A 57,671-nucleotide genomic window follows, 5' to 3' on the forward strand; every position below is an offset into this window, starting at 1 on the left:
GGGCGCATCCACTCGGGACCCGGCTCCATCGTCGTCCTCGAACCCGGCGAGATGCACACCGGCGGCCCCGCGGCCCCCGAGGGCTACGCCTACCGGGGCGGGCGCATCCACTCGGGACCCGGCTCCATCGTCGTCCTCGAACCCGGCGAGATGCACACCGGCGGCCCCGCGGCCCCCGAGGGCTACGCCTACCGGGCCCTGTACGCCGAACCCTCCCTGCTCGCCGACGGGACCCGCGGCGGCCTCCCGCACTTCCGCGAGCCCGTCCTGGACGACCCGGAACTCGCCCGCGCCCTGCGCGCCGCGCACACCGACCTCGCCCGCACTCCCGACCCCCTGGAGGCCGAGTCCCGCCTCCCCTGGCTGCTCACGGCCCTGGCCCGCCGCCACTCCACCGCCCGCGCCGCCGCCGGCACCGTGCCCGGCGCCGCCCGCATCGCCCACGCCGTCCGCGACCGCCTCGCCGACGAACTCCGCACCCCGCCGTCCCTGGCCGCCCTCGCCACCGACCTGGGCCTGTCCCGCTACCAGCTCCTGCGCGCCTTCCGCACGACGATGGGGATACCGCCGTACGCCTGGCTCGCCCAGTACCGGGTCGCCCGGGCCCGCGGCCTGCTGGAGACCGGCCTGCGCCCCGCCGAGGCGGCCGCCGCGGTGGGCTTCGCCGACCAGGCGCACCTGACCCGCTGGTTCCGCCGGGTGGTGGGGGTGACTCCGGCGGCGTACCGCAACAGCGTTCAAGACCGCGGGTGAGCGCGGCGCCCAGACTGCCGCCATGACTGCACGCGGCTGGGCCCTGTTCTCCCTGATGGGAGTGGTCTGGGGCATCCCCTATCTGATGATCAAGGTGGCGGTGGACGAGCTGTCCCCGTCCGTGGTGGTGTTCGCGCGGTGCGCGCTCGGCGCCGCCCTCCTGCTCCCCTTCGCCCTCCGCCGGGGCGGCCTGACCCGCACCGTCCGGGCGCACTGGAAGCCCATGCTGGCCTTCGCGGTCATCGAGATCATCGGGCCCTGGTGGACCCTCACCGACGCCGAACGCCACCTGTCCAGCTCCACCGCGGGCCTGCTCATCGCGGGCGTCCCCATCGTCGCCGTCGCCCTGGCCCGCTTCTTCGGCGCCGGGGAACGGGTCGGCGCCCGCCGGATCACCGGACTCGCCCTCGGCCTCGCGGGCGTCGCCGTCCTCACCGCGCCGCACCTCACCGGCGGCGACGCCCGCTCGCTGGCCGAGGTGCTGGTGACGGTCGTCGGCTACGCCACCGCCCCCCTGATAGCCGCCCGGCACCTCAAGGACGTCCCCACCCTCCAGCTCATCACCCCCTGCCTGACGCTGGCCGCCCTCGTCTACGCCCCCGCCGCCTTCCTGACCCGGCCCGCCGCGCCGCCCTCGGGCGAGGCCCTGGCCGCCCTCGCCGGCCTCGGCGTGGTCTGCACCGCGGTCGCGTTCGTGGCCTTCCTGGAGCTGATCAAGGAGGTGGGCCCGACCCGGGCCGGCGTCATCACCTACGTCAATCCGGCGGTCGCCGTCGCCGCGGGCACCCTCTTCCTGGGCGAGGACCTGACCCTCGGCATTGGTGCCGCCTTCACCCTGATCCTGGCGGGCTCGGTCCTGGCCACGGCCGCGGCGCCGAAGCGGGACGTCCGCCGGGTACCATGGTCGACACGGCAGACGAGCCGGGCGGACGGCCGCGTGGAGTCCCCCTAGGGGGCTTCCCGAGGAACGTCCGGGCTCCACAGGGCAGGGTGGTGGCTAACGGCCACCCGGGGTGACCCGCGGGACAGTGCCACAGAAAGCAAACCGCCCGGCGCTTCGGCGCTGGGTAAGGGTGAAACGGTGGTGTAAGAGACCACCAGTGCCCAGGGTGACCTGGGCAGCTAGGTAAACCCCACCCGGAGCAAGGTCAAAAGGAGCGCCGTGAAAAGCGCTCTGCGCGGACGTTCGAGGGCTGCCCGCCCGAGTCCGCGGGTAGACCGCACGAGGCCGACGGCAACGCCGGCCCTAGATGGATGGCCGTCACCCCGACGACCGCGAGGTCCCGGGGTACAGAACCCGGCGTACAGCCCGACTCGTCTGCCGCTCCTTGTTTTCGCAGGTCACATGCCATGTTCAGTAACTGACCAAACCCTTCGGGTCGGATCCGGGTCGAATCCGTCCTCACGTATTGTCCGCCGCGTCCAACCGTAGATGGGTATGGAAGGGGATATCGGGCGCTTTTCGGGCGCGAAGGTGGTCGGAAGTCGGTGTACGGCGGTAGAGGAAGCCTCGGACGAGCTCGAAGAAGTATCGTCCGGGATGTCCCCGTGTGGAGTGGCGTGATGTCGCCCGGCGGGTCGGGTCCGAGTACCACCGCGGGCTGTGTGGCCGGAGTCGCTACTGACCCAACCAGGTCACTACGACCGGACCATGAACTCCGCGATCTCGTCGATTCCCGCCAGGAGGTCCACCGGGTCTCGATCCAGTTCCAGGGCGTGCTGAGTGATGACGACTCTGGCACGCCGCACCTGGTGAGAACCCCGAGGCGAGTGGCCCTTCGCGTACACCAGATGGCCGGACGGAAGACCGAGCGACGTGCAGTAGGCCAGCATCTGGTAGAGGTCGGAACTCGGAAACCCCTCCTTGTCCTTCTCCGCCTTGTACTTGGCGTCGGCGACCCCGATCGGCCGTCCGGCGTCGTCGTACCAGACCAGATCCGGCTTGAGCAGGAACGCCTCTGCCTCGTCCAGGTGGTGGTGTGCCTGAAACTGACAGCGCCCGCCATACGGCCGCAAGGCCTGCCGCAGAGCCACCGACACGAAGTCCTCGAAGACCTTCGCGAGGTCGAGCAGGAAACCGCTCACTGCCGTGTCCGTGCCACGCTGCTCGATCGACGCCTCGTGGAGAATCAGCTTTGCCAGCCGGAGGGCGGGACCGTAGCGGCTGTTGAGGCGGGAGGGCGTCCAGGACGGCAGCGGTGCGCCTCGTCGGAGAGGGCTCACGCCCTCCAGCCTGACTCGCAGCCGCAGCAGCCGCCCGCGCACGTCACGGGGGACTCCCTGAAGGCGCACGAGCCGTTCCACGGCGGCGAGCAGCAGCCGGTTCTCCGGGATGTCCACCGTGAATTCGTCGAAGCTGACCTCGACCGGTGCGGGGAATCCGTACCGCCTGCGTATCTGGTCCGATTCCCTGATGCGGCCGCGCACCACGGGCAGTGCCTCGTCCGTATGCCGGTAGCCTTGCGACAGCCCGCGTCGCAGGGCATGTTCGGCCTGACGCTCGAAGGCGTGCGCGACGGCCGGAAGCAGGTCGTCGTGATCGCCCACCAGCACGTTCCCGTCGCCGTGTCCCCAGTGGGACCGAGGGTCGAGAGCGTATCCGAGCAGGAAGAACAACCGGCGCACCGGCAGCTTGGGGACGATCGTCAGCTGTAGGTCACCGACCCGCACGGCCCCCACCCTCGACTTCGCCCGCACCTGCCAGCGACGCGGATCACCCGGCGCGTACGGGTCGGGCCGGGCGTCCACCCAGTCGGTCGTGGCCAGGGTGCGGCCCACTGCCGGGTCCATCAGGGAGTTCGTCCATGGCCCGTGCTCCCGCAGCACCACGACGGCGTCGGCATCCGTCACGCGTCCCCTCCAGAGACAGCACGCCGCAGGGCTGCCAGGCCGTACCGGGCTTGGATGTTCACCGAGTCGTCACCGTAGTGGTGTTCTTCCAGCAGTGGCAGGATCGAGGTGCGCCACACCCGCTCCATCCCGCCGGGTGCGTAGACCGAGGGGCGCATCAGGTACGACGGCCCGACCCGGAAGTCCTTGTCCTCGATACGCCGGTTGAGCTCCCGGTGCAGGGCGGCCACGTCCTCGGTGGGATTGATCTTCGCGTTCTTCGTCTGTTCGTCGATCCAGCGGGCCAGCATGCCGTCCGTCGGTTCCTCGTCCGGATGCAGGGCGACGAAGGCGAAACGGCGTCGCATCGCCGCGTCGACCAGGGCGATGGACCGGTCGGCCGTGTTCATCGTGCCGATGATGAACACGTTCCGGGGGAGATGGAACTCACCCGAGTACTGAAGGTCCACGGGCCGATTGCGGTACTCGAGAACGAAGTACAACTCGCCGAAGACCTTGGCGAGGTTCGCCCGGTTGATCTCGTCGATGATGAGGAAGTACGGCGTCGACGGGTCCGCCTCCGCCAGGTCCACCAGCTTGCGGAAGGGGCCCGGACGGAGGTCGAAGGCGAGCGTGCTCGTGCCGGCCCCCGCTTCCGGCTTGGTGATGACCGGCCGGAAGCCCTCGAAGAAGTCCTCGTAGGCGTACGACGGGTGGAACTGCACCAGTTTCACGGCGCGCGGGTCACCGGCCAGGTGCTCGGCGATGTGCTGGGCGAGGTAGGTCTTGCCGGTGCCGGGCGGGCCGTAGAAGATCAGCTGCTGACGGTCCTGCAGAAGGTCTCGGACCTCGGTGAGCCAATCCTCGGTGACCAGCAGCTCGTCGGCCAACGACGGTTCGACGGATGGGAGTTCGCTGCCTGTTCGGCTGACCGCCTCCGGTTCGGGTTCCTCCGCCCGCGAGTCGTCGTCCGGGTGCGCGGTGGGCGCGAGGCGCAGGAGGTCGTTCAGCAACGAGGTCATGTCGACGATGTCGTGCTGGCTGGCGAAACGCCCTTGCACCTCTTCCGGAAGGTCGTTGTAGTCGATCCGCACGTCCATCCAGTTGACCGTCCGACGAAGCACACCGGACTTGTACTCGGCGGGGCCCGTCACCGTACCGAGATGGAACCGGCCGTCGCTGAGCGTGCAGACCAGATCCCCCGGGTGCATGTGGGAGAGGAAGGCCAGCAGCGCCAAGGCTAGTTCCTCGCGTCGGCTGGCGGGGACGCTCCGGTATCCGTGTTCCACCCGGACGCGGAGTTCCTCGGGGGATACGGACCCGTCCACAGGGCCGATGAGGGCTGCGTTCAGCGAGCAGAAGCCCTCGGTGATCCAGGCTCGCACAAGGTCCGCGTCGTGCGCGAGATAGCCGTGCAGCAGCCAAGCGCTCGGAGCGTGCGGGACTCTCTCGTTCTCGCGTGCCAGCAGTTCCTGCAGCTCGCGGAGTTCGATAGGGCGGACCGTCTCCTCCGCGAGACGTTGCCAGTCCTGGATCTCGGCAAAGAGCTCGGCTTTCTCCGTGTCGTCGGCGCGCACTTCGGGAGCGGCACCACCGCTGCCGTCCACAACCCACTGCGCGCCCTTCGGGCGGGCGCCCCACAGCCATCGCGCCAGGGGGCCTCGATCGAGCCGGGTCTCTGCCGCCAGGGTGTCGAGGTCCAGCTGGCGGCCTGCCGGGATGACACCGACGAGCTTCTGAGCGTAGGCGAAACCGTGCCGATGGGCCTCCCAGTAGGCGTACGCGAACCGGGCAGCGCCGTAGAAGGCCTCCGCGTCCGAATGCTGCTCCAGTGCTTCCCGGCCCAGTGCCGTGATACGCCAGTACCCGTTGTTCTTGCGCAGCCACCCCGCCATCACCAGGTCGGAGGTCTGCCACTTCCAGGCGTTCTCGCCCTTCGTGTCTCCGCTCTTCAGCCGCTCCATGTCCTCGTCGGCCAAGGGCAGTTCTGCGACGACGAGCTTCCACAGCTCACTGAAGTGGAGGCCGTCGGGTCGCTCGGCCAGCAGTTCCATCGACCTGCGGGTGCGGGGCTTCGTGCGGGCGGTCAGGGTCGGCATGGGGCGGTTCCTCGATGTCTTTATGATCCAGGCAGGGGACGACGAAGGGTGGGGACACAAGCGTGACCGAGGCGACCAAGGCGACCAAGGCGTACGCCATCGATCTGGACCGAGGCCTGCGGAGCGTGGAGGAAGCGGTGCGCGTCGTGCAGCGAGCACACGACGAGATCGCGCGCTGCGATCAACTGCTTTTCCGCGCTCAGGAGTCCGGCCGGAAAGCAGCCGGGGAGCTCGGCGTCCTGCTGCGTACCCGTAACCACACCGGAGTGCCGGCCATCCTCGACAGGCTCGACGCTCTCGCTGCCCAGGTGGCTCGCTCGGAGACGGATCGGGTACTGGTGCGCCGCATTCTCCACGGAGAGGCCGACGGTGTCGCCGACGCACGGCACGCTCCAGTAGTGCCTCGTCTCACCGACCAGGACCTGCCGCGCATCCCGAGTGTGTATGACGCGGATGACACCCAGTACGAGACGCTGCAGGACGTGTGGGAAAGCGATCACGCGCTCACCGAGGAGCAGTACGGCATCACCCAGCAGCGGATCCAGACCACAGCTGACCATCTGCGGATGGTGGTGAGCAGAGCGGTGGATTCCTTCGGAACGCCGTCCGCTGCGGAAGCGCTGCTCGCCGAGGCTCGCCGGGCCTGCACCTTGTGGACGTCCTGCGTGAGATGAGCGCCGCCTCCGACTCGGTTTACTGCACGCCGTCAAGGATCCGCCAGACTGTCCGATAAGCCGGTCCCTTGGGCCCGAGGGCTGACTGCCATACGGCATCCGACAGTCCCGCCAGCCGCGTTCGGGCCTCGGCGGGACCGAGCGGGCTCTGCGGGCGGCGCTGGTCCTGTCCGCCGGCGACGGTCGCGGCCATGCGGCCCGCGGCCGACCTCGGTACCCCCGCGAGCCGCATCGCGATCGCCACCTCCGAGCGCACACCGTAGAAGGCGTACGACGGAATGTTCCGCAGTTCGCGTTGTGTCTCGGCGGGCAGCGTCGCGAAGTCCTGGCCGAGTGTGAGCGACTGGAGTGCGGACAGCCCCCAGGAGACCGTGGGCGCCATGTCGCCGAACAGGCGTTGGCAGCACTTGGTGATCGCCTTGAGGCTGTTGGACTCGCCCGGCTTCCTGAAGTGGTCGGCGGCCAGCTGAGGTACGGACGCGCCGTTCACCCAGTCCTGGATGACGCGGGCGATGTAGTCGCCGCTGCGGCCGTCTTGCTCGTCCGCGATCTCATGGAGGCTCTCCCTCAGTTCGGGCACCTCGAGCATTACCCCGACCAACTGGGCCAGTGGCCTGCGGTCGCCGTCGAAAAGCGGCGCATACCAGATCTCACGGTCGATCCGAGCATCGCTCAGGCGCTTCAGGGTGCCCGCGACGCTCTCCCAGGAGAAGCCCGTGCTGTCGACCAGTCCCAGTGCCTTGCCGGAGAGAAGCTCAGCGTACTCCCGCACGCTGCGCACCAGTTCCGCCGCCCAGCCGCGGTTCACGCGCCGCAGATGCTGGAAGCCGAGAGTTCCACGCAGCACCTGCTCGATCTCCTCGGCGAACTCCTCGTGATCTCCGATCTGCCGGTAGGTGTGGGCCAGATACTGGACGAAGGCGGACCACTCCGGGATGGCCGCCAGCGTGTGCAGGTCGAGGTGGCCGTTCCTGGACATGGCCTGGCTCACCATGTCGATGAGTGTGGAGTTCAGCTCCGCGACCTGGCGGGCGACGAACTCCCGTAGTTTCCTGGCCCGTTCCTCGTCGGTCGCGGCCAGCGCGATCAGGCCTACCTCACCCTGCTCCACTCGGCCGGCTCGCCCCGCGAGGTTCCAGAAGTCAGAGGCCGGGATGTCGGCCCCGTACGGGAACTGGTGGGAGGCCAACACAATGTTCGCAACGGGGAAGTTGACGCCCTGGGCGATGGTCGTGGTGGATACCAGGTGAGTGAGGTCGCCCCTCTCCACCAGGTACTCCGTCAAAATGCGGATATCGTCCGGCAAGCCCCGATGATGAACTCCGACGCCCTTGGCGAGTAGTCCCACCAGCGCGAAGTCCGTGCCGAACTCCTCCTCCACCACACCTTGCACCGCACGCAGTTCGTCGCTGGGATCGGCGACCGCCTCCCGTCCACCCGCGATGCGCTCGGCGATACCCCAGGCGTGGCTGGGCTGCTGGGCAAGGGTGATGGTCTGTCCCCGCTCAGCCAGGACGGCTGCGGTCGCCGCGGCCAGTTTCCCAGGCTGGCCCGCCTGGGACCAGGACAGGCCGAGCGGCCGGTACCCGTCCAGCGGCAGTTCGTCGGGAACACTGAGGGTCCTGCGACTGGTCACCAACGTCTCCAGCGCCACCCGGAAACCGCCGTTGCCCGCCGCACGCTCGCGGTGGGCGAGGGCCACGATGCGGTCGTTCGGCGTCCAGTCCACCGACAGCCCGACCGACTGCCGGCTGCCGCTGTCCAGCCATTCGGCGATGACGTCACCGTTGTCGATGAAGGGCGTCAGGAGCAGGAAGCCCGAGTCCTGGGCCTCCCGGTTGACGGTGGCCAGCAGCAGCTCCAGCTTGATCCCCCGCCCGTCCACCCCCAGGTGGTGCGCCTCGTCGGCCACCACCAGACACAGCGGACGCCCGATCTTCTCTTGCCAGCCGGAGCGCAGCAACAGATCGAACTTCTCGGGCGTGGACACCAGCACCCGGAAACGCCCCTCGCCGCGGTCCGTGAGCATGTCCTCTTCCAGACCGTCGAACTCCAGGGCCGGGCTGACCCGCTCCACCCCGATCCCGAGCCCGGCGAAGTCGCGGCGCAGCCGTCGCGTCACCTGGTTGACGAGCGCCCGGTTCGGGGCGACGTACGCCACCCAGCCGTGCTGCTTGTCGTAGGCGTTAAGCGCCTGGAGGATCCGGAACTGGGCGATCAGGGTTTTGCCCGCGCTGGTGGGCAGACTGACCACCACACTGCGGTGCGCGGTCCGGATCAGCCCCTGCTCGGCCAGGGCCACACGCTGCGGCGGCAGCACCTCGAAGATCGGGCGCGGTCGGCCACGGTCGACGAGGGAGGCCACGAAGGCGTTCACCTCTGGGCTGACAGCACGAGCCACCGTCCACAGGCTGTTGTCGATGATCTGGTCGGCCGTCGCCGCCAGCAGCCGTACAAGCACCTCGAGATCGGGGTCGGCCGAGGCGACGGCCGCTTCCAGGGCGCGGTCGCAGTGCGCCTGCACACGCTCACGCACGTCGTAGTGACGTCCGGGGCGGCGTTCACGCAGCAGATGCCCGGTGGCCAGGTACTCGGCGAGCAGCTCCGCCGTCTTGAGCAGGTGGTAGTGGGCGGCGAGCGACCAGGCGGCGGGCCGGGCGTCGTCACCGGCCGCCGAGAGGTAGGTCTCCTCCCGACCCGCCTGCTCGGCCCGTAGCCGCGCGATGAGGTGGTCCAGCGCGTCGAGGTCGTCCCAGCCGCGCTTGCGCAGCAGCAAGAGCCACACATCGGCGGTTCCGCGCCGCACCTGAGTCTCCCAGTCGTCCTCCGCATCCGGTACGGAGGGCAGCTCGACGTCGGCCAGCAGCCGGGCCGCGAGCGGGGTCTCGTCGGCGATCCAGCCCAGGCAGACCGTACGGAGCAGTTCGAGGCGCGCGTCGGGGGAGTCGTCCTCCGGTAGCCGTGCCCGCGCCAGGGTGAACATCTGCCCGCACAGCCGCCGGGTCTCCGGTGCCTTCGGATCCTCCGCGATCGCGTCCCAGGCCAGCAGGTCCAGGGCGTCCACCGCGAAGTCGACCGCCTCCCGGCTGTCGGGCGAACCCTCGGGAACCTCTGCCTCGACCGCCCGCAGAGCGGAGCCGATGAGCACACGGTGCGCCCGCTCCTCGGCCTCCCCTACAAGTTCCGGGTCGAGCGCTCCTTCCAGCCAGCCCAGATCAGCCAACGTCGAGCACCTCCACGTGCTTCGGCCACGTCTTCATGGCCACCGGGAGGTACCAGGCAGTCAGCAGGGCATGCATGGGCTCCACGACCGTCTTGGCCAGTACGGCGGCACGGTCGCTCAGGTCCTTCGGCTCCGGCACGGTGTCGCGGACCAGGCAGCCGAAGAGCTGGATGTCCGCGCCCCTGGACTTCACCCAGCGGCCGGCCGCCGTGTGGTAGGCCGCCTTGTGCTCGGCGGTGAGACAGCGGGAGCGCAGCCATTTCATCAGGGTGAGGTGGTCGTCCTTCCCGGCCAGCCGCTTGAGCTGCTCGATCATGCCGTCCGAGCCCGTCATCACGCCAGGGGGGCTGGCCGCCTGCGACGACGACTTGACCTCGCCGAAGAGCAGCCGCGCCGAGCCGTCCGCCACACACAGACCGACCAGGTCCGCCCCCGGCAGGCTCGCCTTGCGCGTACGCCGGTCCCGCGCACCGTCCCACACCCACAGCGCGCCGTGCCAGTTCTCCAGCAGTACCTCGGCGAGCGCCTCGCCGACCTGCCAGGGCAGCGGCTCCGGCTCGCTCTCCAGGAGCGTGCTGATGAACTGCGTCTCCATGTCCGTCGTGGCCAGCGACCGCAGCTCGGTGACCAGATCGCGAGAGGCACCCAGGTCACCGACCCGCTCGGCCCACGGCCCCGCAGCCAGCTCCCGCATCACGTCGGCCGTCAGCTCGACACCGCTCCACGACACGGCCCCGTCCGTCCCGCCGTACACCTCGATCCCCTGCGAGATGCGCGGCGCCACGCCGCCGACGGCGCTGTCTTCCCCCACCCGTACGTCCTTCCCCCACACGGCACCCCCGTGCCACCGCCCGGCCGGGGCGAGTGGTACATCCGACCACTGCTGAGACCGACGGTGTGATCAGAATTCTCTCCACCTCCCCGCCGTGTTGTCCACGCCTTGTGTCCGCCTGTGGACGGACTGTCTCGCATCCGGCGTCACAGGAGTGGGAGGCATGCCCAGACGGTCTTGCCGGAGGGCGGCCGGGGCTTGGTGCCCCAGCGGACGGCGAGCGCGTCGACGAGGAACAGGCCGCGGCCGGATTCGGCGAAGGGGTCGGGCGTGGTGCCGGTATGAGCCAGGGGCGCCTGGTGACGGCCGTCATCGAGGAGGTCGTGCTGCGGCGGCCCATCGGCGGGCCGGAGGTCCACAAGGAGCAGCTGGAGCAACTGATCAAGCTTGCGCAGCTGCGCAACGTGGAGCTTCAGGTGATGCCGACGGACCGGAGTGAGCACGCGGGAATGGGCGGCCCGTTCATCCTGCTCACCCCTAAGGGAAAGGCCCAGGTCGGATACACGGAGGTGCAGAACGGTAGCCGACTGGTCACGGATCCCGAGGAGGTACGTATCCTGGCCGCACGGTACGGAAGCATCAGGGCACAGGCGCTCACCATGCGGGAGTCCCTCGACCTGATCAAGGACATGCTGGGGGAACTATGAGCTCTGTGGAGCCCACGCGCCTCGCCTGGTTCAAGAGCAGCCACAGCGGCAACGAGGGCGGCGAGTGCCTTGAGGCAGCCGTCACATCCGGCACCATCCACATCCGAGACTCCAAGGACCCTGCCCGCGCCCGCCTCTCCTTCCCTGCCGTGGAGTGGTCCGCGTTCGTGCGCTACGCGACCCGGTCCTGATCCCGTACCCCCGGGATACGATGTGCCGCGGTCACCAGCGTGATCGCGGTGTGGCGGGATGGCGAAGTTTGCGAGGAGCGATGGAAAAGGACCGGTGGACGACCGTCACCGAGTCTGAGTTCGGGCACGAGAAGCGGGGCCTGGAGTCGATCCGTAAGCAACTTCCCGGCAACGAGCCATGGCGGGCTTGGGCGAACTTCACATTCACTGCTAATTCGGGCCATCCGCGTGAATGTGACTTGCTGATCGTCGCCCCCGGCGGGGTGTGGTTGGTCGAGCTGAAGGACTGGGTCGGACACCTCGCCGCGCCGTACGGCACCTGGGTGCAGACCAAGGGCAACGGCGAAGAAGTCGATCACGGCAATCCGCTGCACCTGTTGAACAAGAAGGCCAAGGAGCTCGCGACCCTCCTGAACCGGGCGGGCGGTCCCAAGGGCCAGAAGGTGTGGGTCCAAGAAGCCGTCTGTATCACCAACCCCAAGCTCCGCGTGGAGCTGCCGCAGAACGAGCGGCAGCACGTGTTCACGATCGCCGAGCTGATCAAGGAGCTGCGCCGGCCGCCGCGCGACGAGCGGTTCCGGTACACCGAGGGCCGCTCCCTGGACATCGCCAAGCGGCTCAAGAAGGCGGGCATCCGGGCCAGCGAGGCCGAGCGGTGGGTCGGCTCCTACCGCCTTGACAACGAGATTGCCTCCGGTCCGACCTGGGTGGACTACGTCGGCCACCACAAGGACCTGTACGAGACCGTCCGCGTCCGCGTCTACCTGCGGGAGCGGGGCGCGAGCGCGGAGGCGCGCGAGTCCGTGGAGCGGGCGGCACGCCGGGAAGCAGCCGTTCTCAGCCGCTTCAAGCACCGGGGCGCGGCGCAGTACAAGACTTTCGAGCCGTCGGCCCATCCGGCCGGACCGGCTCTGCTCTTCGACTACGATATGCGCGCAATGCGGCTGGACGAGTACGTCCGCCGCTACGGCGACAAGCTCGACATCCAGGCCCGTCTACGGCTGCTGCGGCAGCTCGCCGAGACGATCCGCTCGGCCCACTCCGGCCTGCTCCACCATCGTGCCCTGGCCGCCCGCTCGGTCGACGTCATACCGGGCCCGCGCAAGCTGGGCGAGGAGGAGGCGTGGCTGCGCCCCCGCCTGGAGATCGCTGACTGGCAGGTGGCCAGCGCCCGCAGTCTCGGTTCGAGTAGCGGGGCGCGCGCCGCCGCTGCTCTCGCCCCGACCGCGCTGTCCGCCACGCATGTGGCCGAGGGCGCGGAGCCGTACCTGGCACCGGAGCTGACCGCTCCGCGACCTGACCCGGTGCTGCTGGACGTGTACGGCCTCGGGACGCTCGCCTACCTGCTGGTCACCGGCCGCCCTCCGGCATCCACCCAGGCAGAGGTCCTGACGATGCTCCGCGAGAGCGACGGCCTGACGCCTTCTGCCGTCGTCGACGGCATGACGGACGACGTCGACCTGCTCGTCCAAGCGGCTACCGCCTATCGCCCCGAGCAGCGCATGTCGTCCGTCGACGAGTTCCTGGAACTCCTCGCCGACGCCGAGGATTCGGTGGGCGTACGACGCGCTCAGCCCGCCGAGCCCGCGACTCCCGCCGAACCGGCGAACGCGCCTAGCGCGCAGCCCGAGCCCGACGCACTGGAGGCCCAGCCCGGCGATGTGCTGGGCGGCGGTCGCTGGCAGGTCCGCCGACGCTTGGGGACCGGCTCCACTTCACGCGCGTTCCTCGTACGGGATCTCCGGTCGGAGGAGTTCCGCACCCGGCCGCTCGCCGTTCTGAAGGTGGCGGTCTCGGACCGCAGCGTCACCGTCCTGGAGGGCGAGGCGCAGGTGATGCGCCGGCTGCGCGCGGACTCGCGGGTGATCAACCTCGTGGTGCCCGAGCCGCTGCGGCTTGGCGAGCGGACCGCACTCGCCGTCGAGTACGTCGGCGACGAGAAGGCGGAGCTTGCTGATGGGGAGGGCTCGAACGGCAAGATCCGCGCCCGTGAGGAGACCCTCGCCCGCTGGCTGCGTGAGTACGGCGCCATGGGCATGGAGACCCTGGAGAAGTACGGCGACCAGCTCTTCGGCGCCGTCGACTTCCTCCAGGGCGAGGGCGTGTGGCACCGCGACATCAAGCCGGACAACATCGCCATCCGCAAGCGACCCAACGGCACGCGCGAGCTGGTTCTGATCGACTTCTCCCTCGCCTCCTACCCGGCGAGCGAGACGGCGGTCGGCACCCAGGGGTACATGGACCCCTTCATCGGCGGCACGGTGAACAGGCGGGCGGTCTACGACGACCAGGCCGAGCGGTACGCCCTCGCGGTCACCCTCCACCAGATGGCCTCCGGCGAGCTGCCGCGCTGGGGCGACGGCTCGGTCACACCCGAGATGACCGATCCGAAGGAGATGCCGTACCCGGAGATCCAGCAGGACGCCTTCGAGGATCCGGTCCGCGAGGGCCTGCTGGGATTCTTCCGCCGCGCCCTGCACCGCGACGCCGGCAAGCGGTTCGCGACGCTCAAGGACATGCAGGACGCGTGGAAGAAGGTCTTCCTCGACGCGTCTCAGCAGACCGTGCCCTCCTCGCACGGCAAGGGCCACGGCGCCGAGGAGGAGCTGCACTCCGACGAGGCACGCGACCAGCGCGCCGCGGCGGCTGGACTCGACACCCACCTCTCCCTGTCGGGCCTGACCGCCGCTGCCCAGTCCTTCCTGTACGGCCTGGACATCACCACGGTCGGCGAGCTGCTCGACCGAAGCGAGCGCGACCTGATCAACAAGCCGGGTCTGGGTGCCAAGACCCGCTCCGACATCCAGCGGCGCATCCGTGAATGGCGCCGCCGACTGCGCGCCGCCGAGCTCAATCCCCTCACCGGGGAGGGCCGGAAGGCCGCCAAAGCGGAACTGGACGCGGCCAAGGCCGAGTCCGGCATGGAGCGCAAGCTCAGCGACCACCTGGCCCTGGCTGCGGGTGAAGGTCCAGCGCTGCGACGCGTCTCGCTGGACGCGCTTGCGACGCGCATGGTCCCGGAACTGGTGAAGGGGCAGCGAGGCCCCGTCGGCAACAACCAGAGCCGTATCGACGTGGCCCGTGCGCTGCTGCGCCTCCCCGGCGACGACGGACGACTGCCGGCGCTGCCCGCCTGGCCCACGCAGACGGACGTGGCCAAGCTACTGGGCATGACTCAGGGAGGAGTCAACCCGCACATCAAGGGCCTGCGGGAAAAGTGGCGCGACGAGCCGGCCCTGCGGGAGCTGCGCGCCGAGGTCCTGGACATCCTGGAGCAGTCCGGACGCCTCGCCTCCGCCGCCGAGATCGCCGACGCGCTGATCCTGCGGCGCGGTACCGACCTGCCCAAGCTGTACCAGCGTCGCGCCTTGGCACTGGCCGCCGTACGCGTCGTGGTGGAGATGGAGGAGGCTGCCGCGACTCCGGCCTTCCAGCACCGCCCCAATCGGCAGGCCGTGGATGAGGCGCTGCGACCCGGGCTCTTGGCTTTGGAATGCCGGGAGGACGTCGACAGCCCTGACACGCCGTCCGCGCCGGGCCTGCTCGACTACGCGAGTCGCCTCGGCCAGCACGCCGACCGGCTCGTGCGAGCCGAGACCCTTCCGACGGCCGCGTCCGTGCTCGCCGATCTGACCCAGGTGGAGCCTCCGCAGGGTGCCCTCGACTGGGACGAGCGGCGGATCGTGGACATCGCGGCGGCTGCCTCGCAGGACGCCGCGGTGTCCTCGCGTCTGGAGCTGTACCCGCGCGGCCTTGGCATGGTGCGGGCACTACGCCTCACCCAGGCCGGCGTCGTCAAGATCATCCCCGGCCTGTCGGAGGACGAGCAACCGGGGCTGACCGTCGCCACTGTGCATGAGCGGGTGCGGTCCCGCTTCCCCGAGCTGCGGACGGGACAGGGCGAGGACGGTCATGGCTTGCCTACGGATGTTCCGCTCACGGAGGTGCTGAAGGAGGCCGGCTTCCCGCTGGTCCTGCGCACGCACAAGGACGGACGGCAGCGCTACCTGCCGGAGGGCCTGGAGAACGCCAGCCACTTCGGCACCGGGATCGACGGGTCCTCGACCGTGACCTCGTCCGCCGCCGCGTGGTCGGAGAATGCCGACCTGGCTGCGGCAGCTCGTGCAGAGGAACGTCTGCGAGCTGCGGCGAGTGGCGACGGTTACCGGGTGCTGACCGTCCGTAGTGAACTGGGTCGACGCGCGATGCGTGAGCTGGCGGATGCGCGGTTCGGTGGGGGTGTGGTGACGGTGTCGGCGACCGAGGTGTTCCTGCGGCACCTTCACGCCGAGCAGGAGGCGAAGGCGGCGGCGAACGCCAAGGGACTGCCGCGCTGGGAGACGATCCTGAAGGCGGATGCGGCAGAGGCGGGTTCCACGGCGGCCGTCAACTTCACGCGTTTCGCTCGGAATGCGAGCGACCGTATGCGTGAGGAGATCAGCACGCTGCTGTGTGGCGGGGACGACTCACGTCCGTTGCTGCTGACGGACGGTGCGGTGTTCGCCCGCTACGACTACATGGGCGGCCTTGACGAACTTGCGCGTCAGGCGCGGGAGGGCGAGGCCCAGCGGCCCTTGTGGTTGTTCGTACCGCAGGCGGATCCTGGGAGGCCGCCAGTTCTGGGCCGGGCTGTCGGGGCGGATGGGGTGCGGGATGTGTACGCCACGTACCAGGAGCCGTTGGGGGAGTGGATTCCGTTGCCTGAATCGTGGGTGAAGCGGATACACCTTGCGGGTGCGCAGAGCGAGAGCGCTGAACAGACTGAGAACACCGAGGAGTACGCCCGATGATCGACCGCAAGGCCCTGCTGGACGACCTCAAGCCGCAGGTCGCTGCAGCCAAGAAGGACCTTGAGCGGCAGGTCGGCGAGGTGTCTGAGGTACGGGAACGGTACGACGCCGAGTACAAGCAGGCGCGTGAGCTGGGGCGTACGGCGGCGACGTGGAAGGCGTGGCTGGACGAGCGGCTCACGCAGGTGGCGGTCGCGTGGGTGTTGGCTACGGTGTTCGTGCGGTTCTGTGAGGACAACGGGCTGATTGCGGAGCCGTTTATCACCTCGCCGGAGATCGATCGGCGGGAGCTGGCGCAGGCTCGGTACGACGAGTACAAGTCGACGGCTGATGACCCCACTTGGCGGGGTTGGCTTGAGTTGGCGTTTGACGAAATCGGGGCGGGGCAGGCTGGGCGGCTGCTCTTCGACAAGCGGCACAACCCGTTGTATGAGGTGCCGCTTTCGCACGAGGGTGCTGGGGCGCTGGTTGCGTTCTGGGGGCGGCGGGACGAAGAGGGGAAGCTCGTCCATGACTTCACCGACCCGCTGAACGACGAGGACAGGACGCAGGGGTGGGACACGCGCTTCCTCGGTGACCTGTATCAGGACCTGAGCGATGATGCGCGGACACGGTACGCGCTGCTGCAGACGCCGGAGTTCGTCGAGGAGTTCATCCTCGAGCGGACGATGACCCCCGCGTTGCGGGAATTTGGCTTCGAGAAGCTGAAGATGATCGACCCCACCTGTGGGTCCGGGCACTTCGTGCTGGGCGCCTTCAAGCGGCTGCTGAAGGAGTGGAGCGACAAGGCCTCGACGGCTGATGCGCACAAGCGGGTGCGGGCCGCGCTCGACTCGGTGCACGGCGTCGATATCAACCCGTTCGCGGTCGCCATCGCGCGTTTCCGGTTGCTGGTCGCTGCCATGGCTGCGGCGGACGTGCGGACGATGGAGAAGGCGGCGCTGTACGAGTGGCCGGTCCATCTGGCAGTGGGTGACTCGCTCATCAAGTCCCGGCAGCTGGAGCTCACGCTGGACGGGAAGGAAGCGGAGGATCCGCTGGCCTCGTTCGCCTACCGCACGGAGGATCTGCACGAGCATCAGGACATCCTCACGCCGGGTCGATACCACGTCGTCGTGGGTAACCCGCCCTACATCACGGTGCAGGACAAGGAGCTCAACCAGCGGTACCGAGAGATGTACAAGGCGTGCCACAAAGAGTACGCGCTCACCGTGCCATTCGCGCAGAGGTTCTTCGAGCTCTCGATGAGGGGTGACCCGGAGACCGGGCTGGGCTACGGAATGGTTGGGCAGATCACCTCCAACTCCTTTATTAAGAGGGAGTTCGGTGTGAAGCTGATCGAGGACTACTTCGGTCAGCAGGTCGAGCTCACGGAGGTCATCGACACATCCGGTGCCTACATTCCGGGACATGGCACGCCCACCGTGATCCTTGTTGGTCGGCGACGGGGCGGTCATCATCGAGCGTCCACCGTGCTTACGGTGCGTTCGGTGCAGGGGGAGCCGGGGGTTCCCGATGATCCGGCGAAGGGGCAGGTGTGGTCGGCGATCGTCGACCAGATCGAGACGCCAGGTAGCGTGAGCAAGTGGGTGTCCGTCGACAACCTTGACCGGAAGCGGTACTTCGCGAAGCAGCCGTGGGTGCTTGCCGATGGTGGGCAGGAGCTCATTGACGGGTTGGAAGCAGCCGGGGGGCCGAAACTCCGCAACCGGGCGAAGCGCTTCGGGTACACCGGGCAGACCAACGCTGACAGCATCATGATCAGCAGCCGTGCGGCTTGGCTGCGGCGCGGGGGCGAGGAGGACCTCGGTCGGACGCTTGTGCTGGGTGAAGAGCTGCGCGACTGGCTGCACTCGGAGGGGACGTACACGTTCTTCCCGCATAAGGAGACTCGGGACAAATTCGAGCTGCTACCCCTGTCAGAGGATTCTGGAGCATACAGATGGATCTGGCCTGGGCGGACGGTGCTCGGGCATCGCGCAACCTTTTCGAAGGGCACGTACTTCTCTGACGGGAGGCCCTGGTATGAGTGGCATCAGGTAACACCAAACCCCGGCTGTCATTCATGGTCGATCGCCTTTGCATTTGTGGCGACTCACAACCACTTCGTGTTGGACCGCGACGGGAAGGTGTTCAATCGGTCCGCACCCATGATCAAGTTGTGGGAGGGGGCTTCGGAAGAGAAGCACCTGCAGTTGCTTGGGGTACTCAACAGTTCTACGGCTGCGTTCTGGCTCAAGATGGTGAGTCAGGGCAAGGGGGGCAGCGGCCTCGGTAGAGGTATTCAGAGCGAAGCCTGGGAAGAGCGCTACGAGTTCACCGGTACCAACCTCCAGGACTTTCCCCTGCCCTCCGCATATCCCACCACCCTGGCCGCCAGCCTCGACTCCCTCGCTCAGGAACTGGCCGTCTCTTCATCCGTGGTGGCCGTCGCCGAGCCCCCCACTGCCTCCGCCCTCCGCGACGCCCGCTGCCACTACAACCACCTCCGCGCCCGCATGATCGCCCTCCAAGAGGAACTGGACTGGCAGGTCTACGCCCTCTACGGCCTCCTCGACGATGATCTCCGCCCCGCCGCCCGCGACGGCGACGAGTTCGCCGACGTCCCTGAACTGGCCCTCGGGCAGCGCGCGTTCGAGATCGTGCTGGCGCGCCGGGTCCAGGCCGGCGAGGCGTCCGACGAGTGGTTCCGCCGCCACGGCTCCACCCCCATCACGGAGATCCCGGGCCACTGGCCCGCGCCCTACCGGGAGATCGTCCAGAAGCGCATCGACGCGATCGAGTCGAACCGCCAGATCGGCATGGTGGAGCGCCCCGAGTACAAACGCCGCTGGGCCACCGAGGGCTGGGACGCGCTCCAGGAGAAGGCCCTGCGCTCCTGGCTGCTCGACCGCATGGAGGGCAACGCCCTCTGGTTCGACGCGGACGGCAGCCCGCAGATCCGTACTCTCAACCAACTGGTCTCCGACCTTGAACAGGACGAGGACTTCCTGGCGGTCGCCGAACTCTTCGCGCCTGGCCAGGATTTCACGAAGACCGTCTCCGACCTCCTTTCCAACCAGCACGTCCCGGCCACCGCCGCCCTCCGCTACAAGTCCTCCGGCCTGGACAAGCACGCAGAGTGGAAGCACACCTGGGAGGAGCAGCGCAGGGAGGACGCTGAGCAGGACCCCATCGCGAAGAAGAAGATTCGCGACGGGATCCCGGTGCCTCGGACCTACGCCAGCGCCGACTTCCTGCGCAGCTCGTACTGGAGTCTGCGCGGCAAGATGGATGTCCCCAAGGAACGCTTCATCTCCTACGGCGCCGAAAACGTCCAGTCCCCATCCCTCTACGGCTGGGCCGGCTGGGACCACCTCCAGCAGGCCGAGGCTCTCCTCGGCTACCTGAACGTCCACGGCCCCGAGCTGTCCGACGACGAGTGGCCCCCGCTCCTTGCCGCCCTCCTCGAACTCCAGCCCTGGCTCGATCAGTGGCACAACGAGATCGACCCGACGTACGGCACCTCCCCGGCCGCCGACGTCCTGGCCGGCCGCCGTTCGCTCCAGGGCGAACGCCACCTCACCGACGAGGACCTGCAAGCCTGGCGACCGCCCGCCGCCCGCCGTGGACGCGGAGCGTCTGTGAAGACTGCCAAGAGCACCAGAAGCAAGAAGACGAAGGAGTCCTGACACCGATGGCCGCCCCCGCCCGAGAGCGCCAGGCACCGCTGCTCAAGGACCTGATGGACCTGCCGTCATCGGTCTCCACCTCCTCCTATGTGCTCAAGCTGGCGGAGGCGGTCACCGAGGAGGGTTCCCGGAAGGCCCTGGAGGACTACGTCGTCACCAGGGAGTTGCTGGGGAACTTCCGCGAGGCCCTCGGTCTGATCTCGACCGCGCTGGAGACGCAGAGCTCCAAGGCCGCGTACCTGCACGGCTCGTTCGGTGCCGGTAAGTCGCACTTCATGGCTGTATTGCATGCGCTGCTCTCAAACAGCTCGGCGGCACGCGCCCGGCAGGAGTTCGACCCTCTGTACCAGGAGTTCGGCTGGCTGCGAGAGGGCGGCAAGAAGTTCCTGCTCGTGCCGTACCACATGCTGAACGCCGAGAGCCTGGAGCACCGGGTGCTCGGCGGTTACGTCGACTGGGTGGCCAAGCACCACGAGGACGCCCCCACCCCGCGCGTCTACCGTACTGACGCCCTCTTCGATCAACTCCGTGACATGCGGCAGGACTTCGGCGATGAGCAGTTCCTCGCACAGCTCAACGCCGGCGCCGAGGGCGAGGTCGACGAGTGGGGCAACTCCGCCGCCTTCTGGACCTCCGAGCGGCTCAGCGCCGCGCTGGACGCTGCCGAGGTCCACGACAAGAGCGTCCGTCTCGACCTGGAGAACCCCTCCACCCCGGCCGAACTCCGTGCCCGCCTCACCCAGGATGCGATGCGGACCGTCGCCCGTCAGTACGGCAAGATCGCTGCCCAGGGCGACGGTTTCATCCCACTCGACGAGGGCCTGTCCGTCATCGCCGAGCACGCCAAGTCCCTCAACTACGACGGGCTCGTGCTCTTCCTCGACGAGCTGATGCTCTGGCTGACGATGATGATGCAGGACGAGAAGCGGGCCTTGCGCGAGTCGGGAAAGTTCACCAACTTTGTGGAGGGCGGCGACAGCCGACGCGCCATCCCCGTCATCTCCTTCATCGCTCGGCAGCGCGACCTGCGGGAGATCACCGGCGAGGAGATGCACGGCACGGCCGAGCTGGCCATGCAGCACAACCTCAACTTTGCCTCCGGCCGCATCGAGTCCATCAAGCTGGAGGACCGAAATCTTCCCGAGGTCGCCCACGAGCGCCTGCTCAAGCCCCGCTCGAAGGAGGCGGAGCAGGAGGTGCAGGCCGGGCTTGACCGGCTGCTCGCCGCCAACCCCGGTGCCGTGCGCGACACTTGGCTCGGTGACGATCAGGCCCTGGTCGGGTCGGGTGAGGAGCCGTTGCGCAAGGCGTATCCGTTCACCCCGGCCTTTATGGATGCCCTCGTCCAGATCTCCTCAGCCCTGCAGCGCAACCGCACCGGCATGAAGCTCATGGGCGAAATCCTCGCCGACCAGCGCAACCGGCTGCGCCTGGGCGACCTCGTATGCCTCGGTGATCTCTATCCCTACTTGGGCAAGGGCGGCGACAAGCCGTTCCAGGACGCGACGCGTGTGGTGTTCGAGTCGGCCGAGCGGCTGTACAAGACCAAGCTGCGGCCTTACCTGCTCACCACCCACAAGGTCAACGATGAGGAGGCCGTCGCCTACGAGGCCGACCCCGAGTCGGTGCCCGCTGAACGCCGGCCCCCTCTGAGCGCGTTCATCGGCGATGACCGGATCATGCGCACCCTGCTGCTGTCCGCTCTCGCCCCCGGCGCGGTGTCCTTGCAGAACCTCACGGTGGAGCGGCTGCTCGCCTTGAACCACGGCTCGATCAAGAGCCGGTTCAAGGGCGGCGAGGTGCAGGCCCTGGAAGGCAAGCTCAGCCAATGGGCCGGGCAGTTCGCCGAGATCAAGGTCAGCGGTTCCGGAGCAAAGGCCTCCGTGCTCCTCGAACTGACCGACATCGACCTCGACTCGATCCTCGCCAACGCGAACACCTACACCCAGACCCGTTTCCAGCGGGACCTCGCCGAGCGGATCCTGCGCCGCCAGTTCGACTTGGGTGAGGGGCGCGTAGGCGACGAGCTCAGCTTCGTGTGGAAGGGCTCGCCCCGCACCGTCGAGGTGACCTTCGCCAACGTCCGTGACAAGGACCGCGTCAGTGACCAGAGCCTGAAGCCGGCCACCGACGGCCTGTGGCGGATCGTCGTCGACTATCCATTCGACGACGGGGAGTTCGGTCCGCGCGAGGACGCCATGCGCATCGACGGACTGCGGAATCAGGAAAGCCCCGACGGGCCGGCCCGCACCCTTGCCTGGTTGCCCACCCACCTATCTCGGCAGGCGCGGGACAGCTTCCGGCGGCTCACCGTCATCGACAACGTCCTCTCCGACGAAGACCGCTTCCACGGCACCTTCGCCAAGCACCTGGGCCAGGACAAGCGGGTACGCGCCTGGCAGTTGCTCGAAGCCCAGCGTGACACCCTGACGCGGGAGGCCGAGAAGGCGTTCAAGCAGGCGTACGGGCTCGCGGACAAGAAGGAGAGCGAGGTCCAGCTCGGCTTCGACGACCACCTCGACCCCGTGTACCCGGTGCCCGGCCTGTCGCTCCCGATCGGCGCCTCATTCAGCAAGGCCGTCCGGGTCATCGCCGCACGCCTCCTGGAGCGCCAGTTCCCGGCCCACCCGGTGCTCGACCAGGACAACCCCGGCCGGGCGGTCACCACAGCCGACGCGAAGAAGGTGTACGGCCTCGTGAAGCAGGCCGCTGCGGCACGCGACCGGCGTGTCGAGGTGCCGTCCGGTGACCGCAACCTGATGCGGCGGCTGGCCGAGCCGCTGAAGCTCGGCACCATGGGCGAGGCGTACTTCGAACTGTCCTCGTACTGGACGGAGTTCTTCACCGACCAGGCTCGCGCCGACCGCCTGCCCGCCGGCGACGACCTGACGTACGTGCGACTGACGGACTGGCTGGACCGGCCCGAGCCGCGTGGCCTGCACGAGACGGTCCGGCAGCTCGTGATCGCCTCCTTCGCCGAGATCGACGACCGCGTTTGGGTACGTGGCGGCGCGGTCCAGGACGTGTCCCTCGCCTTCACCGCCCGCCCCGGCGACGCCCTGCGCACCCAGCCGCGGCCTGCGGAGTCCGACTGGGAGGAGGCGCTATCCCGCTTCGAGTCCCTCTTCGGGGACAAGCCCAAGTCCCGGCTCTACCGCGGGCAGATCATCAACCAGTTCGCCACCGCCGTCCGCGAACAGGCCCGCTCGCTCGCCGAGGACGCCGGGGAACTGGTGCGCCGCCTGGAGGCCGTGCAGAACAGGCTCGGCCTCGACGAGGCGGACCCGGCAGGGCGGCTCGCCCTCGCCCGCCACTCCCTGGCCCTCGTCAAGCAGCTCGCGGAGACCGCCGAGGCGGGCTCGGCAGCCGCCCGCCGCACCGTCGAAACCCTCGCCGGCTTCGACCTGCGGGGCGTGTCGCCGCTGCGCTACGGCACCTCGCTCGTGCAGGCCAAGAAGGTCGCCACAGCGCTCGCCAACGCCGACTGGGACACCCTGGACCTCGCCGAGACGGAGGGCCCGGAAGGCCACTCCGTCCTGGAACGGCTGAAGGCCGCCGCCCGCAGTGACCAGCAGACCAACGACCTCGCCGCTGCCCTGGAGGCCGCACGGCGCGAGGTGATCGCCCTGCTGAGGGCCAACCGGCCCGGCCCACCCCAGCCGCAGCCGCCCGCCGGTCCCTCCGGCGCCGACGACATCTCGCTGAAGGGGGACGACGCCGAGCCGTCCGTGCCGTCCACCCACACGGCCGGTGGTGGAGCACGGCGGGCCGGTGGCGGCCGCACCAAGGCACGTACCGCCGCGGCCGAGTTCGCCGCCGAGATCCGTGCACTCGTCGAGGAGAACCCCGAGGCCGAGATCGACATCAAGTGGCAGGTGGTGGACGAGTGACCGTCGCTACCACTGCCGCCGGCCTCGCCCGGCTCACTCCCTCGCTTCTCACCCAGTACCTGGCCGCCAGGTCGGGACTGGACGGTCGTAACCGTGAGGTCGTACTGCTCCGCGCCCTCCCCGAGTGGGACGGGCCCAACGTCCTCGGCTACGGCGGCGGGCGGCAGGCATCCGTCGCCGCGGCCCCGTCACCGCTCGCCGTGCACGAGCAGATCCTCGGCCACCTCGACGGTTCCGGTGACGCACCCCCTGTCCTGGTCGTGCTCACTGACCGCGAGGAAGCCGAGCTCGATTCCGGGCTGCTTGCCCGCGTGTGGAAGCGCGGCATCCGCAGCGTGGACAACTGGGAAGTGGTCCGCACCTCCTTCGGCGCCGGATCCTACGACCTCCGGCTGCAGCGAAGCGGTGAAGGCTGGGCCGCCGAGGCGCTGCTCGAGGCGGCTCCGCTCGACGGCTGGCCGAAGATCGCGGGCGGCGTCCTCACCCGCGACCACGCCCTTGCCCAGCTCGCCCAGCGCCGACTCGGCCTCGGCCGGTACGCGGACGGCGCGGACGACTCGCCAGGCCTCGCCGACGACCGCATCGATCTCCCCGCCCTGCTGCGCTGGGCTGTGCGGCCCGGGGCCGCCGAACAGTTCCTCGCCCTCCGCGACGCCGAACGCGCCGGTCTCGCCGACTTCCTCTGCGAGGAGGGGCAGGGCGGGCCGGCCGCCGCCGTCCTCTTCGGCCTGGTCGGACAAGGCCACGGGACCGACGCACTGGCGTACGGCCTGGTCGCCGCCTCCCTGTGGACCCACACCGACGCCCCGGGCCCGGAGGTGTACCGGGCGCGCGGCAAGGCCGAGCTGTGGGCCGGCGGCCAGGCAGGGCTGGCCCCCGAGGAGTCCGATGCACGCTTCGCCCGATACGGCACGGTGACTGAAGCGGTCGTGGAGACGCTCCTCACCAGGCAGGACCGGCGCACGCTGACGCCCCTGCTGCAGCGCGCCGAGTTGCTGGCCCACCAGTTCGGGGCCGAGGAGGCCGCGGCCGAGAGCCCCTTCCTCTCGTCCGGCTTCGAGGCCAGTGCGGCGCGCACCGGCGCGGCCCTGGCCACCGGTGACCTCGACCGCATCTCATCGGTGGTAAAGGCATGGGGCGAGCATCGGTTCGCCTCGCGCCCGGAGGGGCGAGCTCGCGTCGAGCGTGCCCGTATGGCACTGAGGCTCGCCGCCTGGCTGGCCGTACCAGTGCAGCAGCTGCGGTCGGTCGAGGAGTGGCTGACGCTGCAGGTCACCGACACCGCCTGGGCCGACTTCGCCCTCGACCGGATAGAGGCGGGCGGCGAGGACGTCCCGGTCCTGCGGGACGCGTACGACCGTCTCGGTGAACAGGTCCGCGAGCGCAGGCGTGAGATGGACCGGGCCTTCGCGCAGCGCCTGGCCGCCTGGACGGAGAGCGGTGGCGCGCCCGGCTCTCTCCTCACCGTGGAGGACTTCCTCGATCGGGTAGCCGCCCCGGCCGTTCAGGGCAAGGACCGGCGGCGTCTGCTGATCGTCGTCGTCGACGGTATGACCGCCGCCATCGCCGCCGAGCTCGGGCAGGAGCTGCGCGACCGCTTCAGCGAGTACGACCCCTTCCCGGAGGCCGAGGGACGGCCTCAGCGCAGGGCCGTGGCCGCCGCGCTGCCCAGCGTCACCGCCGTCAGCCGCACCAGCCTGTTCGCCGGACGGCTGCTGCGCGGCACCCAGGCCGACGAGAAGCGGCTCTTCGCACGGCACCCGTTCGCCGGTTCCGGGCGTGCGGCGGCCGTTTTCCACAAGGACGACCTGCGCGCGGAACGCACCGGCAGCCCCTTCAGTGCCTCGTTGGAAGCCGCCCTGCACGACGGGCGCACCCATGTCGCGGTCGTCCTGAACACCATCGACGACCGGCTCGCGAAGGAGCAGCGCCTCGGCGCCACTCGGTGGACCGTCGACGAGGTCGGCTTCCTCGGCGAACTCCTCGACACCGCCGCTGCCGAAGGTATGGCAGTCCTGTTGCTCTCCGACCACGGGCACGTCGTAGACCGGCGCGACCGGCGCGTGTCCGTGCCCGACGCCGCGGACCGCTACCGTCCGTACGACGAAGGAGAGTTGGACGATCGGGAGATCCGGCTCCGTGGACCGCGCGTGGTCGCCCCGGAGCCCGGGGGAGCCGTCACAGCCCTGTGGGACGCCGACAGCCGCTACACGGCACGCAAGGCCGGCTACCACGGCGGTGCCTCCCTCGCCGAGATCGCCATTCCGCTCCAGGCATACCTGCCGTTCGGTGCCACACCTCCCGAGGGATGGCGGGAGCTGGGGGATCCGGCTCCCCAGTGGTGGTCGCTCGACCGCATGCCCGAGAGCCCGGCTGCCCCGGCTTCAGCTCCGGCTGCGGCACCGGCCGCCGCGCCCGCTCTGGCACGCCGCCGCCCGGCGAGGCCGAAGCCGGCCGCGCAGGAGGAGAGCCTGTTCGCCGAGCAGGCCGTCGACGTCCCAATGCGGCAGGACCGGCCAGCGGAGGTGGAGGCCGCTCCGGAGCCCGATCTACCCACCACGCTCGTGGACACGCTCCTCGACTCGGAGGTCTTCAAGGCCCAGGTGGAGCTCGTCGGCCGCAGGCTGGACCTGGAGAAGGTGCGCGCCGCTGTGCAGGAGCTGCTCGAGTCCGGGACTCTGCCTTTCACAGCGCTGGCTCAGCGAGCCGGAGAGCGGCCCGCACGCGCCGTGGGCTTCGCCGCCGTACTGCGTCAGCTCCTCAACCACGACGGTGAGCAGGTTCTGGAAATCCTGCCGGACAACCGCACCCTCCGCCTCAACGTGCCGCTGCTGAAAACCCAGTTCCGGCTGTGAGGAGCAACCGCGGCGCCGTGCCGCCCGCCCTGTCCCCGGAGACCGGAGCCGGGCGGGCGGTGACCGTGGGAAACTGGCAAAGTGAGTGATCAGCCGTCCTCTTCCGCATCCCCTGCTCCCGCCGGTGCGGTGTCGCCCGCGCGGCGGCGGGCCGTCGTCGACGCGCTGCGACGTGGAGCCGTGCCCGACAGCGGTCTCGATCTCCTGGCCACCGGCCTCGACCGGTTCGAGGCGGCCGTGGACGCTGAACTGGACGCCGTCATAGGCGGCGGCTCTGCCTTCAAGGCCGTGCGCGGCGAATACGGCAGCGGTAAGACGTTCTTCGCCCGCTGGCTCGGCGAGCGTGCCAAGCGGCGTGGCTTCGCGGTCGCCGAGGTTCAGGTGTCCGAGACCGAGACGCCCCTGCACCGGTTGGAGACCGTCTACCGACGGGCCACCGAGCGCCTGGCCACCGCGAGCTTTCCGCCGTCGGCACTCCGTCCTGTCGTCGACGCATGGTTCTACGCGCTCGAAGAGGACGCCCTGGCCGAGGGCGCCGACGACTCCCGGCTCGAAGCCGCCGTGGCCAGGCTCCTCGACGACCGTCTCTCGGAGGTCTCCCGGGACGCACCGGGATTTGCCGCCGCCCTACGCGGCTACCACTCGGCGCTGGGAGCGGGTGACGAGGCCACTGCCGCGGCCGTCCTCGCCTGGCTCGGCGGCGAACCGCACGTGGCCGCCGCCGCCAAACGTGCCGCGGGGGTTCGCGGCGACCTCGACCACTTCGGGGCCCTCGGTTTCCTCCAGGGACTCCTGGCCGTACTGCGCGACAGCGGGCACCCCGGGCTCCTCCTTGTCCTCGACGAAGTGGAGACCCTGCAGCGGGTGCGCTCCGACGCCCGCGACAAAGCGCTCAACGCCTTGCGGCAGCTCATCGACGAAGTCCACTCCGGCCGGTTCCCCGGCCTCTACCTGGTGATCACCGGTACTCCGGCCTTCTACGACGGCCCCCAGGGTGTACAGCGCCTCGCCCCGCTTGCCCAGCGCCTCGCCACCGACTTCTCCACCGATCCCCGCTTCGACAACCCGCGAGCGGTGCAACTCCGGCTCCCGGGCTTCCAGTTGAATTCGTTGACCGAGCTGGGCCGGAAGATCCGGGACGTGTACGCGGCGGGGAGCACCGACCCCGGACGGCTGCTCTCGGTCGCCGACGACGCTTACGTCGCCGACCTGGCCCGCGCGGTCGGCGGTGCTCTGGGTGGCAAGGTCGGCGTCGCTCCTCGCCTCTACCTCAAGAAGCTGGTCGTTGACGTCCTCGACCGCATCGACCAGTTCCCCGACTTCGATCCGCGCGTCCACTACCGCCTCACCGTCGACCGCACCGAACTCACCGACGCCGAACGCCATGCGGCCACCATCACGGCGGCCTCGGCGACGTCGGCCGACGAGGTGGAGCTCGACCTGTGAGCGAGGGCGCGGCGACGGGCACGGACCCCATCGACCGGTTGGATCCGGTCGTCCTCCACCACATCGTCAACAGCCTCGGCTGGCCGGGCCTCAGACCCCTGCAGTCCGCGGCGATCGGGCCACTGCTCGACGGCGAGGATGCGGTCCTGCTCGCGCCGACAGCCGGCGGCAAAACCGAGGCAGCCGCCTTCCCCCTCCTCACCGCCATGGCCCGGAACGGCTGGTCCGGTACCTCGGTTCTCTACCTCACGCCACTGCGCGCCCTCCTGAACAACCTCCAGCCCCGCCTGCACACCTACGCCCAGTGGCTCGGGCGCACGGCGGCGCTCTGGCACGGCGACACGGCCGAGGCGGAACGACGGCGCTTGCGCCGCGAGCCGCCCGACATCCTCCTCACCACGCCGGAGTCCCTCGAAGCGCAGCTCATCAGCGTCAAGACCGACCACGCCCTGCTGCTCGGTGGAGTGCAGACGGTCGTAGTGGACGAGGTGCACGCCTTCGCCGGCGACGACCGGGGCTGGCATCTGCTGGCGGTCCTGGAACGCCTCCAGCGGCTGACCGGCCGGTCATTGCAGCGCATCGGACTGTCGGCCACCGTCGGTAACCCGGAGCAGCTCCTCGCTTGGCTCCAGGGCTCCGGACACGGTCACCGGCCCGGCAGCGTTGTCGCCCCTGGCGTCGACTTCCACCCGTCGCCGTCGGCTGCGGTGGCCCGGCGGGAAAGCGGCGGACCACCGCCAGGAGACATCGAGTTGGACTACGTCGGCTCCCTGCCGAACGCCGCCACCGTCATCTCCGCCCTCCACCGGGGCGAGAAGCGGCTCGTCTTCTGCGAGTCCCGCCGCCAGGTCGAGGAGCTCGGTCAAGCGCTGCGGGCGCGCGGTGTGACCGTTTTCCTCTCGCACTCCTCCCTCTCGGCGGTCGAACGCCATCGCTCCGAGGAAGCCTTCGCGCAGGCCCGCGACTGCGTGATCGTCGCCACCTCCACCCTCGAACTCGGAATCGACGTCGGCGACCTTGACCGGGTGATTCAGATCGACTCTCCCGCCACCGTCGCTTCTTTCCTGCAACGCCTCGGCCGCACCGGGCGACGCCTGGACAGCACCCGCAACTGCCTCTTCCTCACCACGTCCCACGAGAGCCTCCTCCAGGCGGCCGGGTTGCTCCTCCTGTGGGGCCGGCACTGGGTGGAGCCCGTCACCGCACCGCCCGGACCGCAGCACCTCGTCGCCCAGCAGTTGCTCGCCGTGACCCTCCAGCGCCACAAACTGCCCGCCGCCGACTGGCAGGACGAGTGGAACGGCCTCGCCCCGTTCGACGCCACCGCCCGCCCCGTCCTCGACCACCTCCTCACCGAGGGCTTCCTGGAACAGGACAGCGGCATCTACTTCATCGGCGAACAGGCCGAGAAGCGCTTCGGCAGGCGTCACTTCATGGACCTCACCGCGTCGTTCACCGCGCCGCCCCAGTTCACGGTGTTGCACGGGCGCTCGGAGATCGGGCACACGGACCCGGCGCTGCTCGTCGAGGAGCACGAGGGGCCGCTGCGGCTGCTGCTCGCCGGACGAAGCTGGCAGGTGACGTACGTGGACTGGCGTCGGCAGCGGGTCTTCGTGGAGGCAGCCGAGTCGGGCGGCGTCGCCAAATGGCAGTCCGGCAGCATTCGAGGCTTGTCATACGAGCTGGCCCAGGCCCTGCGTGAGGTGCTGCTCGGTGCGGACCCCGAGGTACGTCTCACCCGGCGCGCGCAGGCCGCCGTCGCCGAGTTACGGGAGACGGAGGGCCGGTTCACGCACCCGGAGATGACGCTGATCACCCGCCACGGACGCGACGTACGGTGGTGGACCTGGGCCGGTTTCCGCGCCAATGCCACCCTCGCTGCGTGGCTGGCCGGTGCGGTCGATCCGCTGCAGCGGCCCGCGGACGCCTATGTGCGACTCCGCCGCGACCTCACCCATGAGGAGTGGGCGCAAGCCCGGCGTCAGCCGCGCAAGGAGCATCTTCCGCAGGTCTCCACGGTTGCAGTACGCGGCCTCAAGTTCTCCGCGGCCCTTCCCGAAGATCTCGCCACACGAGTGCTCGCCTCTCGGATCGCCGACCCGGACGGGGCCCTCGCCGTCCTGTCGCAACCGGCGCGCTGGGAGACCGAAACGGTCTGAAAACAGCGCGGCGAGAAAGTCGGTGACCGGATTGCGCCCTTTCGGCGTGCGTTGCTCCAGCTCACCCTGGCCCCAGACCACAGCGGGGCAGTGTGGAGGGGGCCGCCATGTCCGGACCGTTGTACGTCCCTGTCCTACCCGTACGTCCACACGCTGTGGCCGCGGTCAAGGACCTCGCCCAGTGGACCCGCGACCAAATGGCTCCCCTGTGGACACAGCCGGTCATGACAGCAGCGGACGCCGACGAACTCCAGCAGGCGGTGGACAAGGAGGTCGGGCGCGTCGCAGCCGTACAGAAGTACACGTGGGCATGGCTGGACGCCCCGTACGCCGAGCTCGATAAGACTCCGTACGTGAACCTGCTGCCCTTTTACTGGTCCCATACCGCGCTCCGGCCGGTCACCGATCCGGACCGCCCCGCCTCCCACCAGACCGTGGCCGCGCACAGTGCCCGCGAGGGCGGCAACGGTCTCGGCATACGCATACGACTGCCCAACACCTGGAACGACGGACTCGCCGAACGCACCGCGGCTCTGCTGGCCCGGACGGATCCCGAGGTGCGAGTGGACCTCCTCCTCGACCTCCAGGCTGTGCGCCCGGGCCGCCCTGACGCAGGCAAAGAAGCACTGCGCGCACTCGACGCGCTGGTCCCCCTCACCTCATGGCGCACGGTCGCCGCGTTGGCCGGCGGCTTCCCGGACGACATCGACGGGCTGTTGGAACGGGACCGGGGCGACGCCGATCGCATAGACTGGGAAACGTGGTACGAGATACGCGCGAGCGGGCGGTCCTATGCGGAGGCCGTCCGTTACGGCGATTACGGGACCCTGCCCGCCCGTAACCTCAGCAGGGCGGCGGACGACGGCGACCGGTCGCCGTTTGGACTGCTCCGGTACACGACGGCACGGTCCTTCTTGCTCGCCAGGTTCTGGGCCGGGAAGCGGGGCGAAACCGGCGTCACGCGGGAGGCGGCTCGCTGGATCACCGAATCCCCGGATTTCCGGGGAGAGGGGGCGAGCAAGGGCGATCTCTGGTATCGGCAATGCGCCCGGACGACGGGTTCCAAGGGCACGGGCAACGCCGGCACGTGGAACAAGGTCGGCAACGTTCAGCACATGACGTACGTGGTCCGCTGCTTGTCCGAAGACGCGGAGCGCACATGACGTCGAGAGGCCAGTGACTGCCCTCCAGCACCTTGCGCAGGTCGTCCGTGAACGACTGCCAGGACGTAAGGTGCTTGACGGGCCCTTCGCGATCCAGCATCTGCAGCAGCCGCGCACGGTTCGCCGAGAAGCGAGTCTGCAGCTTCTGCAGACCTCGCCCCTTCTCTCCGCTGGCCGTGGCGATCGCTTGCCTGAGCAGGGCCTTAGGATCCGCCACCGACTCCGCTCGTGCCGGCTTGGGGAGGTCGAGTGCCATCTTGCCGTTGGGGTTGCCCGCCACTTCGCGGATCGCTGACTGGTCGAGCAGCAGCCACGCCTCCAGCATCCGTACGGGGATCACCGCGACATGCGCCAGGCCGGGGCTCACCGCGGCCACCGTATCCGCGATTTCCCGGCGGCGGCGGTCCGGCGGTTCGCGGTCCGAGTCACGATGGATGACGACGAGGTCGTACGCATGTCCTCCATCGCTCAGCTGCTGCGCGGCTCGTAGCTTGTCCACCACCGAGTGACCGGGCTTGTTCGGAAGGCGGTCCAGCTCGGGGACCGTCACAAGAATTTCCCTGCCCATGTCCGCTGCAATCGCCTCGATGTGAAAGCGCAGGCCCGTGTCGCTGGATCCTTCACAGAGATAGAGGGCACGAACGGTCACGAGGGGTCCTTGAGTGTCAGTCGGGCCTCTGGCGGGGCCGTGAGGTACGCAAGAATGTCGGCCTTGGTGCCGTAGCCCTTTCCCGCGCCGCCGGCGCGCCAGGTGTCGGCCAAGGGGCGCAGCCGCAGAGCACGCGCTGTCTTGCCTCCGACGCCCGGAACCATGGTGGTGTCGGCGATCAAGAGATCTGCCGAATCGACGAGCTGTACGACGCCCGGCGAGTGAGTGTTGATCAGAACCTGTCGGAAGGGGTTGTCCTCGTCCACCGGCAGGAAGGGATCCACTGCCAGATCGCGTACCAGGTCGACCATCGCCGAGAGGTTGGCCGGGTGGATGCCGTTCTCCGGTTCCTCCATGCAGAGCAGACCGTGCGCCTGCGGATCCTCCAACAGGACGCACAGAGCGAGGAAGCGCAGGGTTCCCTCCGACAGACTGCGGGCCGGCAACACCATGCCGTCGATCTCGTGGAGCTTGATCGTCAGCAGCTCACGCGTGTCGTCCGCCTCGACGTGCAGCGTCTTGACATGCAGTCCCGACAGGTCCGACAGACGCCCTGCGACCCGCGAGTAGATCCGAGCGGGGTCATCCGGAGACTTCTCCCGAGCGATCCGGTCCAGGCTCCGCGGCAGATGCAGGCCGTCGGGCTGCATCTCGCTGGGGTCTGTATAGCGGTCGGAGGTACGCAGTGCGGAGGGTTCGAGAGCCAGGCGGCGCCAGGACTGCATTTCCCGTCTGGCTGCCAGGATGGTCGGATCGTCGTTGCGGTTGATCGTGGAGAGCATGGTCTGCGGTGCTCGGCTTGCGGGCGTCGGGCGGGGCTGGCCTCTGCGGCTGCCGTCGGCATGGATGCTGACGACTGCGTCACCGGTCTCGAGAGACGTAGAGATGTAGGGAGCGTTCGAGCGGCGAGCGCGGACCACCGCGTTGCGGAAGTCCGCGGTGCGGTGAGGGAAGCGCAGATGTGACAGAGCCTCGCCGGGCCTGATCCGACTGAGGTCCTCTATCAGGACATTAGCGAGGCATCGAGAAGAGCCTACGCGCTCATTCGAACACGTGAATTCATCGTGGACTTCGTTCTCGATCTGGCCGCCGATCCGGCTATCGCGGAATTTGGGGCCCCAGGCTTTCGCGGGATCGATCCCGCTTGTGGATCAGGAACGTTTTTGCTGGGGCTCTTCGAGCGGCTCCTGGGCGCCTGGCGAGCGAAGGAGCCCGGAACTCCGGATCACGAGCTGATCGGTAGAACCCTGGACTCCGTCCACGGCTGTGACGTCAACCCGTTCGCTGTGAGTATCACGCGGTTCAGGCTACTGATGGCAGCCGCGCGGGCAAGCGGTTGTAGAGCGCTGACTCAGCTGCCTGGGCATCTGATCAATGTGGCGGTGGGTGACGCTCTGCTGGACGGGCGTGCTGCACCTGGTGGGGCGTCGTTGATGCTTCTGGCGGAGGGGGAGGAGGACGGCGCTGGACAGGTCAACGACGTCCATGAGTTCTCCGGGACATGTGATCTGTTGGGTCGGAACTCCTACCATGTGGTGATCTCGGAGCCGCCCAATATTCTTGTGCCTGACAAGGCGAAAAGCGCCATGTACCGGGAGGCCTATGACGTGGCCTCCGGAATGTTTCCACTCTCGATCCTCTTCACGCAGCGCATGTTCCAACTGGCAGTGAGGAAGACCGAGAGAACGCCGGGCGGTTACGTCGGTCAGTACACGTCCAGTTCCTTCGCACAGCGGGGCTTCGGCGAGAAGCTGATCGACAAGTTTTTTCCAAGCGTCGCGTTGACGCATGTCATCGACACCTCGGGCGTCTACGCGCCGGGCCACGGGACCCCGACTTTGATCCTGGTGGGCCGGAACGATCCGACCATGCGTGACACCCGTGTGCGGTCGGTTCTCGGCGTGCATGGTGAGCCGACGCTGCCGACGGATCCGGCCGAGGGGATCGTGTGGAAGTCGATCGTCGACCAGATCGACCAGCCCGGCAGCACCTCGGAATGGGTGAGTGTCCAGGACGAACCCCAGCGCCGCTTCTCCCGCTTCCCATGGACGATGACGGGTGGTGGAGGCGCGGAGCTGATGGATCTTCTCTCGCGGGCCCCCCAGACACTGTCGGACGTCCTCGCCGGCCGCGTCGGCGGTGGCGCGGACCTGGGGCAGGCAGCAGTCTTCGCCCTCGGTCGGCCTTGGTTCGCACAGCACCCGGACTCGGCCGGACTGGCCCGAGCCATGGTCACTGGTGAGACGGTACGGGACTGGCGTGCCGGAGTAGCGACGGACGTACTGGCTCCTTACGACGGAGACGGTTCTCCCCTTCCACTAGATCTCAACGCCTCGTGGGGGCGGCACCTCTGGGCGATGCGACAGATTCTCCGGGCGGCTTCCGGTGCTCGGGGGACGTCCAAGGATGGGGCTGGTCCCTGGTGGACCTGGAGATCTTGGTCTCGCGAGGCCCGCCGGGAGCCGGTGATCGCATTCGCATCGGTGGCCACGCACAACCACTTTGTCCTGGAGAACGACGGGCGGGTACTCAACAGGACCGCGCCCGTGCTGCGACTCGCACCCACGGCAGCAAAGGACGAGTACATCGCGCTGCTGGGAGTGCTCAACTCGTCGACGGTCTGCTTCTGGTTGAAGCAAACCGGTTCTTCCATCGGGGCCGCAGGACCGGGTACTTCTCCGCCAGGCGAGGAGTGGGCCCAGGCCTACCGGTTCCCCGCGGCGTCTTTGGCACGACTTCCGTTGCCGAGTAGCGCTCCATTCATCCGTGCGGGTGAACTGCATGGCCTGGCCCAGCGGCTTGATGCCCATGAGCCGAGCGCTGTCTGCGCCCGAGAACATCGGTCCGTCCGAGATGCTTTGGACGCGGCGAGAGCTGCTAATGAACAGATGAGCGGTCAGATGATCGCCCTTCAGGAGGAGCTGGACTGGGAAGTCTACGGCTCCTACGGATTGTTGTCCGACGGTGACCGGGCCCGCCTGACAACTCGCCCTGATGTTGCGCCGCCCCCGCTGCGGCCGGGTGAACGTGCCTTTGAGATTGTGCTGGCACGCAAAATCGCCGCTGGCGAGGCTTCGGACTCGTGGTAAGTAAAGAATTCTTGGTTCGAGAGGCACAATGCCACACCGATCACTGAGATTCCGCAGCACTGGCCGACTGCATACAAGAAAGCCGTGCGAGCCAGAATCGACGCCATCAAGTCCCATCTGGTGATCGCCGCCGTTGAGCGCCCGGAGTACAAGCGGCGGTGGTCGTCCGAGCCATGGGAACGACGCGAGGAGCGAGCGCTGCGTGCCTGGTTGCTCGACCGTTGCGAGGACGAGCGCCTCTGGTTCGAGAACAGGGGCGGGGTCAGGCACCCGCGTACGCGGACGATCGACCAGCTCGCACGGATTCTCGGTGCCGATGCGGCGGTGCTTGCCGTGGCTGCGGTCTATGCGGCCGACCATCTTGGGAGGCGGGAAGCGACACTTCATGATGTGCTGGCGGCGATCCTGGCCGATGCGTGTGTGCCTTATGCGTCGGCGCTGAGATACAAGGAGTCAGGACTGCGTAAACGTGCCCAGTGGGAGCAGGCGTGGCAACTCCAGCGCAGCGAGGACAGGACAGGTGAGGCACTGGGTATCCCCGTCCCGCCGAAATACAGCGCCGCAGACTTCAGGAGTTCCTCTTATTGGTTGCTTCGTGGAAGCCTGGACATCCCCCGGGAACGCTTCATCTCGTATCCAGGTGTCGCCGCTGAAGGTGACAATCTGCTGGTCGGCTGGTCCGGCTGGAGCGATACGGAGCGTGTTCGCGTACTGCTCTATCTGATCGGCATGTTGCAGCAGGCGCGCCGGAATGTGCGCGAGATGACCCCTTTGCTCGCGGGCGTCCAGGAACTGATCCCTTGGGTTCGCCAATGGGAGGACAGAACAGAGTCCGGGCCGGACGTCGATCAAGTCAATTCGTACCAACGCGAACTCGAACGTCTCTGCTCCGCATATGGGTTGAGCATGCACCACTTGGATGTCCCTCCCAAGTCAGCTCACGGCTGGCGTGCGCACCAGCTCGTCATGGAGCACCTTGAAAGTTCTGACCGCTGTGTTCCAGCCTGAATCATGAGGTTGAAGGACAGGCGGCAGGGGAGGGGCGTGGGTGATGCATCACGAATCCAATCAGGTGCGACGCGTGGAAAGCTCTCTTGGCTGGACGGGCTGATCCGCGCTGCCGCCGGCCGACGCGGCTCCTGAACCCCGTTAGTCATCACGGACGCAAAGGCGAAGGCGTACATCTCGTACCTGGCCATACCGCCTGGGCGGCCCTGCATCATCTGACAGACCTACGCGACTCCGTCACCGACATGGTCCGCAAGGAGGCACAGGCACGCCCTCAACCGACACCGTACTACCTGGCCTTGACCGGCCTCGTCATCGAGGTGTCGGAGTCGTCGGTCTGGTCCGACTCCGGACTCCCGGGCCGCTCAGACGGCGGGGACAGAGGGGTTGCCTCTGGCTGCCTCCGAGCGACCCGGGTCGATCCGGGGTCGAAGCAGAGCGTTTTCCTCTGTCTGCCTCCGATCGCCTCTGCACCCGTCCTAGCAGGTCACAGCCGGTTCGCCCCATAAAGCCGCCAGGTCAGCAGGGTGCTTCTGGAGAACCCGGCGTACAGCCCGACTCGTCTGTCGTTTCCTGTACTTTCCGCAGGGTTAGTCCTGTTTTTTCGCCGGACGAACTATCCAGGTCGTTCCGGGGCGAATGCGGGCTCGTGTATCGTCCGGCCTGTCTAACTGGCAGATAGACGGACAGGCATGTCGGGTAACTGGCTGGTGCGAGGCGTGGCCGCAAGGTGATGGCAGCGGGTTGGGAAGCCTCGGACGCGCTTCGGGTCCTATCGGGTGTGGGCCCTGCGAAGCGGCTTATACCGGTGGGAGCCGGGTAGGAACCCGGCTGTTCGACGGACCTGTTACCGATGACGCATCTGACCGAGGCATGCGCACTTTGCGGCGGTGCTCCTGTCTCACATGAGGGACGCCCCGTCGCGGAGGTACAGCGGCCGTCCCGCGTCCAGTGCCTGCAAGGCGTGTTCGAACCGGCGCCGGACGCGGTCCCGGAGGCGGCCGGCGGCTTCGACGGCCGTGACGAAGGCGGCTTCGGACAGCTCGTCGTCTCGTGGGCGTAGCCGGTCGGCCTGGTCCTCGTCCAGCGTGCCGCCGTCGAAGATGAACGCGAGCTGGTCGTCCCAGGGGCCGTGCGGGGCCACCCAGTCCACCACCAGCAGCCCGAGCAGGGTGACGCGTAGGCCTAGTTCCTCCATCAGTTCACGGCGTGCCGTGTCCTCCGGCGGCTCGTTGGCCTCCGCCATCCCGCCGGGTAGATCCCATCCCGGTTTGTAGGTGGGGTTCACCAGGAGCACACGGCCGCACGGGTCCCGCAGCAGCACGTCGGCCGCCACGCGCTTGCGTGCCTGCTTGGCGTTGCCCTCCGCGAGGTACGCGTTCCACGCGTCGGTGTCGGCGGGGTCGGGTACCGTGGGCCTCATGCGGTGGAGCCTCCCGAAGACGGCGTGATCAAATCAGCCAACAGGAGCATTCTGGCGCGGCGTGCATCATCGAACCGAGCCAGGTACTCCCGGACCGGCCGGTACCCCTGGTGCGGCTCCAACCGCCGGCGTAGGCCGTCGAGCTGCAGCACCACCCGGACCGACCCGAGGGTCGGACTCGTACTGAGCAGGTCGTGGCCGACGCTCACCGCGGCGTCCAGGTCACCCCGGCGCACGTGGATGTCCACCAGGCTGATCCGGCTGAGAGCCAGGGACCGCGCCCGTCCCGCCTCGCTCAGCGCAACAGCTTGTTCGGCGTGCGACAGCGCCTCGTCGTACTGCTCCAGGTCGCGCAGGATCAGAGCTGACTCGCTGGCCAGCGCGGCGGCGTCGAACGGGCTCAGCCACGGGTGATCAGCAGCGGGTGCCTCCAGGTCACGGTGCGCGGCCTCCAGCGCGTGGGCGGCCGGGGTGCGCTGAGCCGCGACCGCCAGCGCACGCGCCTGCATGGTGTGCAGCCGCGCCGTCAGCGCGGGAATCCGAGGCCCCTGCGTGGCCAGTTCGAGGCCGGTCCGCGCCCAGCCGACAGCCCCGGCCGCATCCCCGGTTTCAAGGGCGAGGTGGCTGCTGCTCGCTGCGACGTGCGCGGCCAACGGGAGGTCACCAGAGGTGCGCGCCAGGGGGAGGGCGCGGGCGAAGTGCTGGGCCGCGCGGTCATCATGACCGGAGTCGTGAGCCATCCAGCCCGCCATCTCGGTCAGCGCGGCTGCGGCGGCGAACACCTGGGGACCGCTGCCGATGTCGACCAGCCGAGGCGCCACCCGGTCCGACAGGTGCCGGACGACCGCCCCGTACAACCTGCCGCCACCGCTCTGCCGGTCAGCGCTGCGGAAATGATCCATCGCCACCAGGTCGTCACCGTCCGGCGGCGGCCGGTCCGTCCGCTCGTACTTGGCGGTCGCCGGCGTGGGCTCCCACGAGCGCCGAGCCAGCCCCAGCAGGTGGCCAGGGATGTGGAAGGCGTCGGAGATCTGCTCGAACAGGGTCAGTTTCTCCACCCGGCTCTTGCCGTTCATGTAGTCGTACAGCCGTCCCTGCGTGATGTCGACGGCGGCAGCGATGCGCCGCGTACTGACACCGCGCGCATTGACCATCCGGAACACCGCGCCCATGTCCCGCTCGGCGCACGCGGTGATGAGGCGTTCATCCCCGAGCAGACCGGCGACAACCTCACGCAGGTCGGGTGACAGACGGTCCATCTGCAACTCCCCCGGGTAGCGAATGGAACCGATGCTAGGCCAACACAACCCATGCGACTCCGTGTTGGAGTCACGTTGTGGAGTCTCCTCATCCTCTGCTCCAGGCGTTGACTGACAGTCACCCGCCGGGGAGGCGCACCCGTGGACGCACCTCGGCGCCGCGCCGCCCGCAGGCTTCTCCCCCGAGGCACTCGGGCGGGGCTTCACAAGCCATCCAGACCAAGGCGTAACGATGACCATGACCAACGAGCGAGTGAGTCCGGGGCAATACCCGCGCCAGAGCGCCACCCTCGCGAACGAGGCCGCCAGTGTTCCGGTGGCGCGTCAGATAGTCCGCGAGGCATGCGCGGAGTGGGGCATGGACCAGGGCGCCGCAGAGACAGGCACGCTCCTGATCTCCGAAATCGTCACCAACGCAGTCCGCCACGGTCACTCTTACAGCGTCCGGGTGATCGCCGAGCGGCCGCGCCCCGACCGGCTTCGTGTCGCTGTGGTCGACCAGTCCCGCCGCATGCCCAAGCTGAACATCGTTGGACCAGACGCCATGGGCGGCCGTGGCCTCCTCCTGGTCGACGCCCTCTCCGACCGCTGGGGAACCGATCTCCTTCCCTGGGGCAAGCGGGTCTGGGCCGAGATCGCTATCGAGGCCGGCGACCCATGACCAAACGCCGGCGCATGCTGGAAGCCGACGGGGTGACCGTCGGCAGCGGACTCCTGGGAGATTCGCCCTCGGGCTCGGGCTGGTGGTGTCCATGGTCTCCGACGAGGTCAGCACGAACTCTGCCCCGACTGCGTACTCCGTTACCGGCAAGGAGCCGCGCGCACCGGCTCTCTCCGTACCAGACCGCCCCCACCGCCATCCCCCACCGGTGTGCGCAGTCTTGAGCGGACAGCAACAGCCGCCCGCCCCATCCCGTGGGCGGGTCGCCCAACTACCCCGTCCGGGGCACAACGCCCGTTCACTCCAGCTGCTCCGGCTGAGCCCTTCTCGCCGTCCGGAAGCCCCGGGCGGCGGCTGCCACTGTCGGATCACCTGAGAGACGAGGAGAGTCATGCAACAGCCCTTGACGTCAATGGATCAGGTCAAGCCGGGGACTCGGACGCATGCGGCCCTACCCGACTGCGGCCGTCCTCTCCGCCGCCCGGCCCGTCCTCGACCCGCACACGCAGGTTCCCGCGTGGGCCGGCCCCGACGGCGCACCGCTGACGGCGCAGGCCAAGCACAAGCGGTCGGAGACGTCGCAGGAGACGAGCACGAAGACCAGCCTGGACGGCACTCCGGATCAGGGCAGCGACCAGAACGGGGACTCTGACTGATGGCTGTGGGTGGGCCGCCCGTCCTCGTCGTCACGCGCCTGGACGACGAGACTGCGGATGAAGTGATCACCGAACTGAACCAGCGTCGCGTGCCAGTGGTCCGCCTGGACCCCGGCGACTTCCCCCGCGAGGTGACCCTGTCCGGCACCTTCGCCGACACCGGGACCGGCGGCACTCTCACCACCGCGTCCCGGAACGTCGACCTGGGGAACGTCCGCTCGGTGTACTGGCGGCGGCCCACCCCGTACACCGCCGACCTCGCCATGGACGGTCAGACCGGCCGATGGGCCGTCGAGGAAGCCCGCTACGGGCTCGGCGGCATTCTCGCCGCTCTCCCCGGTGCCTACTACCTGAACCACCCCTGGCGCAACCGGGACGCCGAGTACAAGCCGGCACAACTGGCCACGGCTGCCGTCTGCGGCTTCACCGTGCCACCCACGCTCATCACCAACGACCCCGAGCGCGCCCGCACCTTCATCGCCGAACACGGGCCGGTCATCTACAAGCCGCTCAGGGAAACCGAGTACACCGACGACACCGGCCGCGCACTGACCGTGTGGATCGAGGACGTCACCCCATGCCAGATCGACAGCCGTCTACGGCACACCGCGCACCTGTTTCAGCAGCGCGTCAGCAAGTCCGCCGACATCCGCCTCACCGCCGTTGACGACCACCTCACCGCCGTCCGTATCGACGGTTCACCTGGCGTGGACTGGCGCCGCCATTACGACCGGCTCGACTACACCTCCGTGCCCGTCCCCCCGGCCATCGTCAAAGGAGTGCGCGCCTACCTCGATACTTTCGGGACTCAGCTTCGGCGCCTTCGACTTCGGTCTGGACCGTGATGGCGTCTGGCACTGGTATGAGTGCAACCCCAACGGTCAATGGGCTTGGTTCCCCGACCACATCACTGCACCCATCAAGCACGCCATCGTCGACCGCCTACAGCATGGAGCCCCCGCATGACCGACCCCGCCAGCCTGCGCCGTCAACTCGCCGCCGCCGTCCCTGTGGACGACCCGGCATGGCGCACAGCCCTCGAAACGGTGCCGCGCGAGCTCTTCCTGAGCAAGGACTGTTCCAATTCGACGGCTGCCAGTGGAACCCCGTGCACCGCGAGCAGACCGATCCCGAAGAGTGGCTGAGGCTTATCTACCAAGACACCACCTGGGTCACCCAGGTCGACGGCACCACCGCCGTCGACGCCACCGGGCCCGTCACCGGCCGCCCCACCTCGTCCAGCACGCTGCCCTCCCTGATCGTGCGCATGCTCGACGTCGCCGGGATCAGCGAGGGTCACAAGGTGCTGGAGATCGGCACCGGCACCGGCTATTCCACCGCCATCCTGTGCAGCCGCCTCGGCGACAAAAACGTGTATTCCATCGAGTACGACCCGGGCCTGGCCGCCGCGGCGGCCGACCACATCCACGCCGCCGGATATCACCCCACCCTGATCACCGGCGACGGCCTCGCCGGACACAAGGACGACGCCGAATACGACCACATCGTGGCCACCTGCGCCGTCCGCCACATCCCCCCAGCCTGGCTGTACCAAGTACGCGCAGGCGGAACCATCACCACCACCATCAGCGGATGGATGCTCGCCTCCGGACTCGTCCGCCTCACCGTCCAGGACGACGCCACCGCCACCGGTCGTTTCCAACCCGACCAGATCAGCTACATGCTCGCCCGTCCCCACGAACGCCCACCCCGACCCACCTTCCAGCAGCATCCCGGTCACACCCGCGCCACCCGCGTGAACCCCGCACTCCTGGAAGACTGGACCGGGCAGTTCCTCGCTCAGCTCGCCGCACCGTCCGCCGAACTCATGACCACCGGCACGGGCGTGATCCTCGTGGACGTCGCCACCGGGTCACAGGCGTGGACCGAACCGGCCGGAGACGGCTGGACCGTGCACCAGCACGGCCCTCTTCGCCTCTGGGATCAGGTGGAAGACGCTCTCACCATCTGGCAGGACGCGAGCTCACCCCCACACTCGGACCTCGGCCTGACCGTGGACTTGGACGGCACCCAACGCGTGTGGCTCGGAACACCCGACGGCCGCTCCTGGAACCTGCCGGTCTGACCTACCCATCACAAGAGCGTCCGTCACCAAGCTGGGGGCGGGTACCGTCCGGACGGCGCTGGGCCACTCGTTACGTAGCCAACAAGGTAGCCATCAAAGCGCCCTTCCTGGACGTTTGTGCTGGTCATAGCGACGTGGTGACTCTCCCCGGCGTACAGCCCGACTCGTCTGCCCTTCAGGGCACTTGACAAGCATAATTGCAGGTCATGGGCTATTCCGCGGGGAGCGGTGGGTGTCTCGATCCCACCCCGTTCCGCACCGGCTCGAACCGGACCTCACGGCAGCGAACGCAGCCATGAGAGCAGTCGGCGAGGCAGCCACGCCTCGTAGGAGCGCTGACTTCGTCGGGGCTATCTCGGGGTATCTCGTGGCTATCGGGGCGCCTGAGGCTTCCGATGTCTGCCGGTCCCTGGACCGAGCCTCGGCGCCGTCGGCGGGGCCGTGGCGGCCTCGGTCTGCGGAAACAGGAGGCGCCGCGCCTCCGCGAGATTCGCCGCGAAGCCATGCGGCTCCCACAGGTGCCCGTTCCACCGCTGGATCGCCCGTGGAGCGTCGGGGTGCAGATGTGATCCCCTCGGACCGTCACCGCTCACGAGAGGTACGGCACGGAGCTGCCCGATCCTCGCGTCACGGCGCTCGGCCCACTGGGACAGGGGTTCATCGTCCATTCCTCGGAGGGTAGTGGCTCAGGAGAGCCGGTGTTCCCAGCGCAGTGACGGGCTCTGGTCGATCCAGTACAGGTGGGACGCGGTCGTCACTCGAAGCCGAATGGCGTCGATGTCCGGTTCCCCGGCGTTTTGCCAGGCGACAAGGGAGCGCTCGATGTCGTCCCACAGAGCCACGGGGCCGCCCTGGCGTACGGTCCAGCTCTCGCCGTCGGCGATGAACTCGGCGAACGACTCCCGCTCGGGGTCGAAGAGGTACCGCGACGGTGCGTCGTCGCTGCGGGTGACGCAAACCAGCTGCACTCCCGGTGCGGCGAGCTGAGCGAGGAAGGCGGGCACCCACTCCTCCAGGATCAGAGGGGACACCAGCGCGGGCCGGTCATCGTCCGCGTAGGCGGCGCGGGCGGAGAGGTCCCCGGCCAAAGGTGTCATTGCCTGGGCTCGCGCCTGCATGAAGGAGGAGCGTCCGATGATCGCGCCCTCGGCGGTACCGTCATCGCCGACGGTGAGCTTCGCCAGACCGGTTCCCCAAGGCCAGGAGCCGACCGTGCTGAGAACGATGCCGCCGGGCCTGGTCTGCCGGACCCACGTGTACGGGATGCGGCGGACCGCGCAGGTGGAGATGACCCTGTCATAGGGCGCCCGGCGCGGATGGCCGAGGAGTCCGTCGCCCGTCACCGTCCACGTGGAATAGCCGACGGTTTCCAGGGCGGCATCGGCGCGTGCCGCCACCTGCGGGTCGACCTCGACCGTGGTGACGTTGTCCTCGCCGAGGTAGTGGCACATCAGGGCCGTGGAATAGCCGGTGCCCGTGCCGATCTCCAGGGCGCGGTGTTCGGCGGTGAGGTCCAGGGCTTCGATCATGTTGACGACCGTCGTCGGGTCGGTGGAGGACGACGTGGGCACGCCCGTGACGGGTTCGCAGGTCTGTTCGGCGGTGAGGTGGCCGTCGAGTTGTGTGGTGAGGGTGTCGAGGCTGTATACGATCTTCAGCCAGTCCTCCGGATCGGTGCCGAGGGCGGTGACCGGCCGCCAGCTCCGCCCCTCGTTGAGGAAGACCCCGGGGTGGAGAAAGTGCTCGCGGGGAACGGTCTCCACGGCTGCGCGCAACCAGGGAGACTTCAGGGCGCCCTTGCACGTGAGCAGCGCGGCCATGCGACGCCGCTCGGACGCGGAGTCAGTCATCGGCGGTCTCCTTGCATGAGTAGGTCGGCAAAGGCTGCGGACATCGGTAGGCCGGTCTCGGCCTCCAGCCAGCCCCACTGCCCGTTGGGGTTCAGCTCCAGCCACCAGTAATCGCCCGCCCGGTCCACCGCGAGGTCGAAGCTCCCCGATACCAGCTCCAGTCGGTTCAGATAGGCATGCAGTGCCTTGTCCACGCGATGGGGGAGGTGCTCGACGGTGTACGTCAGGGCGCTGTAGTCCTTGCGCCAGTCCAGCAGGTCGGAGTCGATGCGTACGGCAAACGTGTGCCGGCCCACGATCAGGGCCCGAACGTCGGCGACCTTGTCCACCCGCGCCTGGAACAGGTGCGGGGTGACACGAACACTGTCGTCGATCTCGTCGGCGGTGACCGGAGTAGCCCATCCGGTTACCGGCACGCCGTCACGCGCGTACGGGGTCCACCGCAGCGTTTTGAAGATCACCTCTCCCTGAGTGCGGATGAACTCGCGTGCTACGGCCGAGTCGTTGGTGACGAGAGTGGGCGGGACGGTGAAGCCGAGTTGCTGAGCGAGGGCTAGTTGACCGGGCTTGTAGTCGGCCGCCGCAATGCGCAACGGGTGGTTGACCCAGAGCGGGCCGTTCAGGGCATAAAGCGTGCCCCCGAGCCCGTAGCGGACCTGCGCGGCGGCGAATCGGGAGTCGTCCGGAGACAAGTGGGGGAACGTGGGCCATTCCGGGCGTCGCCAGTACACCGCTCGGACGCGGGCGAGGTCGGCGGTCCTTGACGGGGTGCGCACCTGCCCGACCGCAGAGGCCGGGCAGGGGCCGAACCGAGCCGAGACCGTGAGATCCTCGCCGATGTCGGCGGGGTTGAACCGGACCACCGGAACATCCCGCCGGTTGAGTTCGGTGATCACCATGTCGGCGGTGATGTCGTCCGCCTCGGTGGCCACCAGAACCGGTTTTTCCTCGGTCATGGTCATCAGTCCTGGTTGCTGTCCTGGTCGTGACCCTGGTCGTTCCGGGAGTCCGAGTTCGTCGTCGTGGAGGTCTCGGTGCCGGAGCTGGTGCCGTGCTTGCCCATCTCGACCACCTCACCGGCGCTGTTGTGGAATACGCCGAGTTGGGTCGTGGGGTCGATGACGACCGTGGTGTGGGGGCGGCGGATGGTCGTTGGGTAGGGCGTGAGTCGGCCCGCGCCCCACGGCCGCATGGGGTTGGTGAGTTCAGCGGAGCTGGTCATGAGACTCTCCTCGGGGTGAAAAGGATTGGTGCGGGAAGCCGCCCGCGTCGGCAGGGTGCGGACGGCGATGTGCGGACACCGCCTCGGAAGCGAGAGGGTGGATGTTGTCGGCTGCGGTCGTCCACTCGACCCCGGACGCGGGCCGGATGCGTGCGACCCGGACCGTGCCGTGGCTGTGGAGATCGTGCGTGACAGCGACGAGAACACCCTCCCCGCGAGAGGCGATGTCGCGGACGATCATGTTGAGGAGTGGGTGCTGCTCGTAGCCGTCGGGACAGGCCGGGTTCACGCTTCCGTCTCCTGCTGGGTCTCACCGCGGCGCATGAACTTCTCCCAGCCGATGGCCGCCCGTTTCCGCAGAGCCCGGCTCGGGGCACCCGGCCGGGGCTCCGGTGGCGTGCCCGTACGGCCGCTGGTGCCAGGCTTCCTGCGGGGTGGTTCGGAAATCGTCACGCGGTCGCTCCTCTCGGGCGGGGCAGCAGCGGGCCGTGGGCCACGGCGCGACTGTGCCTCAGTGAGCCGCCCGGAGGATCCCTCAACCACCGAGCGGTGTGTGACCAGTGAACGACGATCCGTTACCGTCTCCCAGAGCGGACTCCGCGCATCTCCCAGGCGTTTTCCGGGCATCGGTGGCGTGAGCTGGGAAGGCGCTCTTTGTGAGGGGTGACCAATGGCCTCACGGCGTAGGCGTTTTGCCGACCGGCGAGCCTTACGGGGCTACTCTCAGGAGGAATTCGCCGAAGCACTTGCGGTGGCCACGTCCACCGTGATCCGTTGGGAGGGCGGCCGTGCCACACCACAGCCGCACCAGCGGCCCAGAATTGCAAGCCTGCTGGGAGTCACCCTCTCCGAGCTGGAAGGGCTTCTTGCCGAAGAACAGCCGGCCGAACCTGCAGTGCCCTCTGCTACCCCCCTCCTTCTTCACGGTGATGATGACGATATGAAGCGCCGCGATGTCCTGGGCCTGCTCGCCGTCACTGGCGCGCTGGTCACCCTGCCCGGTTCGGACGAGGCATCCCGAGGACACGCGGCGACAGCTCTCGTGGAGACGGGGGAGGATCTGCATCGCAGTCTGTGGCAGGTCTACACCCTCTCGGACTCCAAGCAGACCGTCCTCCCGGCTGTCCGCAAGCAGCTCGATGCCCTGACGACGGGCCTGGCCGAGGCGCGCACCGCGACGGACCGGACCCGGCTGTGCACGATGACGGCTGATATCTACCACTCGTCGGCGAACTCTTCTTCGACGCCAACCGGTACACCGACGCCGCCCAGTGCTACACGCTGGCCGCCCAAGCGGCCCATGCCGGTGGAGACCACGACCTCTGGGCCTGCGCCATGACCCGCCACGCCTACGTCGAGCTGTACGCCCGCCGCGCGTTCGCCGCCCAGCCGTTGCTGGCGGCGGCCTCTGGGATTGCCCGGCGTGGGGACAGCGCACTGTCCACCCGCTATTGGGTCGCAGCGGTCCAGGCCCAGGCGTACGCGGCTATGGGTGACATCGACGGCTGCACCCGGGCCCTCGACGACGCCGAGAAGGTTCTCTCCCTTGACGGCCACTCCCACAACGGCGGCTGGCTCCGCTTCGACGGCTCCCGCCTCGCCGAAGAACGAGGAGCCTGCTACCTCCAGCTCGGACGCCCCGACCTGGCGGAAGACGCCCTTACCGCAGCCCTCGCGCAGCCCTTGTCGCTGCGTCGCCGCGCCGCCGTACTGAGCGACCTTGCCGTCCTCGGGGTCCACCGGCGCGACGTCGACCAAGTCGTGCACTACGCGGAGACAGTCATCAGCCTGGCCGACCAGTCGAACTCCGGATTCATCGCCAAGAAGCTGGACGGACTCCGAGGGCGTCTTGCCCCGCTCATGTCCGATGGCCGAGTCTCGAATCTGGATCAACGAATTGCGGCGCTTCAGCGCACCGCATGACGAGAGGGACACGTGCATGAGCGACGGTCGGATCTTCCGTGAGGCGTGGATCGCCGGTGTGACCAAGTACTACCCCGGTGAACCAAAGCCCGGCTACGTCACGCCGTGGGACGAGACGCCTGAGTGGGAGCGCGAGGCTGCCGCAGCCGTGTACGGACAGGTTCGCGACTTCATCAAGGTCAGCGAAGGGCACGCCACACGGCTCTCCCGCGAGCAGAAGGGTCGCTTCGTGGCGATCTGCTGGGTCGCCCAGATGTTCAAGTACTTCGAGGACCCGAAGCCCGGATATGTCGCCGACTGGGCCGACCTTCCGGCCTGGCAGCAGGAGACGGACTCGGATATTTTCGAGCACATTGAGCAGACCGTCTGAACTACGAGGACGACGAAGCCTCCGTCCGGGCCGCTCCCGGGCGGGGCCATCTCCTTACGTAGCCACGGAAGTGCCCTCCCCGCACGTTTGCGCCAGTCATAGCGCTGTGGTGCTTCGCGGGAGACGGCGGGCCCCCGGCCCCCTGGACGGAGGGTGGCCGGGGGCGGACCGGTTTGTTATCGGCCCCGCCGCGCGGTGAGGACGTCCTGTTTGCGGATGCGGCCCCCGATGCCGCTGCCCCGTACGGCGGACAGGTCCACGCCGTCCTCGCGGGCGAGCCTGCGCACCAGCGGGCCGGCGTAGAGGCCGGTGTCCGCCGTGCCGGTGTCCCCTGCCGCCTCGGCGCCCCCGGTGGACCCGGCGCCCCCGGCGGCCGTTTCGCCGGACGGGGCCAGGCCGTAGCGGGCCGCGGCGCGGGCCGGCAGGGCGGGGTCGACGGTGCCCTCGGCCGCGAGTGTGCGCAGGGTGTGGACGACGATCGACTCGGGGTCCACGCCGAAGTGCCGCCGGGCGTGGGCGCGGCTGTCGGACAGGCCGAAGCCGTCGGTGCCGAGCGAGGTCCACCGCCCCGGAACCCAGGGGGCGATCTGGTCGGGGACGGCGCGCATCCAGTCGGAGACCGCCACGACCGGTCCGGGGACACCGCCGAGGGCCTCCGTCACGTACGGGACGCGGCCGGCGCGCTCCGCCTCCATGGCCTCGCGGCGCAGCAGGGTCCAGGACGGAGCCGACCAGACGTCGGCGGCCACCTGCCAGTCCTCGGCCAGCAGCTCCTGGGCCCGGAGGATCCAGTGGATCGCCGTACCGGAGGCCAGCAGCTGGGCGCGGGGCGCCTTTGGGGCGGCCGGCCCCGACTCGCGGTAGCGGTACAGGCCGCGCAGGATGGCGTCCTCGATCCCCTCGGCGGCGGGCATCACGGGCTGCGCCTTGGGCTCGTTGTAGACGGTCAGGTAGTAGAAGACGTCCTCGGCGGCCTCCCCGTACATCCGGCGCAGACCGTCCTTCACGATCACCGCCACCTCGTAGGCGAAGGCGGGGTCGTAGGGCAGGCAGGCCGGGTTGGTGGAGGCGATGAGGTGGGAGTGGCCGTCGGCGTGCTGGAGGCCCTCGCCGGTCATCGTGGTGCGGCCCGCGGTCGCGCCGACCACGAAGCCCCGGCCGAGCTGGTCGGCCAGCGCCCAGAACTGGTCGCCGGTGCGCTGCCAGCCGAACATCGAGTAGAAGATGTAGAACGGGATCATCGGCTCGCCGTGCGTGGCGTACGAGGTGGCGGCGGCCGTGAAGGAGGCCAGTGAACCGGCCTCGGTGATGCCCTCGTTGAGGATCTGGCCGCTGGTGCTCTCCTTGTAGTAGAGGAGCTGGTCGCGGTCGACCGGTTCGTAGGTCTGGCCCCTGGGCGAGTAGATCCCCGCGGAGGGGAACAGCGACTCCATTCCGAAGGTGCGGGCCTCGTCCGGGACGACCGGGACCCAGCGGGGCCCCGTCTCCTTGTCCCGCATCAGATCCTTGACCAGACGGACGAAGGCCATCGTCGTCGCGATCTCCTGGGTACCGGAGCCCTTGGTGAGCGCGGTGAACGGCTTGTCCGCCGGCGGGGGCAGCGGGCGGTGCCGGACCCGTCGTTCGGGCGTCGGGCCGCCCAGTGCCCGGCGGCGTTCGCGCAGGTAGGCGATCTCGTCGGAGTCGGGGCCGGGGTGGGCGTAGGGGACCAGGCCCTCGCCCAGGCGGGAGTCCGGGATGGGCAGTTCCAGCAGGTCCCGCATGGCGCGGAACTCCTTGCCGGAGAGCTTCTTCATCTGGTGGTTGGCGTTACGGGACTCGAAGCCCGGGCCCAGGGTCCAGCCCTTGACCGTCTGGGCCAGGATCACCGTCGGGGCGCCCTTGTGGGCGAGCGCCGCCTGGTACGCGGCGTAGACCTTGCGCGGTTCGTGGCCGCCGCGCGACGTGCCCACGATCCGCGCCAGGTCGCCGTCGGAGTACGGCGCGGCCGACGCCGCCAGCGGCCCGGCGAACAGGCGCTCGCGGATGTAGGCGCCGTCGCGCGCGGCGAACGTCTGCAACTGCCCGTCCGGCAGCGCGTCCAGCGCGGCGAGCAGCCGGCCCTCGGTGTCCGCGGCGAGCAGCCCGTCCCACTCCTCCCCCCAGGGCACCTTGACCACGTTCCAGCCGGCGGCGCGGAACTGCGCCTCCAGCTCCTGCATGATCTTGAAGTTGCCGCGGACCGGGCCGTCCAGGCGCTGGAGGTTGCAGTTGACGACGAAGGTCAGGTTGTCCAGCTCCTCGCGGGCGGCGAGGGCGAGGGCGGCGGTCGACTCGGGCTCGTCCATCTCGCCGTCGCCGAGGAACGCCCACACATGGGAGCCGGAGGTGTCCTTGACGCCGCGGTGGGCCAGGTAGCGGTTGAACCGGGCCTGGTAGATCGCGGAGAGCGGGCCGAGGCCCATGGAGACGGTGGGGAACTCCCACAGCCAGGGCAGGCGGCGCGGGTGCGGGTACGAGGGCAGGCCGCCGCCTCCGGCCTCCATCCGGAAGCGGTCCAGCTCGGCCTCGCAGAGCCGTCCCTCCAGGAACGCGCGGGCGTAGACGCCGGGGGAGGCGTGGCCCTGCACGTAGAGCTGGTCGCCCGACCCGGGCGCGTCCTCGGCGTCCTTGCCCTTGAAGAAGTGCTGGAAGCCCACCTCGTACAGCCAGGCCGCGGAGGCGTAGGTGGCCATGTGGCCGCCCAGGCCGCCGCGTTCGTTGCCGCGGGTGACCATGGCGGCCGCGTTCCAGCGGTTCCACGCGGTGATCCGCGCCTCCATCGCCTCGTCGCCCGGGTAGGGCGGCTCGGCGGCGGTCGGGATGGTGTTCACGTACGGGGTGGTCGCCAGGTCCGGCAGCGGTGCGCCCGACCGCCGGGCGTGGTCGATCACCCGGCGCAGCAACCGCCCGGTGCGTTCCGGGCCCACGGCGCGCAGCGCGCCGTCCACGGAGGCCAGCCACTCGTCCACTTCCTGCGGATCCGGCTCCGGCAACTGGTCCAGCTGGTGCTTCGGGGACATGGGGTTCGTCCCTCCTCGACTTGGGTGGCATCAGGGGCGGCCGTGGTCACGGCGCCGCGCCCCTGGCGGCCGGTCCTGTGGGTGGAACGGCCGACTTCGGTCGACGAGCCCCTCGCTAATTCCGAGTGACGGAAGACTGATTTCTCATTGCAGAAGTTAGGGCCCGGTGTGGAGGGGGTCAATGCTTACTGGTGAGTAGTTTTCAATGATCGATCATTTGCCCTCACGGTTGGGCCTCACGGCCGGTGGGTCCCGCGGCTCCGGCGGGCCCCGCGGCCCCGGCGTCGTGGGCCGTCCGCGGCTTGGGCGCCGTGGGCTGCGCGGCGTACTCCATGACGTGCAGCTCCATCAGGCGCCCGATGTACGGGTCCCGGCGGCGCAGGCCGTCGACGATCGCCTGGTGGTCCTCGGCGTTCTCGTGCAGCTCCGTGCGCAGCCAGCGCAGGGACAGGCGGGTCCACGCCTCCACGCCCAGCCACTCCCAGTGCCGGATGAGGACCGGGTTGCCGCTGGCCCGCACGACGGTCCGGTGGAAGGCGACCGCGTGGGCGATCTGCCCGTCCAGGTCGGCCTGTTCGGCGGCCCGGGTCATGGCGGTCAGATGCCGCTCCAGCGCGCCCACCTCGCCGTCCAGGCGCGCGGCCGCGAGTTCGGCGGCGCGGCGCTCCAGCGCGGCCCGTACGAGGTAGACGTCCCGGAGCCGGTCGAGGGACAGGTCCCGGACCCGGACGCCCCGGTTGGGCGCGGAGCTGACCAGTTCCATCGTCTCCAGTTCGCGCAGGGCCTCGCGCACCGGCGCCTGGCTGATGCCGAGTTCCAGGGAGATCCTGCGTTCCACGATCCGGTCTCCGGGCTCCCAGCGGCCGGCGACCAGGCCGTCCAGGAGGAAGCGGCGGACCTGCTCGTGCAGGGGCGCGCGGTCCAGGGGGGAGCGGCCCAGCGGACCGTGGTCCCGGGCCGGACGGGCCGGGACCGGCGCGGCCCCGCCCGGCGGCCCGGCGGGAGCGGGGGTGGCGGCGGGGGTGGCGGGGGTGGATGGCATCGCGACTCCGGATCGTCTTCGAGGCTTTGAGTAATGATCGATCATCCGCTACGGTACGGGAACACGACGAACCGCGCGGACACATCGACCCCAGGGGCCGGTCCGCTCCGCGCGCCGGGTGTGGGCCCGGCCTCGCGACCGGCGGATTTCTCCCCGGCGTCATCCCCGGATGACTCCGGTCGCGCGCGTGAACGGCAAGGCCGGGGCGGCGCATCGCCGCCCCGGCCAGCGCTGTCCCGGTCGCGGCCCCGGGCCGCCGCGGCCCGCTCAGCCGCCGAGGGAGCGTTCCCTGACCCGGTCCAGATGGCGGGTGAAGACCTCGCGGGCCTCGGGGGTGAGCGTCCGCAGGGCCACCAGCGCCGTGATCACGACGTCGCACAGTTCGGACCGGACGTCGTCCCAGGTGTGGGTGGCGCCCTTGCGCGGGTTCTGGCCGGTCGCGCCGATCACGGCCTGGGCGACCTCGCCGACCTCCTCCGACAGCTTCAGCACGCGCAGCAGGAGTTCCTGTTCGCCGTCGGCCGTCCGGTTCGTCTCCAGCCACCGCCACAGGTCGTCGACGGCGTCCCAGAGGCCGGCCGCGGCCGGAGAGGCGGAAACAACGCGGGGGAGGGAAGGGGTCGGATCGCTCATGCGGGGCAGCCTGCCACGCGGGGCCCTCGCGGTGAGGCGGTCCGTCATTCCTCGAACAGGGGTTCCTGCCGCCCTTCCGCCGCCCGCCGCAGCCGGCGGTTCCGCGTCCCGATCACCACGGCCGTGCCCGCGGCCACCGCCGCGAACGCCGCCGGGACCATCCAGCCGCGGTTGACCGCGTGGCCGAGCGCGTGGTCCAGGGAGAGGCGGCCCGGCCCGGTGACGGCGAGGCCGGCGGCGGTCAGGCCGAGCGACACCGCGTACTCGTAGCCGCCGGACTGGGCGAAGAACCCGTTCGGGGCGTGCACCGCGGCGGCGCCCGCCATGGCCCCGGCCGCCGCCGCACCGGCGGCCGGGGTGGCCAGGCCCAGGGCGAGCAGCGCGCCGCCGCCCGCCTCCGCCAGGCCCGCGGCCATGGCGCTCGCCCGGCCCGGCGCGTAGCCCATCGACTCCATGGCCCGGCCGGTCCCCTCGATGCCGCCGCCCCCGAACCAGCCGAACAGCTTCTGCGCGCCGTGGGCGGCCAGCACCCCGCCGGTGCCCAGACGGAGCAGCAGCAGTCCCAGATCACGTCGGTCGTAACAGTTCACGTCGGCTCCCTCGGCGGACGGCGGTCCCCTCGCCCCTCCACCGTCGCACCGCCGGTGCCCGGCGGGCTCGCCCTGGGTGCCGTTCGGGTGGCGGGGCCCGGTGGCCGGTGTGACGCTGACCGGCATGACGATTCAGACCACCCGCCTCAGCGATCCGGCCGTCCGCGCCTTCGTCGCCGCCGTCAACGCCCATGACCGCGAGGCGTTCCTGGCCCTGCTCGCGCCCGGCGCCACGATGGCCGACGACGGCCTGGACCGGGACCTCGACGACTGGATCGACCGGGAGATCTTCTCCTCCAACGGCCATCTGGAGGTCGACCGGGAGTCCGACGGCGGCCGGGCCCTGCTCGCCCACTACCGCAACGACACCTGGGGGGAGATGCGCACCCGGTGGAGCTTCACCGTCGACGAGGACGGCAGGATCTCCCGTTTCGAGACCGGGCAGGCCTGAGGCACGGAGACCGGCCGCCCGGGGGCCTTGCCTTGGCGTGCACTCCAACGCCTAGCGTCCCGGCCATGGAGACCACACGCACACTGGGACGCAGCGGTATCGAGGTGAGCGCCCTCGGCTTCGGCTGCTGGGCGATCGGAGGGGAGTGGCAGGCCACCGACGGGCAGCCGCTGGGCTGGGGGAAGGTGGACGACGAGGAGTCCGTACGGGCGATCCGGCGCGCTCTCGACCTGGGCGTCACCTTCTTCGACACGGCGGATGTCTACGGCACCGGGCACAGCGAACAGATCCTCGGCCGCGCCCTCGGCAAGCGCAGGGACGATGCCGTCGTCGCCACCAAGTGGGGCAACCTCTTCGACGCCGACGCGCGCACCCTCACCGGCAGCGACGACTCCCCGGAGCACGCCCGCCGGGCGCTGACCGCCTCCCTGCGCCGCCTCGGCACCGACCACATCGACCTCTACCAGCTGCACATCGCCGACGCGGACCCGGACCGCGCCGCCGAACTGCGCGAGACGTGCGAGGAGTTCGTCCGGGAGGGGCTGGTGCGCGCCTACGCCTGGAGCACCGACGACCCGGAGCGGGCGGCGGTGTTCGCCCGAGGGGAGCACTGCGCGGCCGTCCAGCACATGGCCAACGTGCTCCAGGACGCCCCGGAGATGTTCGCCCTGTGCGAGCGGGCGGGCCTCGCCTCCATCGCCCGCAGTCCGCTCGCGATGGGGCTGCTGAGCGGACAGCGCAAGGTCCGTGACCGGCTGGAGGCCGGGGACATCCGCAGCCGGCCGCCCGTCTGGCTGCGGGGATTCCGCGACGGCTCGGGTGCCGACCCGGCGTGGCTCGCCCGCGTCGAGGCGCTCAGGGACATCCTCACCAGCGACGGCCGTACGCCGGCCCAGGGGGCCCTGGCCTGGCTGTGGGCGCGCAGCCCGCACACCGTGCCCATCCCCGGGTTCCGCTCGGTGGCGCAGGCGGAGGAGAACGCCGGAGCGCTGGAGAAGGGGCCGCTCACCGGGGGCCAGATGGCCGAGGTGGAGCGCGTCCTGGGGCGGTGACCACGGCTGAGCGCCGGACGCGGCGCGGGCCGGGCGCGCGGACCGGGCACGGGTAGGGCGCGCGGACCGGACGCGGACAGGGGCGCGGCTGGCGGCGCGGTACCCCCCCCGGTACCCCCCGGTCACTCGCCGGCGCGCGCCCCCGAAGCCCCCCGATGTTCGGCAGCCGTTCCACGCACCGGTGCGCACCCGCGGTGTCGCGGGTCCACCCCCAGCCGGTGCCGTGGAACGGCTGCCGTCTTCCCCCCTCGGTATGGCTTGCGGAAGACCAGTGCTTCAAGTGTGAAGCTCTGGTGCAGGAAAGTTGAGCACACGTCCGCCACCGGCCGCAATAGGGCGGACGTACTAACTCCGCTTGTGCGGTTGCGGAATCGGCCGTCCCGAGGGCCGGCCGGCGCCGCCTCAGCCCCGTCCGATGTACGGCATCGCCGTCGCCAGTACCGTCGCGAACTGCACGTTCGCCTCCAGCGGCAGTTCCGCCATGTGCCGCACCGTGCGCGCCACGTCGGCGACGTCCATCACCGGCTCCGGGGCGGTCTCGCCGTTGGCCTGGAGGGCGCCCGTCTGCATCCGTGCCGTCATGTCGGTCGCCGCGTTGCCGATGTCGATCTGGCCCACCGCGATGCCGTGCCGCCGGCCGTCCAGCGACAGCGACTTGGTCAGGCCCGTCAGCGCGTGCTTGGTCGCCGTGTACGCCACCGAGTGGGGGCGGGGCGTGTGCGCCGAGACCGAGCCGTTGTTGATGATCCGCCCGCCCCGCGGGTCCTGCTCCTTCATCCGCCGGTACGCCGCCTGCGCGCACAGGAACGCCCCGTTGAGGTTGGTGTCCACCACGTGCCGCCACGCGTCGTACGACAGCTCCTCGACCGGCACGCCGCCCGGCCCGAACGTCCCCGCGTTGTTGAACAGCAGGTCCAGCCGCCCGAAGCGGTCGCGCACGGCGTCGAACAGGGCCGTCACGTCCTCGGGCCGTGACACGTCGGCGCGGACGGTGAGGGCGGTGCCGCCCGGCACGAGGGCGGCCGTCTCCTCCAGGGTCTCGGCGCGGCGGCCGGCCAGGGCCAGTGACCAGCCCGCGCGCAGCAGTTCGACGGCGACCGCGCGGCCGATACCGGACCCCGCGCCGGTCACCACGGCGATCCGGGAGCCGGTGTCCGGGCGGTTCGTTTGCATGGCATTCATGCGCCCGCAGCGTACGGGAAGGTCCGCCATCCGGAACTCATCAGCCCGCCATGCGGATGTTGTGTACGTGCCAATCCGGCGTCGTCTCCGGCGAATCCAATGCCTCTTGCACCTATTCATGAGGTTCGCCAGGGGAGGACCGGATGACACCCGCAGACCGTGCGTCACAGCACACTTTGGAACTGCGCGCCGCCGCACGGCACTTCGGCCGCCGCCGCTTCCTGACCACCACCGGCGCCGCCGCCGCGCTCGCCTTCGCGGTGAACCTGCCGGCCGCCGGCGCCGCGAGCGCCGCCGAGCTCGACGCCGCCCGGATCGCCGACGACCCGTTCACCCTCGGCGTCGCCTCAGGCGACCCGCTGCCCGACTCGGTCCTGCTGTGGACGCGCCTGGCCCCCGCCCCGTACCAGCCCGACGGCGGACTGCCCGCCCAGCGCGTTACCGTCACCTGGGAACTGGCCCTGGACGAACGGTTCCGCCGGGTCGTCAGACGCGGCCGGGCCACCGCCCACCCGGAGTTCGACCACACCGTGCACGTCGAGGTCGGCCACCTCGCGCCCGCCCACGTGTACTACTACCGCTTCCGCGCAGGAAGCTGGGTGAGTCCGGCCGGCCGCACCCGCACCGCCCCCGCCCGCGGCAGCCGGGCCGCCGGCCTCGACTTCGGCCTGGTCTCCTGCCAGAAGTACGACGAGGGCTACTACACGGCCTACAGGCACCTGGCCGAGGAGGACGTGGACGTCGTCTTCCACCTCGGCGACTACCTCTACGAGTACGCCGTCAACTCCGCCGCCGGCTCCCGCGCCTACCCCGCCGGCACGCTGCCCGCGGTGTTCAACCGCGAGACGGTGACGCTGGAGGACTACCGCCTGCGGTACGCCCTGTACAAGTCGGACCCCGACCTGCGGGCCGCGCACGCCGCGCACCCCTTCGTCGTCACCTGGGACGACCACGAGACCGAGAACAACTACGCGGACGACACACCCGAGAACAGCGTCCCGCCGGAGGAGTTCCTGCTGCGCCGGGCCGCCGCCTACCGGGCCTACTGGGAGAACATGCCGCTGCGCCGCCCCCAGCTGCCCGAGGGCCCCGACCTGAAGCTCTACCGCCGCCTGCACTGGGGCCGGCTGGCGCAGTTCGACGTGCTCGACACCCGCCAGTACCGCTCCAACCAGGCCTACGGCGACGGCTGGCAGTACTCCGGCCCCGAGTCGGAGGACCCGAGCCGCACCCTGACCGGCGCCGCCCAGGAGCGCTGGCTGATCGACGGCTGGCACCGGTCGGACGCCGTGTGGAACGTGGTGCCCCAGCAGGTCACCTTCTCCCGGCGCTACAACTCCACCACCCTGCCGTCCAAGGTCTCCATGGACTCCTGGGACGGCTACCCGGCCTCCCGCGAACGGGTGCTGGCCGGCGCGCAGGCCGCCGGTGTCGAGAACCTGATGGTCCTCACCGGCGACGTGCACGTGCACTACGCCTTCGACATCAAGCGCGACTTCTCCGACCCCGGCTCCAAGACCATCGGCACGGAGATCGTCACCACGTCCGTCACCAGCGGCCGCGACGGTTCGGCGAAGCCGTCCAACTGGGACACCCTCATGACCGCCAACCCGCACATGAGGTTCTTCAACGGACTGCGCGGCTATGTGACGGTGTCCCTCGGCCGGGAGCTGGCGCGGGCCGACTACAAGACGGTGTCCCACGTGACCGCGCAGGGCGCGCCGCTCACCACCGCCGCCTCCTTCGTGACGGAGGTGGGCGACCAGGGCCTCAGGCCGGCGTGACGACGGCAGCCTCCCTCTCGCCGGTCCCACCGGCCCCGCCGGCGCCGTCGGCGCCGGCCGCCTCGGCCGGGTAGCGGACGCCGACGCGCTCGCGGATCGCGTCGAGCGTCCGCATCACGGCGAGCGTGCCGTCGAGCGGGACGAGCGGGGACTCGGTCTCGCCGGCGCGCAGCGCCCGCATCACCTCCCGGGCCTCGTGCCGGTAACCGGCCCGGGGGCCGCCGGCCGGATCGGCCGTGAACTCCTCCGGTTCGCGGCCGTCCCGGTGCAGCACGAACCGGTCCGGGTCGAAGAAGCCGGCCGGGATGTCGACGCGGCCCAGTGAGCCGGTGACCGAGGCCGAGGTCCCCGTACCCCCGATGAGGGAGCAGTGCACCGAGGCGAGAGCACCGCTCTCCCACGAGAGCAGCGCACCCGTCTGGAGATCGACGCCCTCCGGCGAGAGCACCGCTCGCGCCGTCACGTCCGACGGCTCCCC

Annotated in this window: 39 protein-coding genes, 1 other RNA gene and 3 pseudogenes (1 of these 43 cut by a window edge); 25 read left to right on the top strand and 18 right to left on the bottom strand. The window is 69.5% G+C overall.

Annotated elements, in window-relative coordinates; translation table 11 throughout:
- The 3 genes and pseudogenes from AB0L74_RS01425 to rnpB form a co-directional block, all read left to right on the top strand.
- Window positions 1-753 (top strand): AraC family transcriptional regulator (locus tag AB0L74_RS01425; protein ID WP_365644215.1); only part of this gene is annotated, 753 nt, incomplete at its 5' end.
- Between the two features lie 85 nt (window positions 754-838).
- Window positions 839-1,555, top strand: a pseudogene (locus AB0L74_RS01430) (DMT family transporter); the annotation flags it as partial.
- 115 nt (window positions 1,556-1,670) lie between these two features.
- Window positions 1,671-2,074: RNase P RNA component class A (rnpB, locus tag AB0L74_RS01435), an RNA gene on the top strand.
- Window positions 2,075-2,391: 317 nt separating this feature from the next.
- Here the strand turns inward: rnpB and AB0L74_RS01440 are convergent.
- Window positions 2,392-3,603, bottom strand: a complete 1,212-nt coding sequence (locus tag AB0L74_RS01440; RefSeq protein ID WP_365644218.1) for a restriction endonuclease — start codon at window positions 3,601-3,603, stop codon at window positions 2,392-2,394.
- A complete protein-coding gene (locus AB0L74_RS01445; protein WP_365644219.1) occupies window positions 3,600-5,681 on the bottom strand; it encodes an AAA family ATPase in 2,082 nt (693 codons plus the stop codon). Before AB0L74_RS01445 ends, AB0L74_RS01440 begins: the two co-directional genes overlap by 4 nt.
- A gap of 62 nt (window positions 5,682-5,743) precedes the next feature.
- On the opposite strand from AB0L74_RS01445, the gene AB0L74_RS01450 reads away from it, so the two are divergent.
- Window positions 5,744-6,355 carry a hypothetical protein gene (locus AB0L74_RS01450; RefSeq protein WP_365644221.1) on the top strand — a complete coding sequence of 204 codons (612 nt, stop codon included), beginning with the start codon at window positions 5,744-5,746 and terminating at the stop codon, window positions 6,353-6,355.
- 19 nt (window positions 6,356-6,374) lie between these two features.
- Here the strand turns inward: AB0L74_RS01450 and AB0L74_RS01455 are convergent, their stop codons facing one another.
- From AB0L74_RS01455 to AB0L74_RS01465, 3 genes and pseudogenes are all read right to left on the bottom strand, one after another.
- The gene (locus AB0L74_RS01455) at window positions 6,375-9,578 is read right to left on the bottom strand and encodes a DEAD/DEAH box helicase (protein ID WP_365644224.1); all 3,204 of its coding nucleotides are present in this window, start codon (window positions 9,576-9,578) and stop codon (window positions 6,375-6,377) included.
- Window positions 9,571-10,389 (bottom strand): hypothetical protein, encoded by an 819-nt coding sequence (locus AB0L74_RS01460; protein WP_365644227.1) that lies wholly within the window; start codon window positions 10,387-10,389, stop codon window positions 9,571-9,573. The genes AB0L74_RS01455 and AB0L74_RS01460 overlap by 8 nt, the downstream gene beginning before the upstream one ends.
- 167 nt (window positions 10,390-10,556) lie before the next feature.
- A pseudogene (locus AB0L74_RS01465) lies at window positions 10,557-10,664 on the bottom strand (ATP-binding protein); the annotation flags it as partial.
- A gap of 48 nt (window positions 10,665-10,712) precedes the next feature.
- Between AB0L74_RS01465 and AB0L74_RS01470 the strand changes: the two are divergent.
- From AB0L74_RS01470 to AB0L74_RS01510, 9 genes and pseudogenes are all read left to right on the top strand, one after another.
- A pseudogene (locus tag AB0L74_RS01470) lies at window positions 10,713-11,057 on the top strand (DUF5753 domain-containing protein); the annotation flags it as partial.
- Entirely contained in the window at window positions 11,054-11,248 is a 195-nt protein-coding gene (locus AB0L74_RS01475; RefSeq protein ID WP_365644230.1) for a DUF397 domain-containing protein, read from the top strand. The pseudogene AB0L74_RS01470 and the gene AB0L74_RS01475, both read left to right, overlap by 4 nt.
- Window positions 11,249-11,328: 80 nt before the next feature.
- Window positions 11,329-16,038, top strand: coding sequence for a BREX system serine/threonine kinase PglW (gene pglW, locus AB0L74_RS01480; protein ID WP_365644233.1), 4,710 nt, complete (start codon window positions 11,329-11,331; stop codon window positions 16,036-16,038).
- Window positions 16,035-19,709, top strand: coding sequence for a BREX-2 system adenine-specific DNA-methyltransferase PglX (gene pglX, locus AB0L74_RS01485; RefSeq protein WP_365644236.1), 3,675 nt, complete (start codon window positions 16,035-16,037; stop codon window positions 19,707-19,709). Before pglW ends, pglX (AB0L74_RS01485) begins: the two co-directional genes overlap by 4 nt.
- A 5-nt stretch (window positions 19,710-19,714) precedes the next feature.
- On the top strand, window positions 19,715-23,599 hold the full coding sequence (locus tag AB0L74_RS01490) for a phage resistance protein (protein WP_365644239.1): 3,885 nt from the start codon (window positions 19,715-19,717) through the stop codon (window positions 23,597-23,599).
- Window positions 23,596-26,454: a BREX-2 system phosphatase PglZ gene (gene pglZ, locus AB0L74_RS01495; protein ID WP_365644242.1), complete on the top strand. Its 2,859-nt coding sequence runs from the start codon at window positions 23,596-23,598 to the stop codon at window positions 26,452-26,454. Before AB0L74_RS01490 ends, pglZ begins: the two co-directional genes overlap by 4 nt.
- A gap of 81 nt (window positions 26,455-26,535) precedes the next feature.
- The gene (brxD, locus tag AB0L74_RS01500; RefSeq protein ID WP_365644244.1) at window positions 26,536-27,900 is read left to right on the top strand and encodes a BREX system ATP-binding protein BrxD; all 1,365 of its coding nucleotides are present in this window, start codon (window positions 26,536-26,538) and stop codon (window positions 27,898-27,900) included.
- Window positions 27,897-30,059, top strand: coding sequence for a DEAD/DEAH box helicase (locus AB0L74_RS01505; RefSeq protein ID WP_365644247.1), 2,163 nt, complete (start codon window positions 27,897-27,899; stop codon window positions 30,057-30,059). Before brxD ends, AB0L74_RS01505 begins: the two co-directional genes overlap by 4 nt.
- A gap of 107 nt (window positions 30,060-30,166) precedes the next feature.
- Window positions 30,167-31,222, top strand: a complete 1,056-nt coding sequence (locus AB0L74_RS01510) for a hypothetical protein (protein ID WP_365644494.1) — start codon at window positions 30,167-30,169, stop codon at window positions 31,220-31,222.
- A 645-nt stretch (window positions 31,223-31,867) separates the two neighbouring features.
- Here the strand turns inward: AB0L74_RS01510 and AB0L74_RS01515 are convergent.
- Window positions 31,868-32,653, bottom strand: a complete 786-nt coding sequence (locus AB0L74_RS01515; RefSeq protein ID WP_365644250.1) for an ATP-binding protein — start codon at window positions 32,651-32,653, stop codon at window positions 31,868-31,870.
- 261 nt (window positions 32,654-32,914) lie between these two features.
- Here AB0L74_RS01515 and pglX (AB0L74_RS01520) point away from each other — a divergent pair, with 261 nt between their 5' ends.
- A complete protein-coding gene (gene pglX, locus AB0L74_RS01520) occupies window positions 32,915-34,960 on the top strand; it encodes a BREX-2 system adenine-specific DNA-methyltransferase PglX (RefSeq protein WP_365644497.1) in 2,046 nt (681 codons plus the stop codon).
- Between the two features lie 84 nt (window positions 34,961-35,044).
- Complete coding sequence (locus AB0L74_RS01525) at window positions 35,045-35,968, top strand: hypothetical protein (protein ID WP_365644253.1); 924 nt, start codon at window positions 35,045-35,047, stop codon at window positions 35,966-35,968.
- 901 nt (window positions 35,969-36,869) lie between these two features.
- Here AB0L74_RS01525 and AB0L74_RS01530 read toward each other — a convergent pair.
- Together AB0L74_RS01530 and AB0L74_RS01535 are read right to left on the bottom strand one after the other, a co-directional pair.
- A complete protein-coding gene (locus AB0L74_RS01530; protein WP_365644256.1) occupies window positions 36,870-37,391 on the bottom strand; it encodes an NUDIX hydrolase in 522 nt (173 codons plus the stop codon).
- A complete protein-coding gene (locus tag AB0L74_RS01535) occupies window positions 37,388-38,650 on the bottom strand; it encodes an XRE family transcriptional regulator (protein ID WP_365644258.1) in 1,263 nt (420 codons plus the stop codon). The genes AB0L74_RS01530 and AB0L74_RS01535 overlap by 4 nt, the downstream gene beginning before the upstream one ends.
- A 232-nt stretch (window positions 38,651-38,882) precedes the next feature.
- On the opposite strand from AB0L74_RS01535, the gene AB0L74_RS01540 reads away from it, so the two are divergent.
- The 4 genes from AB0L74_RS01540 (at window position 38,883) to tgmC (AB0L74_RS01555) (ending at window position 42,053) form a co-directional block, all read left to right on the top strand.
- Window positions 38,883-39,311, top strand: a complete 429-nt coding sequence (locus AB0L74_RS01540; protein ID WP_365644261.1) for an ATP-binding protein — start codon at window positions 38,883-38,885, stop codon at window positions 39,309-39,311.
- Window positions 39,312-39,754: 443 nt separating this feature from the next.
- Window positions 39,755-39,967: a putative ATP-grasp-modified RiPP gene (gene tgmA, locus AB0L74_RS01545; RefSeq protein WP_365644264.1), complete on the top strand. Its 213-nt coding sequence runs from the start codon at window positions 39,755-39,757 to the stop codon at window positions 39,965-39,967.
- Entirely contained in the window at window positions 39,967-40,812 is an 846-nt protein-coding gene (locus tag AB0L74_RS01550) for an MvdC/MvdD family ATP grasp protein (RefSeq protein ID WP_365644266.1), read from the top strand. The genes tgmA (AB0L74_RS01545) and AB0L74_RS01550 overlap by 1 nt, the downstream gene beginning before the upstream one ends.
- Before the next feature lie 263 nt (window positions 40,813-41,075).
- Window positions 41,076-42,053 (top strand): ATP-grasp peptide maturase system methyltransferase, encoded by a 978-nt coding sequence (gene tgmC, locus AB0L74_RS01555; protein WP_365644269.1) that lies wholly within the window; start codon window positions 41,076-41,078, stop codon window positions 42,051-42,053.
- Between the two features lie 371 nt (window positions 42,054-42,424).
- Here tgmC (AB0L74_RS01555) and AB0L74_RS01560 read toward each other — a convergent pair whose 3' ends face one another.
- The 4 genes from AB0L74_RS01560 to tgmA (AB0L74_RS01575) are packed head-to-tail and all read right to left on the bottom strand — an operon-like array spanning window position 42,425 to window position 45,125.
- Window positions 42,425-42,721 (bottom strand): DUF6087 family protein, encoded by a 297-nt coding sequence (locus AB0L74_RS01560; RefSeq protein WP_365644272.1) that lies wholly within the window; start codon window positions 42,719-42,721, stop codon window positions 42,425-42,427.
- 18 nt (window positions 42,722-42,739) lie between these two features.
- Window positions 42,740-43,903, bottom strand: coding sequence for an ATP-grasp peptide maturase system methyltransferase (gene tgmC, locus AB0L74_RS01565; protein WP_365644275.1), 1,164 nt, complete (start codon window positions 43,901-43,903; stop codon window positions 42,740-42,742).
- Window positions 43,900-44,859 (bottom strand): ATP-grasp ribosomal peptide maturase, encoded by a 960-nt coding sequence (gene tgmB, locus AB0L74_RS01570; protein ID WP_365644500.1) that lies wholly within the window; start codon window positions 44,857-44,859, stop codon window positions 43,900-43,902. The genes tgmC (AB0L74_RS01565) and tgmB overlap by 4 nt, the downstream gene beginning before the upstream one ends.
- Window positions 44,860-44,864: 5 nt before the next feature.
- The gene (gene tgmA / locus AB0L74_RS01575; protein ID WP_365644278.1) at window positions 44,865-45,125 is read right to left on the bottom strand and encodes a putative ATP-grasp-modified RiPP; all 261 of its coding nucleotides are present in this window, start codon (window positions 45,123-45,125) and stop codon (window positions 44,865-44,867) included.
- 670 nt (window positions 45,126-45,795) lie between these two features.
- Between tgmA (AB0L74_RS01575) and AB0L74_RS01580 the strand changes: the two genes are divergently transcribed.
- From AB0L74_RS01580 to AB0L74_RS01590, 3 genes are read left to right on the top strand one after another with little or no spacing between them, the layout of a single operon-like run.
- A complete protein-coding gene (locus tag AB0L74_RS01580; protein ID WP_365644281.1) occupies window positions 45,796-46,464 on the top strand; it encodes a helix-turn-helix transcriptional regulator in 669 nt (222 codons plus the stop codon).
- Complete coding sequence (locus AB0L74_RS01585) at window positions 46,461-47,048, top strand: hypothetical protein (RefSeq protein ID WP_365644284.1); 588 nt, start codon at window positions 46,461-46,463, stop codon at window positions 47,046-47,048. Before AB0L74_RS01580 ends, AB0L74_RS01585 begins: the two co-directional genes overlap by 4 nt.
- 16 nt (window positions 47,049-47,064) lie before the next feature.
- Window positions 47,065-47,418, top strand: a complete 354-nt coding sequence (locus AB0L74_RS01590; protein ID WP_365644287.1) for a hypothetical protein — start codon at window positions 47,065-47,067, stop codon at window positions 47,416-47,418.
- A gap of 176 nt (window positions 47,419-47,594) precedes the next feature.
- On the opposite strand, the gene aceE is transcribed toward AB0L74_RS01590, so the two are convergent.
- The 4 genes from aceE to AB0L74_RS01610 form a co-directional block, all read right to left on the bottom strand.
- Complete coding sequence (gene aceE / locus AB0L74_RS01595) at window positions 47,595-50,459, bottom strand: pyruvate dehydrogenase (acetyl-transferring), homodimeric type (RefSeq protein WP_365644290.1); 2,865 nt, start codon at window positions 50,457-50,459, stop codon at window positions 47,595-47,597.
- Between the two features lie 223 nt (window positions 50,460-50,682).
- A complete protein-coding gene (locus tag AB0L74_RS01600; protein ID WP_365644293.1) occupies window positions 50,683-51,501 on the bottom strand; it encodes a GntR family transcriptional regulator in 819 nt (272 codons plus the stop codon).
- 267 nt (window positions 51,502-51,768) lie between these two features.
- Entirely contained in the window at window positions 51,769-52,134 is a 366-nt protein-coding gene (locus AB0L74_RS01605) for a MazG-like family protein (RefSeq protein WP_365644296.1), read from the bottom strand.
- Window positions 52,135-52,178: 44 nt separating this feature from the next.
- The gene (locus tag AB0L74_RS01610) at window positions 52,179-52,724 is read right to left on the bottom strand and encodes a DoxX family membrane protein (protein WP_365644299.1); all 546 of its coding nucleotides are present in this window, start codon (window positions 52,722-52,724) and stop codon (window positions 52,179-52,181) included.
- Between the two features lie 124 nt (window positions 52,725-52,848).
- Between AB0L74_RS01610 and AB0L74_RS01615 the strand changes: the two genes are divergently transcribed.
- Window positions 52,849-53,175: a nuclear transport factor 2 family protein gene (locus tag AB0L74_RS01615; RefSeq protein ID WP_365644302.1), complete on the top strand. Its 327-nt coding sequence runs from the start codon at window positions 52,849-52,851 to the stop codon at window positions 53,173-53,175.
- 65 nt (window positions 53,176-53,240) lie between these two features.
- On the top strand, window positions 53,241-54,227 hold the full coding sequence (locus AB0L74_RS01620) for an aldo/keto reductase (RefSeq protein WP_365644305.1): 987 nt from the start codon (window positions 53,241-53,243) through the stop codon (window positions 54,225-54,227).
- Between the two features lie 402 nt (window positions 54,228-54,629).
- On the opposite strand, the gene AB0L74_RS01625 is transcribed toward AB0L74_RS01620, so the two are convergent.
- Window positions 54,630-55,409 (bottom strand): SDR family oxidoreductase, encoded by a 780-nt coding sequence (locus AB0L74_RS01625; RefSeq protein WP_365644308.1) that lies wholly within the window; start codon window positions 55,407-55,409, stop codon window positions 54,630-54,632.
- Between the two features lie 143 nt (window positions 55,410-55,552).
- On the opposite strand from AB0L74_RS01625, the gene AB0L74_RS01630 reads away from it, so the two are divergent.
- The gene (locus tag AB0L74_RS01630; protein WP_365644311.1) at window positions 55,553-57,193 is read left to right on the top strand and encodes an alkaline phosphatase D family protein; all 1,641 of its coding nucleotides are present in this window, start codon (window positions 55,553-55,555) and stop codon (window positions 57,191-57,193) included.
- Here AB0L74_RS01630 and AB0L74_RS01635 read toward each other — a convergent pair.
- A protein-coding gene (locus tag AB0L74_RS01635; RefSeq protein WP_365644314.1) for a Gfo/Idh/MocA family oxidoreductase crosses the window boundary here: on the bottom strand, window positions 57,180-57,671 show its end. The gene runs 576 nt beyond the window's last position; the window shows 492 of its 1,068 coding nt (coding positions 577-1,068); the start codon falls outside the window, past its right edge; its stop codon occupies window positions 57,180-57,182. The two genes, AB0L74_RS01630 and AB0L74_RS01635, sit on opposite strands and share 14 nt — an antisense overlap.

Origin of the sequence: Streptomyces sp. NPDC052020 (genome assembly GCF_040680575.1) — a bacterium.
Classification (GTDB): Bacteria; Actinomycetota; Actinomycetes; order Streptomycetales; family Streptomycetaceae; genus Streptomyces.

Bases quoted from the DNA above. Each gene is read 5' to 3' on its own strand.
- tgmB (WP_365644500.1), bottom strand. From the start codon at position 44,859: ATGACCGAGGAAAAACCGGTTCTGGTGGCCACCGAGGCGGACGACATC.
- tgmA (WP_365644278.1), bottom strand. From the start codon at position 45,125: ATGACCAGCTCCGCTGAACTCACCAACCCCATGCGGCCGTGGGGCGCG.
- AB0L74_RS01605 (WP_365644296.1), bottom strand. From the start codon at position 52,134: ATGAGCGATCCGACCCCTTCCCTCCCCCGCGTTGTTTCCGCCTCTCCG.
- AB0L74_RS01445 (WP_365644219.1), bottom strand. From the start codon at position 5,681: ATGCCGACCCTGACCGCCCGCACGAAGCCCCGCACCCGCAGGTCGATG.
- AB0L74_RS01535 (WP_365644258.1), bottom strand. From the start codon at position 38,650: ATGGACCGTCTGTCACCCGACCTGCGTGAGGTTGTCGCCGGTCTGCTC.
- AB0L74_RS01620 (WP_365644305.1), top strand. From the start codon at position 53,241: ATGGAGACCACACGCACACTGGGACGCAGCGGTATCGAGGTGAGCGCC.
- AB0L74_RS01550 (WP_365644266.1), top strand. From the start codon at position 39,967: ATGGCTGTGGGTGGGCCGCCCGTCCTCGTCGTCACGCGCCTGGACGAC.
- AB0L74_RS01530 (WP_365644256.1), bottom strand. From the start codon at position 37,391: ATGAGGCCCACGGTACCCGACCCCGCCGACACCGACGCGTGGAACGCG.
- tgmA (WP_365644264.1), top strand. From the start codon at position 39,755: ATGCGGCCCTACCCGACTGCGGCCGTCCTCTCCGCCGCCCGGCCCGTC.
- AB0L74_RS01580 (WP_365644281.1), top strand. From the start codon at position 45,796: ATGGCCTCACGGCGTAGGCGTTTTGCCGACCGGCGAGCCTTACGGGGC.
- pglW (WP_365644233.1), top strand. From the start codon at position 11,329: ATGGAAAAGGACCGGTGGACGACCGTCACCGAGTCTGAGTTCGGGCAC.
- AB0L74_RS01510 (WP_365644494.1), top strand. From the start codon at position 30,167: ATGTCCGGACCGTTGTACGTCCCTGTCCTACCCGTACGTCCACACGCT.
- tgmC (WP_365644275.1), bottom strand. From the start codon at position 43,903: ATGACTGACTCCGCGTCCGAGCGGCGTCGCATGGCCGCGCTGCTCACG.
- AB0L74_RS01625 (WP_365644308.1), bottom strand. From the start codon at position 55,409: ATGAATGCCATGCAAACGAACCGCCCGGACACCGGCTCCCGGATCGCC.
- AB0L74_RS01560 (WP_365644272.1), bottom strand. From the start codon at position 42,721: ATGGACGATGAACCCCTGTCCCAGTGGGCCGAGCGCCGTGACGCGAGG.
- AB0L74_RS01590 (WP_365644287.1), top strand. From the start codon at position 47,065: ATGAGCGACGGTCGGATCTTCCGTGAGGCGTGGATCGCCGGTGTGACC.
- aceE (WP_365644290.1), bottom strand. From the start codon at position 50,459: ATGTCCCCGAAGCACCAGCTGGACCAGTTGCCGGAGCCGGATCCGCAG.
- AB0L74_RS01600 (WP_365644293.1), bottom strand. From the start codon at position 51,501: ATGCCATCCACCCCCGCCACCCCCGCCGCCACCCCCGCTCCCGCCGGG.
- AB0L74_RS01475 (WP_365644230.1), top strand. From the start codon at position 11,054: ATGAGCTCTGTGGAGCCCACGCGCCTCGCCTGGTTCAAGAGCAGCCAC.
- AB0L74_RS01515 (WP_365644250.1), bottom strand. From the start codon at position 32,653: ATGCTCTCCACGATCAACCGCAACGACGATCCGACCATCCTGGCAGCC.
- pglX (WP_365644236.1), top strand. From the start codon at position 16,035: ATGATCGACCGCAAGGCCCTGCTGGACGACCTCAAGCCGCAGGTCGCT.
- AB0L74_RS01490 (WP_365644239.1), top strand. From the start codon at position 19,715: ATGGCCGCCCCCGCCCGAGAGCGCCAGGCACCGCTGCTCAAGGACCTG.
- AB0L74_RS01615 (WP_365644302.1), top strand. From the start codon at position 52,849: ATGACGATTCAGACCACCCGCCTCAGCGATCCGGCCGTCCGCGCCTTC.
- AB0L74_RS01585 (WP_365644284.1), top strand. From the start codon at position 46,461: ATGACCCGCCACGCCTACGTCGAGCTGTACGCCCGCCGCGCGTTCGCC.
- AB0L74_RS01630 (WP_365644311.1), top strand. From the start codon at position 55,553: ATGACACCCGCAGACCGTGCGTCACAGCACACTTTGGAACTGCGCGCC.
- AB0L74_RS01540 (WP_365644261.1), top strand. From the start codon at position 38,883: ATGACCATGACCAACGAGCGAGTGAGTCCGGGGCAATACCCGCGCCAG.